General features: G+C 32.6%; 55 protein-coding genes, 2 tRNA genes and 1 pseudogene (1 of these 58 running past the window's edge). 23 read left to right on the forward strand and 35 right to left on the reverse strand.

Features of this window, described 5'->3' with window-relative positions; translation table 11 throughout:
* Nucleotides 1-406, forward strand: a pseudogene (locus tag EYY60_RS22225) (fibronectin type III domain-containing protein); the annotation flags it as partial.
* Between the two features lie 137 nt (nt 407-543).
* Nucleotides 544-1,563: a DUF481 domain-containing protein gene (locus tag EYY60_RS01520; protein WP_132987648.1), complete on the forward strand. Its 1,020-nt coding sequence runs from the start codon at nt 544-546 to the stop codon at nt 1,561-1,563.
* Between the two features lie 71 nt (nt 1,564-1,634).
* Here EYY60_RS01520 and EYY60_RS01525 read toward each other — a convergent pair whose 3' ends face one another.
* The 4 genes from EYY60_RS01525 to EYY60_RS01540 all read right to left on the reverse strand — a co-directional run bounded on the left by EYY60_RS01525 (nt 1,635) and on the right by EYY60_RS01540 (nt 6,587).
* A complete protein-coding gene (locus EYY60_RS01525; RefSeq protein WP_132987649.1) occupies nt 1,635-3,296 on the reverse strand; it encodes a hypothetical protein in 1,662 nt (553 codons plus the stop codon).
* A 5-nt stretch (nt 3,297-3,301) separates the two neighbouring features.
* Nucleotides 3,302-4,441 (reverse strand): hypothetical protein, encoded by a 1,140-nt coding sequence (locus EYY60_RS01530; protein WP_132987650.1) that lies wholly within the window; start codon nt 4,439-4,441, stop codon nt 3,302-3,304.
* Nucleotides 4,442-4,727: 286 nt separating this feature from the next.
* Nucleotides 4,728-5,585, reverse strand: a complete 858-nt coding sequence (locus EYY60_RS01535) for an MBL fold metallo-hydrolase (RefSeq protein WP_132987651.1) — start codon at nt 5,583-5,585, stop codon at nt 4,728-4,730.
* 81 nt (nt 5,586-5,666) lie between these two features.
* A complete protein-coding gene (locus tag EYY60_RS01540) occupies nt 5,667-6,587 on the reverse strand; it encodes a hypothetical protein (RefSeq protein ID WP_132987652.1) in 921 nt (306 codons plus the stop codon).
* Nucleotides 6,588-6,953: 366 nt separating this feature from the next.
* On the opposite strand from EYY60_RS01540, the gene EYY60_RS01545 reads away from it, so the two are divergent.
* The 8 genes from EYY60_RS01545 (at nt 6,954) to sufD (ending at nt 12,418) form a co-directional block, all read left to right on the forward strand.
* A complete protein-coding gene (locus EYY60_RS01545; protein WP_026727150.1) occupies nt 6,954-7,283 on the forward strand; it encodes a HesB/IscA family protein in 330 nt (109 codons plus the stop codon).
* Between the two features lie 91 nt (nt 7,284-7,374).
* Entirely contained in the window at nt 7,375-8,823 is a 1,449-nt protein-coding gene (gene sufB, locus EYY60_RS01550) for a Fe-S cluster assembly protein SufB (protein ID WP_132987653.1), read from the forward strand.
* Between the two features lie 18 nt (nt 8,824-8,841).
* Nucleotides 8,842-9,051 (forward strand): DUF2683 family protein, encoded by a 210-nt coding sequence (locus EYY60_RS01555; RefSeq protein ID WP_132987654.1) that lies wholly within the window; start codon nt 8,842-8,844, stop codon nt 9,049-9,051.
* Nucleotides 9,042-9,314: a Txe/YoeB family addiction module toxin gene (locus tag EYY60_RS01560; protein WP_132987655.1), complete on the forward strand. Its 273-nt coding sequence runs from the start codon at nt 9,042-9,044 to the stop codon at nt 9,312-9,314. Before EYY60_RS01555 ends, EYY60_RS01560 begins: the two co-directional genes overlap by 10 nt.
* A 6-nt stretch (nt 9,315-9,320) precedes the next feature.
* Nucleotides 9,321-9,809: a flavodoxin family protein gene (locus EYY60_RS01565; protein ID WP_132987656.1), complete on the forward strand. Its 489-nt coding sequence runs from the start codon at nt 9,321-9,323 to the stop codon at nt 9,807-9,809.
* Nucleotides 9,810-9,820: 11 nt separating this feature from the next.
* Nucleotides 9,821-10,567, forward strand: coding sequence for a Fe-S cluster assembly ATPase SufC (sufC, locus tag EYY60_RS01570; RefSeq protein WP_008466070.1), 747 nt, complete (start codon nt 9,821-9,823; stop codon nt 10,565-10,567).
* A gap of 47 nt (nt 10,568-10,614) precedes the next feature.
* Nucleotides 10,615-10,983, forward strand: a complete 369-nt coding sequence (locus tag EYY60_RS01575) for a four helix bundle protein (protein WP_132987657.1) — start codon at nt 10,615-10,617, stop codon at nt 10,981-10,983.
* A 118-nt stretch (nt 10,984-11,101) separates the two neighbouring features.
* Nucleotides 11,102-12,418, forward strand: a complete 1,317-nt coding sequence (gene sufD, locus EYY60_RS01580; protein WP_132987707.1) for a Fe-S cluster assembly protein SufD — start codon at nt 11,102-11,104, stop codon at nt 12,416-12,418.
* A gap of 107 nt (nt 12,419-12,525) precedes the next feature.
* Here sufD and EYY60_RS01585 read toward each other — a convergent pair whose 3' ends face one another.
* The gene (locus EYY60_RS01585) at nt 12,526-13,875 is read right to left on the reverse strand and encodes a serine hydrolase domain-containing protein (RefSeq protein ID WP_132987658.1); all 1,350 of its coding nucleotides are present in this window, start codon (nt 13,873-13,875) and stop codon (nt 12,526-12,528) included.
* Between the two features lie 220 nt (nt 13,876-14,095).
* Between EYY60_RS01585 and EYY60_RS01590 the strand changes: the two genes are divergently transcribed.
* From EYY60_RS01590 to EYY60_RS01615, 6 genes are all read left to right on the forward strand, one after another.
* Nucleotides 14,096-15,310: an aminotransferase class V-fold PLP-dependent enzyme gene (locus EYY60_RS01590; RefSeq protein WP_132987659.1), complete on the forward strand. Its 1,215-nt coding sequence runs from the start codon at nt 14,096-14,098 to the stop codon at nt 15,308-15,310.
* Nucleotides 15,311-15,320: 10 nt separating this feature from the next.
* Nucleotides 15,321-15,746: a hypothetical protein gene (locus EYY60_RS01595; protein ID WP_132987660.1), complete on the forward strand. Its 426-nt coding sequence runs from the start codon at nt 15,321-15,323 to the stop codon at nt 15,744-15,746.
* A 2-nt stretch (nt 15,747-15,748) separates the two neighbouring features.
* Entirely contained in the window at nt 15,749-16,174 is a 426-nt protein-coding gene (locus EYY60_RS01600; RefSeq protein WP_132987661.1) for a SufE family protein, read from the forward strand.
* Nucleotides 16,175-16,306: 132 nt separating this feature from the next.
* Nucleotides 16,307-16,630: an SUF system Fe-S cluster assembly protein gene (locus EYY60_RS01605; protein WP_017494560.1), complete on the forward strand. Its 324-nt coding sequence runs from the start codon at nt 16,307-16,309 to the stop codon at nt 16,628-16,630.
* 163 nt (nt 16,631-16,793) lie between these two features.
* Nucleotides 16,794-17,303: a DUF2480 family protein gene (locus EYY60_RS01610; RefSeq protein WP_132987662.1), complete on the forward strand. Its 510-nt coding sequence runs from the start codon at nt 16,794-16,796 to the stop codon at nt 17,301-17,303.
* Nucleotides 17,304-17,380: 77 nt separating this feature from the next.
* The gene (locus EYY60_RS01615; protein WP_132987663.1) at nt 17,381-18,331 is read left to right on the forward strand and encodes a DUF3078 domain-containing protein; all 951 of its coding nucleotides are present in this window, start codon (nt 17,381-17,383) and stop codon (nt 18,329-18,331) included.
* Between the two features lie 172 nt (nt 18,332-18,503).
* On the opposite strand, the gene EYY60_RS22230 is transcribed toward EYY60_RS01615, so the two are convergent.
* The 15 genes from EYY60_RS22230 to EYY60_RS01680 all read right to left on the reverse strand — a co-directional run bounded on the left by EYY60_RS22230 (nt 18,504) and on the right by EYY60_RS01680 (nt 36,021).
* Nucleotides 18,504-18,659 (reverse strand): hypothetical protein, encoded by a 156-nt coding sequence (locus EYY60_RS22230; protein ID WP_162847835.1) that lies wholly within the window; start codon nt 18,657-18,659, stop codon nt 18,504-18,506.
* Between the two features lie 24 nt (nt 18,660-18,683).
* Nucleotides 18,684-19,640 carry a KilA-N domain-containing protein gene (locus EYY60_RS01620; RefSeq protein ID WP_132987664.1) on the reverse strand — a complete coding sequence of 319 codons (957 nt, stop codon included), beginning with the start codon at nt 19,638-19,640 and terminating at the stop codon, nt 18,684-18,686.
* 196 nt (nt 19,641-19,836) lie between these two features.
* Complete coding sequence (gene hflX / locus EYY60_RS01625) at nt 19,837-21,066, reverse strand: GTPase HflX (RefSeq protein WP_132987665.1); 1,230 nt, start codon at nt 21,064-21,066, stop codon at nt 19,837-19,839.
* A 149-nt stretch (nt 21,067-21,215) separates the two neighbouring features.
* Nucleotides 21,216-22,082, reverse strand: coding sequence for a hypothetical protein (locus EYY60_RS01630; protein ID WP_132987666.1), 867 nt, complete (start codon nt 22,080-22,082; stop codon nt 21,216-21,218).
* Nucleotides 22,083-22,200: 118 nt separating this feature from the next.
* On the reverse strand, nt 22,201-23,541 hold the full coding sequence (locus EYY60_RS01635) for a DUF5689 domain-containing protein (protein ID WP_132987667.1): 1,341 nt from the start codon (nt 23,539-23,541) through the stop codon (nt 22,201-22,203).
* Between the two features lie 19 nt (nt 23,542-23,560).
* A complete protein-coding gene (locus EYY60_RS01640) occupies nt 23,561-26,377 on the reverse strand; it encodes a peptidase associated domain and porin domain-containing protein (RefSeq protein ID WP_132987668.1) in 2,817 nt (938 codons plus the stop codon).
* A 223-nt stretch (nt 26,378-26,600) separates the two neighbouring features.
* Nucleotides 26,601-27,821, reverse strand: coding sequence for an MFS transporter (locus EYY60_RS01645; protein WP_132987669.1), 1,221 nt, complete (start codon nt 27,819-27,821; stop codon nt 26,601-26,603).
* Between the two features lie 248 nt (nt 27,822-28,069).
* Nucleotides 28,070-29,110, reverse strand: coding sequence for a Gfo/Idh/MocA family oxidoreductase (locus EYY60_RS01650; RefSeq protein ID WP_132987670.1), 1,041 nt, complete (start codon nt 29,108-29,110; stop codon nt 28,070-28,072).
* A gap of 216 nt (nt 29,111-29,326) precedes the next feature.
* The gene (locus EYY60_RS01655) at nt 29,327-30,397 is read right to left on the reverse strand and encodes an NADH:flavin oxidoreductase/NADH oxidase (protein WP_132987671.1); all 1,071 of its coding nucleotides are present in this window, start codon (nt 30,395-30,397) and stop codon (nt 29,327-29,329) included.
* Between the two features lie 115 nt (nt 30,398-30,512).
* Complete coding sequence (locus tag EYY60_RS01660) at nt 30,513-32,663, reverse strand: peptidase domain-containing ABC transporter (protein WP_132987672.1); 2,151 nt, start codon at nt 32,661-32,663, stop codon at nt 30,513-30,515.
* Nucleotides 32,664-32,669: 6 nt separating this feature from the next.
* Nucleotides 32,670-33,806, reverse strand: a complete 1,137-nt coding sequence (locus EYY60_RS01665; protein WP_132987673.1) for an HlyD family secretion protein — start codon at nt 33,804-33,806, stop codon at nt 32,670-32,672.
* Between the two features lie 830 nt (nt 33,807-34,636).
* The gene (locus EYY60_RS01670; protein WP_132987674.1) at nt 34,637-35,302 is read right to left on the reverse strand and encodes a CPBP family glutamic-type intramembrane protease; all 666 of its coding nucleotides are present in this window, start codon (nt 35,300-35,302) and stop codon (nt 34,637-34,639) included.
* Between the two features lie 57 nt (nt 35,303-35,359).
* On the reverse strand, nt 35,360-35,485 hold the full coding sequence (locus EYY60_RS22490; RefSeq protein ID WP_262711189.1) for a hypothetical protein: 126 nt from the start codon (nt 35,483-35,485) through the stop codon (nt 35,360-35,362).
* 11 nt (nt 35,486-35,496) lie between these two features.
* The gene (locus tag EYY60_RS22415) at nt 35,497-35,634 is read right to left on the reverse strand and encodes a hypothetical protein (protein ID WP_235832267.1); all 138 of its coding nucleotides are present in this window, start codon (nt 35,632-35,634) and stop codon (nt 35,497-35,499) included.
* A 66-nt stretch (nt 35,635-35,700) separates the two neighbouring features.
* Entirely contained in the window at nt 35,701-36,021 is a 321-nt protein-coding gene (locus EYY60_RS01680) for a hypothetical protein (RefSeq protein ID WP_132987675.1), read from the reverse strand.
* Between the two features lie 344 nt (nt 36,022-36,365).
* Between EYY60_RS01680 and rseP the strand changes: the two genes are divergently transcribed.
* The 5 genes from rseP (at nt 36,366) to EYY60_RS01700 (ending at nt 38,818) form a co-directional block, all read left to right on the forward strand.
* Entirely contained in the window at nt 36,366-37,706 is a 1,341-nt protein-coding gene (gene rseP / locus EYY60_RS01685) for an RIP metalloprotease RseP (protein ID WP_132987676.1), read from the forward strand.
* An 85-nt stretch (nt 37,707-37,791) separates the two neighbouring features.
* Nucleotides 37,792-37,865: transfer RNA gene (locus tag EYY60_RS01690), tRNA-Asn, on the forward strand.
* A gap of 38 nt (nt 37,866-37,903) precedes the next feature.
* Nucleotides 37,904-37,977, forward strand: a tRNA-Asn gene (locus EYY60_RS01695).
* 93 nt (nt 37,978-38,070) lie between these two features.
* Entirely contained in the window at nt 38,071-38,235 is a 165-nt protein-coding gene (locus tag EYY60_RS22235; protein ID WP_162847836.1) for a hypothetical protein, read from the forward strand.
* The gene (locus tag EYY60_RS01700; RefSeq protein ID WP_132987677.1) at nt 38,228-38,818 is read left to right on the forward strand and encodes a zeta toxin family protein; all 591 of its coding nucleotides are present in this window, start codon (nt 38,228-38,230) and stop codon (nt 38,816-38,818) included. Before EYY60_RS22235 ends, EYY60_RS01700 begins: the two co-directional genes overlap by 8 nt.
* Nucleotides 38,819-38,961: 143 nt before the next feature.
* Here EYY60_RS01700 and EYY60_RS01705 read toward each other — a convergent pair whose 3' ends face one another.
* The 5 genes from EYY60_RS01705 to EYY60_RS01725 all read right to left on the reverse strand — a co-directional run bounded on the left by EYY60_RS01705 (nt 38,962) and on the right by EYY60_RS01725 (nt 44,065).
* Complete coding sequence (locus tag EYY60_RS01705) at nt 38,962-39,651, reverse strand: hypothetical protein (RefSeq protein ID WP_132987678.1); 690 nt, start codon at nt 39,649-39,651, stop codon at nt 38,962-38,964.
* A gap of 331 nt (nt 39,652-39,982) precedes the next feature.
* A complete protein-coding gene (locus EYY60_RS01710; RefSeq protein ID WP_132987679.1) occupies nt 39,983-40,366 on the reverse strand; it encodes a response regulator in 384 nt (127 codons plus the stop codon).
* On the reverse strand, nt 40,341-42,029 hold the full coding sequence (locus EYY60_RS01715) for a hypothetical protein (RefSeq protein WP_132987680.1): 1,689 nt from the start codon (nt 42,027-42,029) through the stop codon (nt 40,341-40,343). Before EYY60_RS01715 ends, EYY60_RS01710 begins: the two co-directional genes overlap by 26 nt.
* Nucleotides 42,030-42,758 (reverse strand): hypothetical protein, encoded by a 729-nt coding sequence (locus EYY60_RS01720; protein WP_132987681.1) that lies wholly within the window; start codon nt 42,756-42,758, stop codon nt 42,030-42,032. It abuts the gene before it with no gap.
* A gap of 110 nt (nt 42,759-42,868) precedes the next feature.
* Nucleotides 42,869-44,065 (reverse strand): C1 family peptidase, encoded by a 1,197-nt coding sequence (locus tag EYY60_RS01725; RefSeq protein ID WP_132987682.1) that lies wholly within the window; start codon nt 44,063-44,065, stop codon nt 42,869-42,871.
* Nucleotides 44,066-44,350: 285 nt separating this feature from the next.
* Between EYY60_RS01725 and EYY60_RS01730 the strand changes: the two genes are divergently transcribed.
* Together EYY60_RS01730 and EYY60_RS01735 are read left to right on the forward strand one after the other, a co-directional pair.
* Entirely contained in the window at nt 44,351-45,148 is a 798-nt protein-coding gene (locus EYY60_RS01730; RefSeq protein ID WP_132987683.1) for a helix-turn-helix domain-containing protein, read from the forward strand.
* Nucleotides 45,149-45,225: 77 nt separating this feature from the next.
* Entirely contained in the window at nt 45,226-46,086 is an 861-nt protein-coding gene (locus EYY60_RS01735) for a CPBP family intramembrane glutamic endopeptidase (RefSeq protein WP_132987684.1), read from the forward strand.
* A gap of 81 nt (nt 46,087-46,167) precedes the next feature.
* Here the strand turns inward: EYY60_RS01735 and EYY60_RS01740 are convergent, their stop codons facing one another.
* The 10 genes from EYY60_RS01740 to EYY60_RS01785 all read right to left on the reverse strand — a co-directional run.
* Complete coding sequence (locus EYY60_RS01740; protein WP_235832268.1) at nt 46,168-47,367, reverse strand: BamA/TamA family outer membrane protein; 1,200 nt, start codon at nt 47,365-47,367, stop codon at nt 46,168-46,170.
* A 35-nt stretch (nt 47,368-47,402) separates the two neighbouring features.
* Nucleotides 47,403-48,380: a SphA family protein gene (locus tag EYY60_RS01745; RefSeq protein WP_132987685.1), complete on the reverse strand. Its 978-nt coding sequence runs from the start codon at nt 48,378-48,380 to the stop codon at nt 47,403-47,405.
* 73 nt (nt 48,381-48,453) lie between these two features.
* Nucleotides 48,454-49,638, reverse strand: a complete 1,185-nt coding sequence (locus EYY60_RS01750; protein ID WP_132987686.1) for a helix-turn-helix domain-containing protein — start codon at nt 49,636-49,638, stop codon at nt 48,454-48,456.
* Nucleotides 49,639-49,784: 146 nt separating this feature from the next.
* Nucleotides 49,785-50,366 carry a DUF4136 domain-containing protein gene (locus EYY60_RS01755; RefSeq protein WP_132987687.1) on the reverse strand — a complete coding sequence of 194 codons (582 nt, stop codon included), beginning with the start codon at nt 50,364-50,366 and terminating at the stop codon, nt 49,785-49,787.
* A 271-nt stretch (nt 50,367-50,637) separates the two neighbouring features.
* Complete coding sequence (locus EYY60_RS01760; RefSeq protein ID WP_132987688.1) at nt 50,638-52,038, reverse strand: DUF2252 domain-containing protein; 1,401 nt, start codon at nt 52,036-52,038, stop codon at nt 50,638-50,640.
* Nucleotides 52,039-52,047: 9 nt separating this feature from the next.
* Entirely contained in the window at nt 52,048-53,520 is a 1,473-nt protein-coding gene (locus EYY60_RS01765) for a DUF1254 domain-containing protein (RefSeq protein ID WP_132987689.1), read from the reverse strand.
* A gap of 35 nt (nt 53,521-53,555) precedes the next feature.
* Nucleotides 53,556-55,004, reverse strand: a complete 1,449-nt coding sequence (locus tag EYY60_RS01770; protein ID WP_132987690.1) for a DUF1254 domain-containing protein — start codon at nt 55,002-55,004, stop codon at nt 53,556-53,558.
* Between the two features lie 55 nt (nt 55,005-55,059).
* Nucleotides 55,060-55,887, reverse strand: a complete 828-nt coding sequence (locus EYY60_RS01775) for a hypothetical protein (RefSeq protein WP_132987691.1) — start codon at nt 55,885-55,887, stop codon at nt 55,060-55,062.
* 39 nt (nt 55,888-55,926) lie between these two features.
* Nucleotides 55,927-56,943, reverse strand: a complete 1,017-nt coding sequence (locus EYY60_RS01780) for an HAD family hydrolase (protein WP_132987692.1) — start codon at nt 56,941-56,943, stop codon at nt 55,927-55,929.
* A 65-nt stretch (nt 56,944-57,008) separates the two neighbouring features.
* On the reverse strand, nt 57,009-57,671 hold the end of the coding sequence (locus tag EYY60_RS01785) for an arylsulfatase (protein WP_132987693.1). Its footprint extends 1,005 nt past the window's final position; the window shows 663 of its 1,668 coding nt (coding positions 1,006-1,668); its start codon lies off the right edge, out of view — the gene reads right to left on this strand; its stop codon occupies nt 57,009-57,011.

The following is a 57,671-nucleotide window of genomic DNA, read 5'->3' on the forward strand; positions in this document are numbered from 1 at the left end:
TTTGAGCAAAAACACTGCTTATTACTGGAGAATCAAGGCTACTGATGCTAAAGGATTGGCAAGTGCCTATTCGTCTACTTTTAAATTTTACACCGCAGGAGATGCAGTTGTAAATCATCTTCCGTTTGCACCAGAATTGGTTGCTCCAGTATTAAATACCGCCTTAAATTCTGGAACTGTATCTTTAAAATGGACAGCTTCTGATGTTGATACTGCAGATATTCTGACTTATGATGTTTATTTTGGAACCGCAAATCCTCCTACAGCTAAAGTAAGCGAGAATAAAGGAGCTAACACAATTGATGTTACCGTAGAACCAGCAAAACAATATTTCTGGAAAGTTGTCGTAAAAGACGGCAAAGGAGGAGAAACTGTTGGTCAGGTTTGGAAATTCAAAACCAATTAAAAATAAAATCAACTAAACCAAAAAATCCCATTTTCGACAAACTGAAAATGGGATTTTTTTTACACTTCTGGTTTTCATTAGATTATTATTTCTAACTTTAGTCTTACAAGCTGAAAACCAAAGAAATAAAAACCGATATGAAGAAAATCATTCTTTTATTTTTTCTTTTATTTTTCTTCAAAGCCATTGCGCAAACTTCTGATACATTAGTACTGAAAAACAATGACATCATTGTTGGCGAAATAAAAATAATGAACAAAGGTGTCGTTCAAATTGAAACCGATTACAGCAAAGATGATTTTAAATTGGAATGGAAACATGTAAAAAACATTGGTTCGGAAAGAATTCATATTATCAATTTGATCAATGGAGTTCTCTTAAATGGAAAAATTTCAAAAACAAAAGCGCCCAATAAATGCGAAATTACTAATGTCGAAACGCAAACAAAATCCATAATTGATCTTAGTGATATTGTATACATAAAACCTGTTGACGAAAGCTTTTGGGATCGACTTGATGCCAGTTTTGATGTTGGAATAAAGTTGACTAAAGCGCAAAATCTCCAGCAATTAACTGCAAATGTAAACTTAGGCTACACAGCCAAAAGATGGTACGGTACGGCAATGTACAAACACTTGCAATCTATTCAAGATGACAGCGACCCCATTCGAAGAATTGATTCAGAATTAAGTTATGTCCATTTGCTTCCAAAAGATTATTTCATTCCATTATCAGTAAGCACTTTATCAAATACCGAACAAGATATTGATTTGCGAGTCATTTCAAAAGCAGGTTATGGAAAATATCTAATGCATAGTAATAAAAGATATTGGGGAGTTGCCTCAGGATTATCCTTTAACCATGAAAAATTTAAAGATACAAGCGAACCCAATAAAAGTTTGGAGCTTTTTGTTGGAACCGATTTTAACCTGTACGATATTGGAGATTTCAGTATTCAGACAAAAGCAACTGTTTTTCCGAGTATTACAGAAAGCAAAAGGGTTCGTACCGATTTTTCTTTAGACACAAAATATGATCTTCCATTGGATTTTTTCATCAAACTCTCCTTTGTCTACAACTACGATAACAAGCCAAAACCTGGCGCATCAAAAGATGATTATGTTTTCCAGACCACTTTTGGATGGAAATTAGATTAAAAACTTAGAAACAAAAAAAGGGCTGTCAAAAACTGACAGCCCTTTCTTCAAATTGTAATTTAAAAAGTAAATTATGAGTTTCCGCATAATGCAGTATAGTCGTCAAACATTTTGATGTATATTTCTTTATTTTCAAAATCGTAAGCTCCTTTTTCAATTTTCTCGATCATTGCAGGACAATCAGAAAAATATTCTTTTAATGCTTTTCTTCTTCCAAATAAAACTGGCGGGCTAAAAAATTCTTCTTTAGTATGTTTTTTCAAAGAATAGTCATCTTGAGGAAAGAACTCGTGGTATAATGATATTTTACTTCCTTTTTTAACTTCTTCAAATAAAGAATATCTTTTTGAACTTGTCTCATTTTTGGTATCGTATGATGAAATCATAGGAACACCTCTACCTGCTTTACCTACAATATATAAATGGCCTTCGTTATCTTTAATGTTAACAACTTTTTTCAGATTTGTTTTTTCAGGCTTTTTCTGTCCTTCAATGTAGATTCTAACACTACTTTTTTCTGAACCAATACCGTCCATCATCGTTCTTAAACCAGAAGCTGTTTGTTCTGTTCTTAAATCTACCAGCTCAGGGAAATCACTAATAATTCTAACTTTTCCTTTATACACTTTAGAATCTGTATCTAAAACTTCACCATCAAATTCAGCATATCTAAATGCTGTAGCTGATTTTTTGTAAGTTGATAAGACTGGTTCTTGTTGTGTTGCTTCAATGGTAAGTGCTTTTTCTGTGATTTTTTTATAATTATCAATATCATCAATTAAATTTTTGATGTATGGATAATCTTCTCTCATTCCTAAAAAGCTTTTTTCATTTTCTTTAATTCCATCTAAATATTTAGAAGCTTCTGTAACATTTCCTAACAAAATATAAGTTGCTGCTAAGTTGTAGTAGGCACTAAATCTAATTTTTTTAGCTAAATCTTCGTCTTCTTTATCTTGAAAATTAATGTATTCTAACCAATATTTTTGTGCTTCACCAAATAAGTCTGCCCAGTTTTCTCTGTCAACATCTACCAAAGTTGGCAATACTTGAACTGATTGATTAAACTCATCTACATTGAATGTTGATTTTGATTTTTTCTTCTTTTCAAGATCAGAATATTTCAATTTAGTGATCTGAGGGCCATACAGGTAAAAACCTTCAAACTCTGCAATCATATCTTTGAAGTTTTTCTCTATAATGTAATTGGCTAATCTGTCGTAGGTTTCAGTTGGATTTGTTACATACATGCAAACCTTAGGAGTTGTATATCTTTTGTAAATAACTTTTCCTGTCTTGTCTGAAATTTCTAAATTAGATTCTAGACCAATATAATATGCAGGAGCATTTTGGTAATATTTTTCCAAATAATCTTCGTCATTTACTAACTCATATCGAGTTAAATTGTATTTTACTTTGAATTCTCCATCATCCGTTTTCTTTAAACCAGAAACTGCAAGAGTTTGTTTCATTTTTTCTGGAGAAAAAGGAACTTTTTTAATATTAAAACTACTCTCAAGACCTGATGAAAAATCTAATATTAATTGGTATGATTTGTAATTGCCGTATTGAGTATCAACTGGAGGAACCGGACCACGTAAGTTCAGTTTGTTTTTGTTCATTTCCTCCTCAGTTAAGTTTCTTCCAATAGCCATCTTTGTCATTTGGCCGCAAACATTCTGGCTAATACCAGCAAGTACTAGTAGTACAATAATTTTTGTAAAGTTTCTCATGTAATTTATTTTAGAACTGGGTTATGTCTCGTGTTTGTTTTTGCTCTTTTAAAACTAGCAATCAATTTATTGGCTCTCTCTATTATTAGCTTTCCGTCGGCTTTATCGTAATCATTGGCGATTAGCTTTTCCGATTCAACAATGGCTTTTTCTGGCTCATCCATCATTAAATAAATTGTAGCTAAATTATAATATGCAGAATATCTCATCTTGCGGGATGGTTTGCTATCGTCAGCATATTTTGTCTTTAGAGACTCTAAATATTCGATCAAAGGTTGCATGTTTGACTTCAGATCATCAATTGGTAAAGCCGGTTGTGTAGTAGCAAACAACGCTTTTACGGCCTGAATAGCCTCCATTTGAGTTTTACCTTCGTCATTTTTAGCATCCAAAATCCATAGAATTTCATCGCTGCTTGCATTAGTAAAACCGTAAGTACTTCCTAAATCGCTAATAACACGATTCGAAGCATTAACCGTAAACTCTCTAAGTTTGCGATCGCGAATAGCCGTTTTATTTACATAAAATTCCTTAAGTGGCTCAGACGGATCTTCATATTCTTTAGAAACATACTCTACTTCACCATCAAAATTTATGCGAAAACCATCAGTGACTGCTTTAGTCGTATCCTTTTTTACTATGGCATTTTTTAAAAATCTATTTGTGCTAACAGCGGCTTCTTTCGCTTTTGCTTCTTCAATTTCTTTTTCTGTAGGAGGAATTGGCGTTATAGGACCTTTTATTTTAGCAAAACCTCTTGTAGTATAAGTAGAAACCACATAGTAGTATTCTTTTCTAAAAGTCACCCTTCCGTCTTTATCTTTCTTCTCTTCAATTCTTGTTTTTTGGGTAGCGCCTTTTTCAACAAAGTCTTCCAGATTAATTAACACGTCAACTGTTGCATTTTCTTCAACCCTTTTCCATCCGTAGATATATAACTTGCTATTTATATCTGTCGGATTTACATACGTTTGGAATACTCCTCCTAATTTTACTTTTGAAGAAAAAGTACGCTGTTCAAAAGGAACAGGCTCTTGCGGAAGATTCTGGTATTTCACATTAAAATAAAAACGATCCAAATCTACTTTTTGTGCTTTTACGCCAAAAAAAGACATGAACAAAACGAAAAGTATTGCTTTTTTCATAGGTTAAGTATTAATAAATTTTGATGCACAAACCTATTTATAATATTTCTAAAAAGCAACTTTATATGACTATCAATTGAAGAATATTGTGTTAAATTTCACACATTCTAAAACTTTGGGACAATGCGAGTTGTAGGAATTTACTTCAACTAAAACATGTAGTGAAATTAACCAAAAATAACTTACCTTGTGGTTATATGGCTACGGATTTTTCTTAATTAAAAACAATAAAAAAACTCCTGCTTTTTGAAAAGAAAGAGCAGGAGTTTTTGCTTTTATAAAAAATCTAAAGAATATCTTCGCAGGTAAAAACCTCTTTCAAACGAACACCTTTTTCAGTATGTTCAACTGTTATAATTTGGTTATGCGCATCGTGTTCTAAAAACAAATAATAATTTTCATCAGCTGCTGCGTTCAGCAATTTTGCTTTTTCAGGCATTGTCAACAAGGGCCTTGTATCATATCCCATAACATACGGTAACGGAATATGTCCAGCTGTCGCCAATAAATCGGCACAAAACACAATCGTTTTATCTTGGTATTTTATATGCGGAATCATTTGTTTTTCGGTATGACCGTCAACGTAATAGATGTCGAAACCCAATTCTTTTGAAAAACCAAAACCGCTTTCTGGTTTTTCAACAAAATTCAATCGACCACTTTCCTGCATTGGCAAAATATTTTCTGCTAAAAAAGAAGCTTTTTCACGAGGATTTGGTTTTGTAGCCCATTCCCAATGATTTTCATTTGTCCAAAATTTAGCATTTTTGAAAGCAGGTTCATAACCCGTTTTGCCTGCATTCCATTGTACACTTCCGCCACAATGATCAAAATGAAGATGCGTCATAAAAACGTCTGTAATGTCATCTCGATGAAAACCATATTTTGCAAGTGATTTATCTATAGAATGCGAGCCCCAAAGCGAGTAATAGCCAAAAAATTTCTCCGATTGCTTATCGCCCATTCCGGTATCGATTAAAATAAGACGATTTCCGTCTTCAATCAACAAACAACGCGCCGCAATATCAATCAAATTATTAGCATCTGCAGGATTCGTTTTGTTCCAGATCGTTTTGGGAACAACACCAAACATAGCGCCTCCATCTAACTTAAAATTTCCAGATTCTATTGGATAAAGTTTCATAAAAAATAATTTCTAGTAAAGAAACAAAGCTAGGAAATCCTGCTCTTTAAACTAAAAATTCATTACAAAACTTTTTGACGCTTATTCCAAAGTGATCGAAGAACTTCCCATTATTTCTTGCTTGTCAAAAAAATTGACAAAATAAGTTCCCTTCTTGAATGTATTCAGATCATCATTTAAAACGCCATAAACATTAGCCGTTTTACCTTGGTAATCGCATGCAACCAAAAAGCTGTAAACCAACGCCTTGTCATTACCAAATTCGATCAATTTATTTTCACCCAAAACCGTATTTTTTTGATCTAAAACCTGAATGTAATAGACTTTTTTTCCGTTTTTTGACGCCGAATTTCCGTTTATTGAAAAGCTTATTTTCAGTTTTTTTGTGTTTTTCGCTTTAGTCGTTTCTTGTTCTTTGCCGGAACTTTTTTCATTGATGGCAGTCACTTTAAAATTGCTCAAAGAAAGTTTTGCGGCATCTTTTAAAGTCGATTCCAATTTTTTCTGTTTCGAAATCAGTGTGTCATTTTCTGCTTTTTGCTTGTACATGACAACATTTTGACTTTCGATTTCGGTAAGTAGGTTTTTATTCTGAGATTTCAGTTTTTTAACCTCTTTTATCTTCGCGTCCAATGATATTTTTAGATCCGAAAGTTGTTTGCGGTAAATTTTAATTTGTTCTGCAGACGGATTTTTTGATGCTTTGATGATTTCCATCAAATTCTCAATATTCTTTTTCTCAAGTTCCAATTCCTCAGAAAGTGCAGTCTTTTCATAAATGGCAACATCATAAGCCAACTTCAAATTATTTAAAGAGTCCAATATATTTTCCTGATCCATAGATTCTGAAACCGGTTCAATTATTTCTAGCCCGCCCCTTTTAGGCACATCTATAATCTCGTTTGTTTCGCTGCTAAAAATCAAATATGTGGCTCCAATGCCAAAAATAAAAATAATTGCAAAAAGGGCTTTGATCCAGCTATCTTTGTAATTTTTTTTCATGATTTATCATAATTTATTGCAAAAGTACCATAAATTTAAAATTATAAACAGGTAAAAATACGGTATTTTAACTCTTTTCAGCGACTCTTAATAATTAGCTAACAAACAAAAGCTTTTTTTTGTAAGTTTCTTTTTATTTCCCATATAATAACGGGACTTTCTGACAATTTTAAACATCAAAATAACTTCTATCTATTTTAACATTTGTTATAATAATGTGAACCGTTATGGAAAAAGGTTTTTAAGTCGTATCTTTGCAGACAATTTCACTTCAACATTGACAGACAGCACTTTAAAATGTAATAATTTAATTACTTTTTAATAAATATTAAAGGAATGTTGAAAAAGATAAATACCATAAAAACAATGATAAAAGTTTCTGATACAGCCAAAAAGAAAATCATCGACCTGATGACTGACGATGGTTTTGATGCCGCTCACGACTACGTACGTGTTGGAGTGAAAAGTGGCGGATGCTCTGGTTTGTCATACGATTTAAAATTTGACAAAACCAAAGGAGATGATGACAAAATTTTCGTAGATAACGACATCCAAATTGCAGTTGAAAAAAAATCATTTTTGTATTTAGCCGGAACAATTTTAGAATTTTCAGGCGGATTGAACGGAAAAGGTTTCGTTTTCAACAATCCAAACGCAAGCAGAACTTGCGGTTGCGGAGAATCATTTTCTCTTTAGTCAAAAGCCGAAAGTCATAAAGCCTTCAAAGACTCTAAATTGACTTTCAGACTTTATGACTTTAAATTTTTTAAGACAACATTAAAATATAATGAGCAAATACACCGAAGACGATTTAAAAATCGAACTGGAAACTAAAGAATACGAGTACGGATTTTATACCAATATAGAATCTGAAACTTTCCCTATTGGCTTAAACGAAGACATCGTGAGAGCTATTTCGCTTAAAAAAGAAGAACCTGAATGGATGACCGAATGGCGCATCGAGGCTTTCCGTGCATGGAAAGAAATGATCGAGCCAGAATGGGCAAATGTTCGTTACGAAAAACCAGACTTTCAGGCGATTTCATATTATTCAGCTCCAAAACAAGTAGATCCTAACAAAACTTTGGACGATGTTGATCCGGAATTATTAGAGATGTACAAAAAATTGGGGATTTCTGTTGATGAGCAAAAAATGATGAACAATGTCGCTATGGATATTGTTGTCGATTCTATTTCGGTAGCTACCACTTTCAAGAAAACTTTGGCCGAAAAAGGAATTATTTTCTGTCCAATTTCTGAAGCTATCAAAGAACATCCTGAATTAGTAAAAAAATATTTAGGAACTGTTGTACCTCAAAAAGACAACTTCTACGCAGCGTTAAACTCAGCGGTTTTCTCTGACGGAAGTTTCTGTTATATTCCAAAAGGCGTAAAATGTCCAATGGAACTGTCAACTTATTTCAGAATCAATCAAGCAGGAACTGGACAATTCGAAAGAACTTTAGTTATTGCTGATGAAGGAAGTTACGTTTCTTACCTTGAAGGATGTACTGCTCCAAGCCGTGACGAAAACCAATTACACGCTGCTGTAGTTGAGTTAATCGCTTTGGACGATGCAGAAATTAAATATTCTACCGTTCAAAACTGGTTCCCAGGAAACAAAGAAGGAAAAGGTGGAGTTTACAACTTCGTAACAAAAAGAGGTTTATGCGAAACAAACGCTAAAATTTCTTGGACACAAGTTGAAACGGGTTCTGCTGTAACTTGGAAATACCCATCTTGCGTACTTAAAGGAGATAATTCAGTAGGAGAATTTTATTCTATTGCTGTAACCAATAATTTCCAACAAGCTGATACTGGAACAAAAATGATCCATTTAGGAAAAAATACCAAATCGACTATTATTTCTAAAGGTATCTCGGCTGGAAAATCACAAAATAGCTACCGTGGTTTAGTGCAAATCTCACCAAGAGCAGAGAATGCCAGAAACTTTTCTCAATGTGACTCATTGTTAATGGGTAACAATTGTGGTGCGTATACTTTCCCATACATCGAAAGTAAAAATCCATCTGCAAAAATCGAGCACGAAGCAACTACAAGTAAAATTGGAGAAGACCAAGTTTTCTACTGCAACCAAAGAGGTATTCCGACCGAAAAAGCGATTGCCTTAATTGTAAACGGTTTCAGTAAAGATGTCTTGAACAAATTACCAATGGAATTTGCTGTTGAAGCGCAAAAATTACTAGAGATTTCTTTAGAAGGTTCTGTAGGATAATATTTAAACTCAATCGTTATGAATATTACTTTAAAAAATGTAAACAAAAAAGATTTTCCAATTTTTAAATCATTGGCAAAATCTCTTGGTTTTGAAATTATTGAAGAGAAGGAAGAAAGCCAATACAATCCTGAATTTGTAAAAGAGATTTTACAAGGACAAAAAGATATTAAAGAAGGTAGAGGCATCAAAATGACAATGGAGGAATTACGAGCTTTATGCAAATAATATTTACTCCAAAAGCAAAAAAAGATTTAGATTTTTGGGTCAAATCTGGAAACAAGAATATTTTAAAGAAAATCAATGCTTTAATTGAAGACATACAACTTCATCCATTTAATGGAATTGGAAAACCAGAACAATTAAAATATAATTTATCTGGAGTATGGTCAAGAAGAATTGATCAAGAGCATCGATTAGTTTATGAAATTATTGACGAAGACACAATTGAAATACTAAATCTTCTTTCATTAAAAGGACATTACGAATAAGTATTAATGGAAAATAAAACAGTCATCATTTTAGGTTCTTCCAGAAAAAATGGAAACACAACAAAAATTGTGGATGAAATTTCTAAGGAGCATCACATTGATGTAGTGAATTTAAGTGATTACAATATTTCGTATTATGATTACGAAAGCAAAAATATAGACGATGATTTTCTTCCTTTAATAAGAAGAATACTGGAAGAGTACGACACCTTAATTTTTGCAACGCCGGTTTATTGGTACAATATGAGCGGTATTATGAAGGTCTTTTTCGATAGGATTTCAGATTTAATCCGAATTGAAAAAGAAACCGGAAGAAAGCTAAGAGGAAAGAAAATTGGAGTGATTACAAATTCACACGATAATGAAATCGAAGATAGTTTTTACATTCCGTTTCAAAAATCAGCCGATTATTTAGGCATGAAATATTTAGGACACGCGCATTTTAATGCCAATATCCTAAACCAACAAACAAAAATAGAATTGACATTTATATAAAATAAAAAACAATGTTATCAATAAAAAACCTTCACGCCGCGATTGGTGATAAAGAAATCCTTAAGGGAATTAACATAGAAGTTAAAGCTGGAGAAGTTCACGCGATAATGGGACCAAACGGTTCTGGAAAAAGTACACTTTCTGCTGTTATTGCAGGAAACGAAAATTATGAAGTTACAGATGGAGAGGTAATTCTTGACGGAGAAGATCTTGCTGATTTAGCTCCTGAAGAAAGAGCACATAAAGGTGTTTTCCTTTCTTTTCAATATCCAGTAGAAATTCCTGGAGTTAGCGTTACTAACTTCATGAAAACTGCTATCAACGAAACTCGTAAAGCAAACGGTCAGGAAGAAATGCCAGCTAACGAAATGTTGAAAGTAATTCGTGAGAAATCTGAATTATTAGAAATCGACCGTAAATTTTTATCTCGTTCTTTAAATGAAGGTTTTTCTGGAGGAGAGAAAAAGAGAAACGAAATTTTCCAAATGGCAATGTTAGAGCCAAAATTAGCTATCCTTGACGAAACCGATTCTGGTCTTGATATCGATGCTTTAAGAATTGTTGCAAATGGTGTAAACAAATTAAAAAGCGACAAAAACGCTATTATCGTGATTACACACTACCAACGTTTATTAGATTATATCGTCCCTGATTTCGTTCACGTTCTTTACAACGGAAGAATCGTAAAATCTGGAGGAAAAGAATTAGCTTACGAATTAGAAGAAAAAGGATACGACTGGATCAAAGCAGAGAATTAGTCAGTCTGAAAGTCGAAAGTCAAAAGTCATAAAGTCGAAAATACAATATGAGTAAATTCAAATCTTTTGAGGAAATAAATTCTTGGCAAAAATCTCGAATCTTCAATAAGAAAATATATTTGATTACTGAAAATTCTACTTTCAAAAAAGACTTTGATTTTGTTAGACAAATAAGACGTGCATCACTTTCTATATCATCAAATATAGCAGAAGGTTTTGAGAGAAATACAGACAAAGAGTTTATTTACTTTTTATATGTAGCCAAAGCATCCGCAGGAGAAGTAAGATCTCAATTATATTTAGCATTTGATTTAGAATATATTTTAAAAGAAGAATTTGAAATGCTTTTAGAATCGATTACAGAAATATCGAAATTATTAAGCGGTTTCATTAAATATTTGAGCCCAAAGTCATAAAGTCGAAAGTCATAAAGTCTTAAACTTTATGCTTTAAATTTTTAACCTTTTGGCAAAAACAGTCGACAATCCAAAGTCTTTTGACTTTCGACTTTCGACTTTAAGACTAAAAAGAACAATGGATTTAAAAGAAAAATTAGTATCGTCTTTTATGGCTTTTGAAGAGCGTGTTGATGTACATTCAGATTTACATGACATACGCACAAATGCTTTAAAAAACTTCGAAAATAAAGGTTTCCCAACCAAAAAAGAAGAAGCTTGGAAATACACATCGCTAAACGCCATCTTAAAAAATGACTTTACGGTTTTTCCTAAGCAGGAAAATGCAATCGAATTCAATCAGGTAAAAAAATACTTTTTACACGAAATTGATACGTATAAATTAGTATTTGTTGATGGTGTTTTCAGTTCGCATTTGTCTTCTACAACGCACGACGGAATCGATGTTTGCTTGATGTCATCGGCATTGACCAAACCAAAATATAAAATGATTATTGATAAATACTTCAATCAAATTGCAAGTAAAGATGACAGCTTAACGTCATTAAATACTGCATTTGCAATGGAAGGTGCTTTTATCAATATTCCACAAAAGAAAGTAGCCGATAAGCCAATTGAAATCATGTATTTCTCAACAGGAAACGAATCGGCTTTAATGGTTCAGCCAAGAAATTTGGTTATTGTGGGTGAAAATTCACATGTTCAAATTATCGAACGTCACCAAAGTTTGAATGAAAATCCAGTTTTAACCAATTCCGTTACAGAGATTTTCGCTCAAAAACGTGCGATTGTTGATTATTACAAAATTCAAAACGATAATAGCGAAGCGAATTTAATCGACAACACTTATGTTTCTCAACAACAAGAAAGTCACGCTTATGTGCATACTTTCTCTTTTGGTGGAAATTTAACTCGTAACAACTTAAACTTTTACCATTTCGGAGAAAGATTAACAAGTACGTTAAACGGAATTTCTATCTTGAATGACAAACAACACGTTGACCATTATACTTTGGTAAACCACGCACAACCAAACTGCGAAAGTTTCCAAGATTATAAAGGAATTTTCTCTGATCGTTCGACAGGAGTTTTCAACGGAAAAGTTTTGGTTGAAAAAGAAGCTCAAAAAACAAATGCTTTCCAAAAAAGCAACAACATTTTGTTGAGCGACAAAGCTACTATCAACGCAAAACCACAATTAGAGATTTTTGCTGATGACGTAAAATGTTCTCACGGATGTACTGTTGGACAGCTTGATGAAACAGCAATGTTCTACATGCAATCTCGTGGTATTCCTCAAAAAGAAGCTAAAGCTTTATTGATGTACGCATTCTCAAACGCTGTTATCGAAAGCATCAAAATACCAGAATTAAAACAAAGAATTACTAAAATCATTGCCATGAAATTAGGCGTGAATTTAGGATTTGATTTGTAGTATTGTTTAACCGCAAGGTTCGCAAAGATTTACGCAAGGTTCGCAAAGGTTTATTACAAAACTTTGCGAACTTTGCGCTTTTTACTTGGCGTCTTTGCGGTTAAATTTTATTTTTTCAATGAAGAAATTATCCCCTTCAAAAACCCATTAAAATCAAATCCAGGTTCTTCTTCCTTCACTCCCATTCTCACAATTACCATATCCAAAGACGGAATAATCGCCACCATTTGCCCTTGATATCCACTGCAATAAAACATATCTCTAGGAACATCTGGGAATTTCCCTCCAGCGTTTAGCCAAAATTGCGCTCCATATTTTCCTTCAGAAGTATTTGTTGGAGTTGCTGTATACTTTACCCAGCTTTCATCAAGGATTTGTTCTCCATTCCAGTTTCCTTTATGAAGATATAATAATCCGAATTTTGACCAATCTCTTGGCGTGGCCCATCCGTAAGACGAACCAACAAAAGTTCCAGACATATCTTGTTCGACAATCATCGAGTTCATCCCGATTTTGTCGATTACGGCACTGTACCAAAAATCAAGATATTCTTGTTGGGTTTTAAATTGGCTTCTTAAAATTCTCGATAATAAATTTGTCGTTCCTGACGAATAATACCAATGTGTGTTTGGTTTATATTTCGCTGGTTTATCCATTTGTACTTTCCCCATATCTTCAGATTGGAAAAGCATTTGTGTCGCATCGCAAATCGTGCTATAATTTTCTTCCCATTCTAAACCAGAATTCATATGAAGCAAATCGTTAACCGTAATATTTTTACGTTCATCATTTTGCCATTCTTTAATTGGCGCTGGTTTATAAATATCAATTTTTCCTTGTTTAGCCAAAACTCCAAAAGCTGAACTTGTGATACTTTTTGTCATCGACCAACCTAAAATTTTGCTGTCTTTATTAAAACCTGTGTCGTATTTTTCACCAATTAATTTGTCTTTATATAAAACGACAACGGCGCGCGTACGTTTTGCTTTTCCCCCATCTTTATCGAAAGAATCATCAATTGCTTTTTTTAATTTTGTGTAATCCACATTCGCGAAAGCGGAATCTTTTGGCTCATTATTCCCGTAAGGAAAAGGAAGATTATTAACCAATTTTGTTCTTTTTGGAAGCAAATAGGGTTTCGAAATATCATAATCATCATTAATTAATAACGCACCTAAACCTTCTCTATAAATCGCTTTTCTTTCTTTTAAACCATAAACTGCCGATGTTGCAAATTTTCCAGCATCATCAATTTTGTTTGTGGCAAGATCTAGCAAATGAATATCATTATCTGTTTTCTGAATTAAATCCAATGAGCGATGATCCATAAAATGCCCCGACGCAACACTCTTGGCCGAAAAGCCAGAAATCAAATCAAGCTTCGGATAAGTCGTAAATCCGAAATACAAAAAAGCGAGAACAAGGGCAAGCGCCAGTACTTTGAGAAATTTTTTCATGATGTGTTAGCTATTTTTAATGCAATATAAATAATTTATGTTCACGATTTTAGAACTCAAATTATAAATCTGTTTCGGATAATGCAGAAAACCGAAACTATTTTTATGGAATCAGCATTTACAACATCTGACAATCGCATCATAAAAGGAAATTATAGAATTGCTGTATAAACAAATTTAGTTTTAGTACTTTTGTAAATAGATTTTTTCTAAATAAGACATGCTAGATATTCAAAAAATAAGAGCTGATTTCCCGATACTTTCTCAAACTGTAAACGGAAAGCCATTAGTATATTTCGACAACGGAGCTACTTCGCAAAAACCACAAGTTGTGATTGATGCTGAAGTAAAATATTATAACGAAATCAATGCCAACATTCACCGTGGCGTTCACACATTAAGCCAGTTAGCAACTGACGCTTATGAGATTTCACGCGGAAAAGTGAAAGATCACATCAACGCAAAATTTGCTCACGAAGTGCTTTTTACTTCAGGGACAACACACGGAATTAACTTAGTTGCAAACGGTTTTGCTTCGATTTTAAAACCTGGTGATGAAGTTGTTGTTTCTTCATTGGAACACCACAGCAACATTGTGCCTTGGCAGATGTTATGCGAAAAAACGGGTGCGATTTTAAAAGTCATTCCAATTGATGACAATGGAGAATTAATCATTACCGAATTTGACAAACTGCTTTCAGATAAAACGAAAATCGTTACTGTAAATCATATTTCAAATGCATTGGGCGTAATTAATCCGATCAAATATATTATTGATAAAGCACATGCTGTTGGAGCTGCAGTTTTAATTGATGGCGCGCAGGCCGTTCCGCATTTAAAACCAAATGTTCAGGAATTAGATTGCGATTTTTATGCTTTTTCGGGTCATAAAATGTGCGGTCCAACGGGAACTGGAATTTTGTACGGAAAAGAAGAATGGCTGAACAAACTTCCTCCTTACCAAGGCGGAGGTGAAATGATCAAAGAAGTTACTTTCGAAAAAACAACTTACGCAGATTTGCCTCATAAATTTGAAGCAGGAACTCCAAACATCGCTGGCGGAATTGTTTTAGGAACTGCAATTGATTATTTAAACGAGATTGGTTTTGATAAAATTCATGAATACGAAAATGAATTGTTAGAGCACGCAACAAAACGTCTTAACGAAATTGAAGGCATCCGAATTTATGGAAATACCAAAAATAAAGCTTCTGTAGTTTCGTTTAATATTGACGGAATTCACCCGTATGATGTTGGTTCTATTATAGATAAACTTGGAATTGCTGTTAGAACAGGACATCATTGCGCACAGCCAATCATGAATTTCTTCTGTATTCCGGGAACGATTCGTGCTTCTTTCTCATTTTATAATACAAAAGAAGAAATTGATGCAATGGTTGAAGCAGTGAAAAAAGCACAAACCATGTTAAGCTAAAAAATATTTTATGAGACTATTATCTTTTTTATTCTTCACAATCTTCATCGTAACAGGCTGTTCAAGCCAAAAATTAGCTGACATGACCACAACAAAAATGGAATATTCTGCTGTTTCGAGAGGTGTTTTTAAAAAGATAATTGTTGAGAATAAAACAGTTTCAGTGACCAATGGAAGAAATTCCGAAGCAGTAGAAAAGAAAATCAATGATGCAAAATGGAAACAAATTGTATCCGAGTTTTCAAAAATAAATTTAGAAAATATTCCAAACTTGAAAGCTCCAACAGAGAAACGTTTTTATGACGGTGCCGCAATTGGAAATTTAAAAATAACTCAAAATCAGAAAACCTACGAAACAAAAGGTTTTGACAACGGTTTTCCACCAAAGGAAATTGAAAAACTGGTAAATTTGCTGACTGATTTTGCTAAAGAATAATTATGACGATAAGAGAAATTCAAGACGAAATAATAGACGAGTTTTCAATGTTTGATGATTGGATGCAACGCTACGAATACATCATTGAACTAGGAAAAAGTCTTCCGTTAATTAAAGAAGAATACAAAGTAGACGAAAATTTAATCAAAGGTTGCCAATCAAAAGTTTGGTTGCAAGGCGAACAAAACGACGATAAAATTGTTTTCACAGCAGATAGCGATGCGATTTTGACCAAAGGAATTATAGCGATTTTAATTCGCGCTTTCTCCAACCAAAAAGCATCAGACATTATAAACGCAGATACTGATTTTATTGATGAAATCGGGTTAAAAGAACATTTATCAGCAACACGCGCCAACGGTTTGGTTTCGATGATTAAAAACATCAAAATGTACGCTTTGGCTTTTGACGCAAAAAACAAAAATTAGAAAATTTCAAACCATTAAGGCATTAAGATTCATAAAGTACTAAGCTTAATTTTCTTGGCAATTAGAAGAGAATTAAGTGTACTGCAAAACTTAATTCTCTTAATATCTTAATGGTAAAAACAAAAAATAAAAATGGAACAAGAAATAGACACAAACGAATTAGGAGAATCAATCGTAAAAGTTTTAAAAGGAATTTATGATCCTGAGATTCCAGTTGATATTTATGAGTTAGGATTAATTTACGACGTAATGGTAAACACAGATTACGAAGTAAAAATCTTGATGACACTTACATCTCCAAACTGCCCGGTAGCGGAAAGCTTACCAAGAGAAGTGGAAGAAAAAGTAAAAACGATCGAAAACATCAAAGATGTTGACGTAGAAATTACTTTCGATCCGCCTTGGAGCAAAGATTTAATGAGCGAAGAAGCAAAGTTAGAATTAGGAATGCTTTAATTTAGTCGTAAAGTCAAAAGTCGAAAGTCTAAAAGTCAAGGACTTTACAACTTTTGATATTTGACTTTAATACTTAAAAAACAATTAGTTATAAAGCCGGAAGTCATAAAGTCGAAAGTAAAAGACTTTATGACTTTCGACCTTCGACTTTAAGACTTAAAGAATGGAAGAAATCATCAATAAAGTTGCCAATAGTGCTTTAGAAGTTTTTGATCTTGAGGATTATTATCCAAAAGGAATCCGTACCCAAATTGACATTTCTCAATGGCTTTTGGAAGGGTTTTTATTGAAAGAAAAAGACTTTAGAGAACATCTTAAAAATCACGATTGGTCGCAATATCAAGATCAATACGTCGCTGTACATTGCAGTACAGATGCCATTATTCCGGCTTGGGCTTTAATTTTAGTAAGTGTTCATTTAGCGCCTTTTGCTAAGAAAGTAGTTAACGGAACTATTGAAGATCTTGACGCAAGTCTATACGAAGAAATCCTTAGCAAACTAGATTATTCTGTTTACAAAAGTAAACCCGTAATTGTAAAAGGCTGTTCTAGAAAACCAGTTCCAATGCGCGCTTATATTTTAGCTACAACTTATTTACAGCCATTTGCAAGAAGCATCATGTATGGAGAAGCATGCTCTGCAGTACCTCTATATAAAGAATCTAAGAAATAACCTTCAATAACAAGCAGTCACTCATTTACATCTCATTGGTTTTTAGTATATTTGGCTATGCACTTAAACTAAACACCATGAGAAAGATCCTATTATTACTCTTCGTTTTAGCAAATCTTACTTTCGTACAAGCACAAAATACCGAAAAAGAACTAGCGCAAAATACCGAAAAAGCCGTAAAAAAAATCAATGATACCATTGAAAAAGAAGGCTGGAAAGCAAAGGGAACTGTATCACTTTTATTAAATCAATCAAGCTTCAATAACTGGATTGCCGGCGGTGAAGACAGCTTCTCAGGAACACTCGGAATCAATTACGATTTCAACTACAAAAAAGACGATATAACCTGGGACAACAAAGTTCTTGCCTACTACGGTTTACTTCAAACAAAAAATGCCGATTTCGAAAAGAAAACCGATGACCGTTTCGAATTCAATTCAGTTGTCGGAAAAAGAGCATTTGGAGAGTGGTATTACTCTTATTTCTTGAACTTTAGAACCCAATTCACAACCGGATATATTTACGGACAGGACGCAAACGGAAAAGAAATCAGAACTGAAAATACTAAATTCATGTCTCCGGGTTATCTAACAACAGGTCCCGGTATTTATTGGTCAAAAGATGAAAATCTCAAAATAAACTTTGCGCCTCTAACTTCAAAATTCACATTTGTAGACGAAGCTTACACCACAGCTCTTGATCCTGCAACAGGATTACCTTATCCTGACGGATATTATTTTGGCGTCGACGCCGGCAAAAGCATGCGCTACGAGCTCGGTTTTTATGCTTCTGTATATTACAAATTAGCCATTATGACCAATGTAACCGCCGAAAACACATTAAATTTATATTCTAATTATTTAGAAGACCCACAAAACGTTGATATCAATTATTCCTTAAATATCGTCATGAAAGTAAATAAATTTCTTTCAGCAAATTTCTCATTCCAGACAATTTACGACGACAATGCATTCCAAGGATTTCAAACCAGAGAAGTTTTCGGTTTAGGAATTAATTTCGGATTCTAATAATCAGGAGCATCACAAAAGGCATTTTAACAAACATGGTTTCCCGCTCTCGGCTATATCTCGCTGTTGCCCTCTCGGGCCAGCAAGGATACCGCCTCCATCGGGGCTAGATTCAAACAATTGGCTTCTTTTGAACATTAAAAAACCCTCTAAATAAAGAGGGTTGATATTTTTATAATGACTTAGCTTTTATTTTTACTATTTTATCATCTTTCATAATAACTAATTCGCTATTTGATTTCTTTTTGAACTCAATTAATTTCTCATAAACAAGATCCATTGAATCTAAAATTTTAGTTTTAGTAGCTGATCTTTTATAAGTTTTCATTACAAATCCCTTTTAGTTTTTATACTAATTTGATTTCTTTAATTTCTTAAATTCAGCTAAATTCTTTCTATTAGCTTCTAAAATATCTTTTTTTGATTCAATCTCGATTTCATCAGGTGTTAAATTTTCAACATTTAAATATGTTGTTACATCGGATTTTTTAATTGATTTAATCATATCTACTTTATCAAATCTTTCTCTTTGTTCGTTTGCCATCCTTTGTAAAATTTTAAATCTCTTCTCTTGAGATGTATTCATTTTAATCATTTCAGAATTAAGAGATTCTAAATTTGACATAATCAACAAATCTGTAATACTTGAAAAATCACGCATGTTTTTACCATCTAATGCATGAGCAGGATTTGCTTCTTTCCATTCTTTTGCCGTGTATCCATACAAAGCTACATTTAATAAATCAGCTTCGTTAGCATATTCCATACCTTGTTTATCAGTAGGCATATTACTTCTAGGGATTATATGTTTCTGAACAGCATCAGTTTGAAGAACATAATTAACTTTTGCCATTAATCTTCGAACATTCCATTCAAGATTTAACGTATTAGATTCAATATCCTTTAACCTTTGATACTCTTTTATGATGTAAAGTTGAAAAATTGGACTAATCCACATTCCAAAGTGAAAGGCTAAATCTTTATGCGCATAAGTCCCTCCTCCTGAACCAGCTTTAGAAATTATTCCTTGTGCATTTGTTCCTTCAATCCATTTTTTTGGCGTCATGTTGAAACTGTTTAAACCAGCTTCTTTTCTAAAGGTGTCGAATTCGACACCTTTAAAATTTTCGTTATATAAACTTTCCCACGCTCCTAAATATTCAATTGTATTTCTATTACGCATCCAGTTTCGAATATTGTCGTTTCCCTCTTCATTCTTAACCATTTCTGTTAATGAAATATAATCCTCATCTCCAACTTTTATAACGGAAATACTATTTCCATCAACATTTATTGTTCGTTTTATCATTTTACTAAAAAGCATTAACTTGTTAAAAAGCTATATTTTTATAAATAAAATCTTACTTATTAAAACAAAGATATAAAAATATAATACCTGATTAAATTGAATTTAAAAAAATTCTAATACGTTTTAAGCTCAAAAAGCATTTAATATTTATTCTTAAAAAAAACGGCTTTTGAATTTATCAAAAGCCGTTTCTATTTTATTCCTCTTCTTTTTCAATTGCATCTTTATAATCAGGATACAAGAACTTATTATAAGGAAATCTAGTAATGTGAATCTGGCGAACCGCTTCATAAACCATTTCTCTAAATTCCTCAAAATTTTGCTTTTTTGTCGCCGAAATAAACAATGTTTTATCATGACCAACATTACTCATCCAGGTTTGTTTCCATTCGTCGAGCGTCCAGTGCTTTCTGGTTTTCTCTGTAATCAAATCATCTTCTTCTATAGTCAAATGTTTGTAGGCATCAATTTTATTAAAAACCATAATAACCGGTTTTTCATGCGCTTTAATATCCTGCAAAATCTGATTTACAGATTCAATATGATCTTCAAAATCCGGATGCGAAATATCTACAACATGCAAAAGCAAATCGGCTTCGCGAACCTCATCCAATGTACTTTTAAAAGAATCTACTAATTGCGTTGGCAATTTTCTAATAAATCCAACGGTATCAGAAAGTAGAAATGGCAAGTTCTTAATAACCACTTTTCTAACCGTAGTATCTAAAGTTGCAAACAATTTATTCTCAACAAAAACTTCACTTTTACCAACTGCATTCATCAAAGTCGATTTTCCAACATTGGTATATCCAACCAATGCCACACGAACCATCGCGCCTCGATTGCTTCGCTGAATACTCATTTGCTTATCAATCGTTTTGATTTTATCTTTCAATAATGAAATTCGGTCACGAACGATACGTCTATCTGTTTCAATCTCTGTTTCACCAGGTCCACGCATACCAATACCCCCTTTTTGACGCTCAAGGTGTGTCCATAAACCAGAAAGTCTTGGTAATAAATAGATACATTGAGCAAGTTCAACCTGAGTTCTTGCGTATGATGTTTCGGCTCTTTGAGCGAAAATATCCAAAATCAAGTTTGTCCTGTCTAAGATTTTTGCATCAATAATTCTTGAAATGTTTTTTTGCTGTGAAGGTGTTAACTCGTCATCAAAAATTACTGTCGATATTCCGTTTTCTTTTACAAAAAGATTGATTTCGTCAATTTTTCCCGTACCCACAAAAGTCTTCGGATTCGGGCGTTCCATTTTTTGCGAAAAGCGTTTAATAACTTCACCGCCAGCAGTAAAAGTCAAAAACTCTAATTCGTCTAAATATTCGTTAAGTTTTTCCTCACTTTGGTTTTGAGTCACGATACCAACAATGGCCGTTTTCTCAAAATTTATAACTTCTTTCTCTAACATATCTTAAAATAAGCTACAAATTTAATCATTTGTACACTACTTACAATTATAGAATTTCAATTTTAAATTCAATTAAAAAAATAAACCATTTATAAATCAGGCAATAAAACCTAATTTATAAATGGTGTCAAAATTTTATCTAAAACTGTTTATTCGTATATAAACGTTTTTTCTGTTTTTACAATTCCGTTTTCTTCAATCTGAGAACATGAAATTGGGAAATTCAGTTTGTTGTATTTGTACTTTCTGCTTACCGCAACTAATACCGCAGAAGACGGACTGAAATTCATTTCGTTATTATAAGAGATCGATTCAAAAGCAAATTCCTCTTCATGATACGAAATCATAGGAACAATTACTTTATAATTATCACCAAAAAGACTCTGAACAATTAATTGATCGACAGATTTTTTATCATCATAAGTAAACGATTTAGAGATTTTATCTCCAACCAAACCTTTATGTTTTGACACGTTATCATTTACGTACACATATTCGATTTTACCAATAATTTGTTTATTTCTATCGCGTGACGTACGTCTTACAATAATTCCGTTTTCTACAATATATTCAATATCATCTACTAAATTCTGGTGATTTGTGCTCTTTTTTGTTGTCACTTTAATTCGTGCACCTTCATAAACAAAAGTCACAACTTTAGTAATGTAATCTGGACCTTCTTGGTATTTCTTTACAAATTTGATAATGTTGTTGTCCGCGTCATAAGTATAATTTACAATCTCTTTCCAGTCGCTACCAACTTTGTCTTTAACCGTCATATCCAGCAAGCCATTTTTGTTGTAAGAGAAATGCTGTACAACATCTGAAGTTGTTACCGTTTGAAGTTTTCCGTCTTTAAAAACCATTGTTTTGTTTACAATTTCACCATCCTTTGAGTTTTGGTAATTTGTCTTTACAATGTTGATTTGCTTTAATTTAACCGCATCGGTTTGATCCTGACTGTGCATCAGGCATGGAAATACCATCATCAAGATGGCGATAAAGTAGGTTTTCATGTGGTATTTGTATTAATTTGGGATGACCAAAATACAAAATTCTGACAAATTCTAATAGCTTAAATCTCAAAAACAAATTTCTATTAGTTTTTCTTCGTCAAAATCAAAGAAACACAACCTACTTTTCGCCAAAAATCTTAACATCATCAACCATAAAAGCGCCATTCAATGTTTTATCTTTTCCAGATCCGATGTATTTGAAAGCTATATTAATATTCCCTGAATAAGCAGACAAATCAATACCTCCTGAGCTGATAAACTGCCGCGCTGGTGTTGAGAGTGAAGGAACTTTTGCTTCCAGTTTTGTCCATTTTGCCTTAGCAATATTAGAACCATCAAAATTTATTGAAATGTAAACTTCCAAAGTATTTAAAGGAGAATCTATCTTTAAATCATGTTGTGCGCTTCTAAAAGAAAGAACTGCATTTTTATACCCAGATAAATTAATTTTTGGAGAAACCAGCCAAGCAATATTTTCGGCGGCGGTTGTGCTTGTGGTATTGAATTCGGCATATCCATTTCCTGAATACACCATACTTTTCCAGAGTTTTGTGGCTTTTTCAACGATATTACTCCAACCCGGGAGGACAAAATTGACATTATTTTTAACGGACTGAAAATCTTCTGCAAAAAACGGAGTATTCCTTTTTCCATTCATTTCAATATCACTTTCAAATCGAACCATAAATTGATAATCTGAGCCAAATTTGGTCAAAATTCCACGGACTTTTCCGCTTCCTTCCGGCACAAAATGATCGGCAAATTTGGCATAACTGCTGGTTCTAAAAATAATCTGATTTCCAGTATTATCTCTCAAATTCCAATTTGTTGAACCACCAACATTATTAGTTTCTTCAAAATAATGACGACCCATTGCTTCTTCAGTAAATTCAACATTATTGAGCTCAATTAAAGTATTTAATTTTGAGTCATTTAATGCTTTTTCGATAGAAAGCGATTCGACCAATTGATTTTCATCGATAGTTGTGCAAGACGAATTCAAAACACTTTTAATTTCATTTTGCGAAATTCTTCCAACTGTAGGATCACCTGCATTGCTTACATATAAATCTCCAATTCTTAATCCGCCGTAATACAAATCTGTAAATTGGTTTTTAAGCTTTATGTAAACCTTGTTTCCTAGCCTATAATCTATGTAAGTATTTGAAGCATCAATTGGAACACTAAATCCTATAGCTGGACTTTTTTCAGACGCTTTTGTTTGAAATGAAATAGTTTTAAAAAAATTTCCGCCTTCGTCACTCGAGACAACGTAAGCTTCAATAATGTCATCATAAATATATTGTTTAGCGGTTGCACTTGAAAGTTCATATACTTTTTCGACAGTTTTATTTACTGTAAAATCAGGCTGTGTGCATTCTAATTTTGGAGTTTCAATTTCAGTGCTACAGCCAAAGAAAAACAATGACATAATAAAATAGGGAAGCATTTTTTTCATGAGAAATAAATTTTTCAGATTATAAACCTAGAGTAAGATTTAGAAAATAAGTTCGGCCGAAACCGTAATAATATTTTGGTCCAAAAGATGGCGTTCCGCTCGAAATATCTTGATTTAATGCTCTAAAATTAGCATTCCGAGCTTGTTCAAAACCGCCTGTTTTATATACTAAATTCAATGCATTATTAACGCTCGCAAAAAGTCCGATATATTTTTTGTGAACACGCCATGATTTTCCTCCGCTAAGATTAAGCAAGGTTGCAGGATTAAACTTTTCCTGTTTCAGTAATTCATTTCCACGCTCTGAAGTCGCTTCGGGAAACGGAAACCCATTTACTGGATTAATATAAAATTGTGATGTTCTTGAAATTGGAGAAACATCAATATAATTATCTGTTAAATAATTTACATTAACGGCAAGCCACCAAAATTTAGGATCACGGTATTCTAAACCCAAAGAACAAGCATTTTGTGGCGTTCCAGCCTGTTTGTAATTTTTAAGATAGGCACGTCCAAAATCAAAAGTTGTTTGAGCGCCATCTTTTGCTACATTTGCATCATTTACAATCGAAACATTAGGATTGCTACTGTAAATGAAATTTCCGTAAGCGACAGAAAAAGTTGTTTTTAAAGTTGATGAAATCTGGTATTCAAAACTCAGCTCCGTTCCAGTATTTTTCTTGTCTAATTTCGTTAAAGTCTGACTCACAAAAGCGTCTGTTGGATCATAACCCGCTCCATTATCAAAAATTCCTTCGGCATAAAAAAAAGAAGTTTTAGAAGTGTTTTTTATCAATGTATAATAAGCCGTAAAACGTAGTTTGAGTTTCGGCGAGCGATAGACATAATTCGCTTCGGCATTACTAACATTTTCACTTTCGATTCCATTTACTACAGTATTATTTAAACGAGAATTTGAAAATGTATTTCTCAAAGAAGGCGCTCTGGTAAGATGTTCGGCATTAATGAAAAACCATTGTCTGCCTGAAATTTTATAAGTGAATCCGCCTTTAAAACCGAAATTCTCAAAAGTTACTTTATCGCTTTTTCCTAAAGAATTATTGACATAAATTCCGTTTTGATATAATCCCTCCCGCTGATAATTAGAAATTGAATACGATTGGCCTAAATAGAATTCGGTTTTATTATAAGAGAGTTTAAATTGCGTAAATGCATCAATTGTGTTGGCCAAAAAATTATAATTGTAACCATAAATATCTCCTTTTTTTACCTGTCGGTCTGGGTGAAGCAAATCAGATTGTGCCAAATTTCCTTTGTAAAACGGATCAATATCAACAAAATATTCTCCTCCAAGAAGATCCAATAAATACTGAAAATTATGCGATTTCAAATTCCGATATACAAATCCTGCATCAAAAGAAATATTTGAATTTATCTGGGAATTTAAGGTTGAATTTAGCGCAAAAGTTTTATCGTCAGTTCTGTCTTCATAAAGAACATAATGACTTTGCGCAGGTTCATAGCCATTTGGACTTGGTTTCTGATTTGCCAAATACATGGCGTTCCAATCAATTTGGGAATTTTCTAGAAATGCAGTTTTGCTTTTTTCGGCATTTTCATAATCTGGCGTAAAATCTCCTGAAAATTCGCCATGATCTTTGGCATAAAACGAACTAAAATAACTTGGCATTTTTCGGTAATAAACAGGATCTGGACTGTTGGCATTTTGATAATCGATATTGCTGTTTCCAACTTTTCCAAATTGATACATAATCCCTGAATTCAGATTGGTCTTTTCATCGATCTTAAAATAATGATTCAGCATCAACAGCGGTTCCTCGATATTTTTTATTCTTGCATTTCGTTTTTCGCCATTTTGAAATCCCCAATACGAGTTGTATTTTACACCCATTAAATTGGTTGTTTCATTTGTATTTGGCGAATTTTTTCCTCGAGAATTCGGTGTATAAAATCCTGTAAAATTGAGTGAATGTTTGTTATTTAATTTTTTCTCAACACTGATAAAAAAAGAATCTGCACTAAAATTTGTTCCGTCAAAATAGCTTTCTTCAGCCCATCTTTTTCCTGCCGAAACTACATAAGCCCATCCAGAAATGTCCATTCCTGAAGCGTAAGTTCCTATGGCACGCCAAGAATATGTAGTATTGCTTCCTGAAAAAGTGAGCTGTGTTCCTTTTCGATACAAAGAAGCTCGAGTCGCAATTTGCTGTGTTCCCAAAATACCTCCAAAATTATAATTTGAAACAGCTGCTCCTACTGAAAATTCCTGATTACGGAGAACATTATTCAGTCCGCCCCAATTATTCCACTGAGGTCGTCCATCATAGATTTTATTCATCGTCATGCCGTTAAGCATCATGGTTCCGTTTTCACTGTCTAAACCGCGGACTTTGAATCGGGCTTGACCCCAATTAAAAGCTGAAGCTTGCATAAAAGCATCTTTCGAAGACTGCAAAAGTCCTGAAGTCATTTCAGATGATCCGCTATCATCCGACAAATCGGTTTCTAACAAGGATATTAAGGCCGCGGGGGTTTCATCAGAATACAAATCTTCCAATTGTAGTGTTCCGAGATATACAATTTGCCCAAATTTGGAGTGAATTTTCAAAAGCAAATCTTTGCATCCTTGATTACGGATTAAAAGCAGCTGTTCTCCTTCGATAGGTGAATGCAGTTCAAATTGGCCAGTTTTTGAAGTAAGTTTTGTTATGGAACTATTTTGAATAGAAACCACAACATTCTGAATAGGGTTCTGAGTTTTAGCATCAATAACAATTCCTCTAAAAACTGTTTCTTGAGCAAAAGCAAAACTAAAAAAACATAGAAGTAAAAAAACAAAGTATTTTTTTATCATTAAAATTCCAATTTATTCTTGAAAATGGTTTTTGGATATTCATCCTATTCAAAAGATAAAATTGGTTTTTGGAAAAAGTAAATTGATTTAACTTCTTAAATCATGAAATTCAAATGTAAATAAAACATTTAAAAATATAAATATTTTCTTACTAATGTTTTGATTGAAATTTAAAATTATTTAAGTAGATTTGCCTATTTTTTGTTTTTTCGGCTTCTAAATTTTAAGCCGAAGTTCTAATTTTAGAAACCATAAAAGCGATCAGAACACCAAAGATGCCGATAAAAGCAAAAGAGAATTGAAGTCCAAAATTCTCAGCAATATGACCAATAACAGGTGGCCCCATTAAAAATCCTAAGAAACTTACGCTCGACACAATCGTTAAAGCTTCGCCTGGCGGAACTGTTGGGTTTTTTCCTGCCAAACTGTAAACAGTTGGAACAATTGTGGCAACTCCTAAACCAACTGCCATAAAAGCAATTGTACACGGAAATAAATAAGGAAGAAAAACAGCCGTAAAGAGTCCGGCAGAAATCATAACACCGCTAATCTGCATCACGCGTTCACGACCAAATTTATTGATAAGGCCGTCGCCTAGGAATCTTCCGCTGGCCATCATTATCATAAATGAAGTATATCCTAAAACGACCAATGGTCCAGGCGCTTTCACAATATCTTTAAAATAAACACCACTCCAGTCAAACATCACGCCTTCACTAGCCATACTGCAAAATCCGATTACGCCAAGCCAAATCAATGCGCTGTCTGGTTTTGTAAATAATTTTTTCTTTTCTCCTTTATTCTTGATTTTCTTTTCTTTGGCTTTGACCAAAAATTTAAAATTAAAGGCAATCATCAACAAAACAATTCCTGCTACAATTAAAAAGTGATGCAACGGAGAAAGATTCAAAGCCAACATTCCGAGACCTACTAGAGCGCCTGTAAAACCGGCAAAACTCCACATTCCGTGAAACGAAGACATGATGGTTTTTCTAAAAAGCACTTCGGTATAAACGCCTTGTGTATTTACAGCAATATTGGCCAAGTTTCCGAACAAGCCAAACAAAAACAAGCCCAGTGATAATTGAAGCGCTGTTGTTGCCAGACCTAAATTGACTAGACACAAAACGTACATTATTAATGAGAAAACCAAAATGCGATGGCTACCAAACTTAGTAACCATTTTTCCAGAAAACGGCATAATGATCAATTGTCCCATTGGCAAAGCAAAAAGTATGGAACCCAGATCGCCTTCGGATAAATGCAAAGCGGTTTTGATGTCTGGAATTCGGCTTGCCCAAGTCGCGAAACTCAATCCCATTCCGAAATAAAACATTCCGACAGCAAAACGAATTCGGTTCAAATAAGAGGCTTTTGCTTCTCTGAAAACTTTCTTGATTTTACCTTTTGTCTGGAAGAGTTCTAATGGGTTGAAATTTATCAAAATCGATGCGTTTTTGGGATTATATCATAAAAGTACAAAAAAGCTGTGTATTTCTTTTATAATGAAAAATGTTCCTTTATTTACAACGTTATTGTTTATAAATTGCTGTCATTTAGCCACCGATTACACTGATTAAACGGATTCTTTTTTTAATTTTTCGCATAAAAAAAAGACGCACTGCTGTGCGTCTCTACAATTATTCTTTGATTTTTTGCCAAGCATTAAAAAGAAAAACCAAGCCAATTTCGCTACAAACTAATTACAGTTCGTTGTGCATTGCTTGCTATTGCAGCTTCAATAATTTGCATCACTTTTACACCATCTTGACCCGTAACTGGTTCCGTGATATTATTTGTAATCGAATTATATACGCCATCAAAAAAAGAGAAATAATTTCCTTGTAATGTTGGCACTTTTTCACGAATTATTTTTCCGTCAATTTCGGTGTGAAGAAGACCTTGCAAATCTTCAGGTTCTGTTCCCCACAATTCTAGATTTGGCTTTTTTCCTAGTTTCAATTCATCTTCTTGAACATCGCCTCTTGGTTTTAAAAAAGAACCTTTTTTGCCATGAATCGTATAGGCAGGATTAGCTTCTCTTACAAAAAAACCAGCTTTCAATCGCACTCTGAAATTTTCGTAAATCAACAACAGATCAAACCAATCATCGACCAACGAATTTTGTCTTGTAAAACGAATATCTCCAAAAACCGATTTCGGCGAACCAAACAAACAAATCGCTTGATCAATTATATGCGGACCTAAATCTTTTAAAACTCCGGCTCCATCATTGACAGTTTCTTTATGCGCTTTCGGACTCAACACCGGATTGTAGCGATCAAAATGAAATTCGGCTTCTACTAATTCTCCTAAAACTCCTTCGTTAATTATTTTTTGAATGGTTTTAAAATCACTGTCCCATCTTCTGTTTTGAAAAACGGCTAATTTTAATCCTTTATCTTTTGCAATTTTTGTCAGCTCTTCTGCTTCTGCCACTGTTGTTGTGAATGCTTTTTCGACAACAGCATGTTTTCCTGCCAAAAGTACTTTTTTAGCATATTCGTAATGCGTGCCAACTGGCGTGTTTACGATTACCAAATCAACATCTTCTGCTAATAAATCATCAATTGATGGATAACTTTTTACGTACGGGTAATCTTCCTGAATTAATTTTTTAGATCTTTCCCAAGATCCTAATAATTCAAAACCCGGATGAATATCTAGAAACGGAGCATGAAAAACTTTCCCCGACATTCCGTATGATAATAGTGCTGTTTTTATTTTTTGCATTTTGTTATTTTTTTTTTCCGCCACAGATTACACTGATTAATAGGATTTCTTTTTTCTGCTTTTTTGCCACGACCCGAGCGATAGCGAACAGGCGAAGCAATTTCAATAATTTACACAAATCGTTGTGCTCAAAAATTTAAATAAATTCGTGAAAATTTGTGCAATTCGTGGCGAACAAAAAATCCGTGTAATCCGTGTAATCTGTGGCTAATAAATTTATAGTTTAGCTCTTTCGTATTGTTTTGGCCAATGAATATCGTCGTTTAGTTCTTTGGCAAAATCCAAAGGTAAATTCGGATTTCTTAATGATTCTCTGGCAAACAAAATTAAATCGGCTTGTCCTTTATTCAAAATTTCTTCGGCTTGTTTAGCTCCAGTAATCAAACCTACTGCGCCTGTCAAAATATTGGCTTCTTTTTTTACTTTTTCTGCAAAAGGAACCTGATAACCTTGTCCAATATTTATGTTTTGATACGAAACCAATCCTCCAGAAGAAACATCGATTAAATCTACTCCTTTTTCTTTTAATATTTTTGAAAGTTGCACAGATTCTTCAGGATTCCATCCGTTTTCTGCCCAATCTGTTGCCGAAATTCGAACAAATAACGGACGATTTTTTGGCCATTCTGATTGAACTGCATCAACGATTTCTAATGTTAATCGAGTTCGATTTTCAAAACTTCCTCCATATTCATCGGTTCTGATGTTTGTCAAAGGTGATAAAAACTGATGCAATAAATAACCGTGTGCTCCGTGAATTTCTAGAACTTGATATCCAGCTTCAACAACTCTTTTGGTAGCCGATTTAAAATCAGAAATCACTTTTTTGATTCCGTTTTTATCTAAAGCTTCGGGAAGAAACGGCTCATTCTCATGATATGCGATTGCACTTGGTGCAACGGTTTGCCATCCGCCTTGAGCGAAATCCAATTTTTTATTGCCGAGCCAAGGAGCCGAAACACTTGCTTTTCGTCCCGCATGCGCCAATTGAATTCCGGGAATCGAATTTTGAGAAATAATAAAAGTATTGATCTGTTTCAGTTTTTCGATATGTTCGTCTTTCCAAATTCCAAGATCAGCAGGCGAAATTCTGGCTTCGGGCGAAACTGCAGTAGCTTCTTGAATAATCAATGCGGCGCCTCCGCTTGCACGGCTTCCTAAATGAACCAAATGCCAGTCGTTTGCAAATCCGTCTTCAGCCGAATATTGACACATCGGCGAAATGACAATTCTATTTTTTAATGTGATGTTTTTTAATGTTAATGGAGAAAATAATTGTGAAGCCATAATTGTAACTTTTAATGGATTTAGGCTACCAATTAAAGACAGCAGCCGTTTAAAAAGTAAAGTTACGGCATCCTTATAAAAGAGAAAATCTAAATGTTTATTAATTAACAAACATTTAAAGCAAATTCTGTTTGTTCCAAAGATTATAATATTCTGATTTTTGTTCTAAAAGATCAAAATGGTTTCCTGATTCTACAATAGCTCCTTCTTTCATTACAAGAATTGTGTCAGCATTAGCAATTGTGCTTAAACGATGTGCAATAACAATTATAGTTTTTCCTTGTGATTTAAATTTATCGATTACTTCTTTCACAATTTGTTCAGAGTTTGTATCTAATGATGCTGTAGCTTCATCCATTAGTAAGATTTCCGGATCTTTATACAATGCCCTTGCTATTGCAATTCTTTGTTTCTGTCCTCCTGAAAGCATTGCTCCATTTTCGCCAATTTGTGTTTCAAAATGATTAGGCAATTTTTCTACAAATTCAGTAATTCCTAATTGTTTTGACAAATCCAAAATTCGTTGAATATTAGGAAACGAATCTCCTAAAGCAATATTTTCAATAATATTTCCAGAAAATAGATTAAGTTGCTGTGGAATAACTCCAATTATTTTTCTTAAACTTTGATAATGCATAAATTGTGTATCGTAATCTCCAATATAAATTTTTCCTTCTTTTATTGGATACAAATTTTGAAGCAACGAAATTAAAGTTGTTTTTCCGCTTCCGCTTTCGCCAATTATAGCGGTCATTTTATTTCTTTTGAATACTGCATTAAAGTTTTTAAAAACTTCTAATCTAGATCCGTAACGAAAAGAAACATTTTCGAATTTTATATCACCTATATTTTCTTTTTGCAGCTTTACTTTGTTTTCTGTTTGCTCCCTTTCTAAATCCATAATTTCAAAAAGTCGGTCTGCAGCAATCAAAGCGTTTTGGGCTGTTTTATTCATATTAATTAATGAAGCGACCGGAGAAGTAAAATATCCGATTAAGGCATAAAAAGAGAATAATTCTCCAGGAGTAATAGCTCTATCGATTACATAACCCGAACCAATCCACATTAAAATAATGGTAAAAACAGAAGCTAGAAACTGCGTTGAAGTTGTGGCAAAAATGCCATTTAAACCTGACTTATATGTAGTAAATAAAAGTTTTACAAATTTGTTTTCTGTCTTTATATTTGAGAATTCTTCAATACCAAATTCCTTTACAGTCCTTACATGTGTAATGCTTTCAACTAATTGTGTTTGCAGTTCTGCCGCATTTTCCATAATGTTTCTTTCAACCTTTTTATTGAATTTATTTAACAGAAAATAAATCAAAACATAGAAAGGAATAACCAAAACGATAACCAAAGCTAGTTTCCAGTAGTAGGTAAACATCAATGCAAATGAAAAAACCACTATAAAGACATTCACAATCATTTCAATTGCAGTTTCATTTATAAAGGAGCGAATTTTTACGGCATCATTTATTCGGGATGTAATTTCTCCTATCTGCATGGTGTCAAAAAATCGTTGCGGAAGATGCAAAAGATGCTTATAATAGCCTAAAATTAATTTAGCATCTATTAATTGTCCTGTTTTCATGACAAAAATGCTTTTTTTAGAACCAATATAAGCCTGAAGCAAAATAATTGCAACCATTGATACACTTAATAAATTCAGCAGATTTCTATTACCATCTACCAAAACATAATCTGTAATTTTTTGGATATAAATTGACATAGCCAATCCTAAAACCGTAAATAATATTGCTCCTACCAAAGCCTGAATTAAAATAGTTTTATGAGGCTGAATTAAATTCCAAAACCTTTTTATAGGAGAAGTTTTTTCGTTTAGCGTTTTAAAATCATCATTTGGCGCAAAAAGTATTAAAACACTTGACCACACCTTTTGAAATTCTTCGAAAGTATAGGTCTCCATTTTGCCAAAACCTGGATCCATGACCGTAATTTTAGATTTTTCAACCTTATAAATTACAACATAATGATGCAGTTGTTCTTTTGTAACGATATGTGCAATGGCTGGAAGTGGAATTTTTTCTAAAGAATCTAAACCTCCTTTAACGCCTTTTGCACTAAAACCCATTTTTTCAGCAGCTTCAATTATTCCAAGTACATTGGTACCGCGCTTATCTGTATTAGCATATTGGCGAATTCTTGCTATAGGAAGATTAACTTTAAAATGATTTCCGATAGAAGCCAGACAAGCAGCGCCACAATCTTTAATATCATGTTGTTTTATTTTTATTGAAGCCATTTCTCTTTATTTGCTATTTTGTTTTGGGTTTAACCAATCATCGATTTTATCAAATAACAAATCGAATAAACTCCTACGGGTAATTATATATCTTGTTGTTAAAGTCATGCCTTTTGAAACACTAGTTTGATATCCTGATTTTAATCTCAAAGTTTGAGAATCCAGAGCGCACCGAACTTTAAAAAAAGCTTGATCTCCCTGCATCGTAATATTTTGGTCTATATCAATAACTTTCCCTTCTAATAAACCCCATTGATTATAATTGAACGCATCTAACTGAAATTTTACTTTTTGATTTTTCTTTATCAAACCAATATCATTTGGAGAAACATTACTTTCAACAATAAGTTGATCAGCTGAAGAAATATTTGCTACTAATTGTGAAGCATTTACAAAAGAGCCTTTTTGAATTCCTGAGTAATTTTCTATTGTACCGGAAATAGGGGCCAAAACAACATAATTATTAGATTCAACCTTTATTTTGGCAACTGTTCCGTTAAGGTTTTTCAAGCGGTCTGCTAAATCTCTTTTCTGATTTTCCCAAGTTACTTTTTGCTGGCTTATAAAACTCTGTAGTGCTTGTTTAGTTAATCGTAATTCATATTCAAGTTTTTCAAAATCTGCTTTTGCAATAATATCTTTATCATAAAGAATTTTATTGCGGTCATAATTTATTTGTGCCTGCGAAATTTTACTTTGCAGTTCATTTTTCCCAGATTGAAATTTGAAAAAATCTTCGCGTGCTGTGGATGTCTGCAATAGCGAAGTTTTGTTTTGTAAAAGATTCGAAATATCGTTTAAAAGCAAAGAAACAGAACTTGATAATGTATCTTGGGTTCTTTTGTCACTCTCCAAATTTTCCATAGAGATTCTTAAAAGTGTGTCGCCCTTTTTCACAAAAGCATTATTTTTTAAACCTACCCAATTTACTCTACCACTTACAATTGTTGCAACCGGAACATTTTCTGTTTTGCTACGAATTAACCCACGACTTTGGCTACTGATGTCTATTTTGATAATAGGTAATAATCCCAAAAAAATCAGAATACCAGTAATTATAATCAAATAGATTGAAAAACTTTTGGTCTTATTTTTGGCAATAAGATTTTCCAGAGTATTTATTGGATCTGAACTGAAATTCATAAATAATTTTGGCATTAAAAAAATTCTCTTTCCACAAAAACAGAAAGAGAATTCCTTAAAAAAATAAAGTATTTTAATAGTATATGTATTGAATCATTTGCTATTATAGATGTCTGTGAAAATACAGTAATAAGTGACATTCTATATTTTGAAGTTAATCATTGGTAAAAGATCTTTTCAAATTCATTATTCAACCTCATATCTACTTCTTTTTTAAATATGTCATTTTGTTAATCATATAAACAAAAAAGACTGCTGCTAAAGCACAGGAAATACCAAATAAAAATGAGGAAATATGATTCTCAGGATATTTTCTCAAAACTATTATAAAAGCAAAATATACTACTGCTGAAAGAAAGACGAAATTTTTTTTCATAAATTTATTTTTTTTGATATTAAAAAAGATTTTTTTATCGCGTTATAACAAACTTATCGTAGTTCCGTCTAATAAAATTGGACAGAAGTTTGAGCCTCCAAAAATTTCTTTAGATTGATCATCTTTAATTGTTTTAAGTGAAAAGCTTAATACTACTTTAAAAAATATTCTTTAAATACTATATCATAAAGAATGTGATAATTTTTATTTTAAAGTCGCCAATAAAAAAGGAATGATTAAAAAACTCCTCAATAGCATTCCGCTTTGAAAAAATAAATAAGAGAAAAAAGAAAAGAATAATTTTTAAAACTATATTTTCTTTTTTCTTTGTTTTCGTCTTTTCCTCGGCGTCTTTCATTTTTGTTTCTTTAAATTTTAAGATATATTTTTTTAAAAGTCATTATAACTCTCATTTCCATTTAATCGAAAAATGTTGCCTGTATTTTATTTCAAATTATATAATAATTGCAATAAAATTAAATAGTGAATGTAAAGACAGACCCCAAAAAAAACCATATTTTAATCTTAAATTAGTAATAAAATACCCCATAATCATTTGAGGTATTACATAAAAAGGATAAAATAAAGCTAATTCCCAATGCAGAATTTTAATATTAGTAATATGAATTAATCCAAAAAATATTATTGAAATCCAAACCAACCATTTTTGTTTCTTTTGAATAGAATTAATAATCGTTGGAGTCAAAAATTTCCATGTAAGTAAAAAAGTAAAAACACCAATTAAAATTATATAGAGATACAATTCATCATGAAAATTTAATTTTATAAAACGTCTTCGTAATATTTCATGCAAAAAAAAACCTGCAAAAATTGAAATATTTTTTCTGTTAACTATTAAGCATAGCCGAAACAATAATTCTTCAATAATTGGCCCTATAAAGACAGTTATGTAAAAAGGATACTTAACATATTTGTTTTGTGTTTGATGTATTAATTCTTTAACAGATTCAAAATGAAGGTATTTAGTAATAATAAAATCAAGAGGCAAGATTATCAACAATACAGTAATAATAATCAAACCTAAACCTATTAAATATGAAGTTAATACCTGTAAAACTTTCTGCTTTAAATTGCAATTTATTATACCATCATATTCCATGTTCTAATTCTTATTATTTGAACAAAAAGAGGTTGTCAAGACAACCTCTAAATTTATTTAAATGGCCATTAAAACATCCCATGCAATACCTATCAACCTTCTTAATGCAACGCCATTATCATAACAATCCTGACAACCTCCATTAATCTCCACTAATTCTGTACTTTTTAATTCTTCTAACATAATTTTAATATTTATAAGTCTAACAATCCTCTTAAGAAATCTCTTACGTGTGATTCACATTCTAAATACAAGCAAACTGGACAACCTCCTTCAATATCTTGTACTTCCTGAGCATTTAGCTCTACTAAATTCAATTCTTCTAAATTCATAACTTTAAAATTTTAAATGGTTAATTAATAAATTTCAACAAAATCATTTTCTCGAGAACGTTTTCGTTATAGCAAACTTATTTTAGTTCCGTCTAATAAAATTGGACAGAAGTTTGAGCCTCCAAAAATTTCTTTTGATTCATCATCTTTAATTGTTTTAAGCGAATAATTTAATATTAACTCAAAAGAGGTTTCATAATAAAAGCTTTCGCGTTTTTTACAATATCGTACTGGTGCATCGAGCTCTTTTATTACCTCTAGTTCGTTATAAAGCTGGCTTCTGCTCAAGCTTAATTTTTTTGCAAAAACACTTGGAGTACCCGTTTTTTCAGTTGCAATTAACCTATGAATCTTTTTGATCCTTTCAATTTGTTTAATAAAATTCATAGCCTTCAGTGTTAAAATCAATAAATGGAGAAACAATCAAATAATTCAACAAAAATTAAGTTAACTCTTTGCGAATTTGATCATTCATAGTGAATACTGAAATTATAATGGATGAATTTAAAAAACCACCTTAATAAGTTTTTTAAATATCAGAATAGGGCATTTGTAACATTCTAATCAAATGAATTACTAATTAAAGAGACGAGAGATTTACACAATTTTTGTTTTAATTAAAACCAAGACAATTATTAACAAACATTTAAAACCTTAAGTATTATATTGCGGGCTTAAATTAAATTTTAAAACGTTACTTTTGTGCGTTAAATACGAACTAAAATTATAAAATGGATATAGTTATCAAACTCTCTCAATTTCTATTGAGTTTATCTTTACTTATTATTCTTCACGAATTAGGGCATTTTATCCCTGCTAAATTATTCAAAACCAGAGTCGAAAAATTTTACTTATTTTTTGATGTTAAATATTCTCTATTAAAAAAGAAAATCGGCGAAACAGAATACGGAATCGGATGGTTGCCGCTTGGTGGTTATGTAAAAATCTCCGGTATGATCGATGAAAGTATGGACAAAGAACAAATGGCTTTGCCACCTCAGCCGTGGGAATTTCGTTCTAAACCGGCTTGGCAGCGTTTGATTATTATGCTTGGCGGTGTTACTGTGAATTTTATCCTTGCTTTTATTATATATATAGGAATGGCGTTTGTTTATGGTGATACTTATATTGCAAACTCTGACTTGAAAGATGGTATATGGGTAACTAATCCGGCTATTGAAAAAATTGGAATAAAGACAGGAGATAAAATTATTTCTATTGATGGACAAAAAATTGAAAATTTTGACAGCGATATCAATCCGAAGGTTCTCGTGGCCAAAGAAATTTTAATTGAAAGAAACGGACAGCAGAAAATCATCAAAATGCCGGCTGATTTTGTGGATCAAATATCAAAACACGAAAAAGGTCTTCTAATTGACACCCGTATGCCTTTTGTTATTGGAAGCATTCAAGATGATTCACAAAATACTTCACTTAAACCAAAAGATTTGCTTGTTACATTAAATGGACAAGAAGCTAAATATTATGATCAGGTTAAAGCAATTTTAAGCGCAAATAAAGGAAAAACAATTCCTGCGGTTGTTTTGCGTGATTTAAAACAAACTCCAATTACGGTTAAAGTTTCTGCAAAAGGAACTTTAGGTGTCGTTGCTGGTGGTTTAGACATCAAATCATTAGAAAAATTAGGATACTACAAAATAAGTACAAAAGAATATAGTTTTGTAGAATCTATTCCTGTTGGACTTGCGAAAGGTAAAGATCGTTTAATAGGTTACGGAAAACAATTAAAAATGATTTTTAATCCTGAAACTAAAGCCTACAAACAAGTAGGTGGTTTTGCTGCGATTTATAACATTTTTCCAAGTTCTTGGAGCTGGGAAGCTTTCTGGAATATTACCGCTATTTTATCAATTATGCTTGGAGTAATGAATTTATTGCCAATTCCGGCTCTTGATGGAGGTCATGTGATGTTTTTATTATATGAAATTGTTAGTGGCAAAAAACCAAGCGACAAATTCCTTGAAAACGCCCAAATGGTTGGGTTTGTACTACTTATAGCACTGCTTTTGTTCGCAAACGGAAACGATATTTATAAGGCAATTGTGAAGTAGAAAAAAAATCAAAAAAAAGAGTGAAAATATTTTTGAGAAACTAAAAAATCGATTATATTTGCACTCGCTAAAAAGAGCAACACTTTCCTCCTTAGCTCAGTTGGTTAGAGCATCTGACTGTTAATCAGAGGGTCCTTGGTTCGAGCCCAAGAGGGGGAGCAACTTTTTTTAGCAAACATATTTACCTTTAAGGTGATTCCTCCTTAGCTCAGTTGGTTAGAGCATCTGACTGTTAATCAGAGGGTCCTTGGTTCGAGCCCAAGAGGGGGAGCTTATTAAATACCACTTACAAATTGTAAGTGGTATTTTTTTGTTTATTTAGTTTTTATCTTCTTATCTATATTTTTTGTAATTTTGTTTCATTATGATAGATATTTCAAACACAACCGAAAGAGTACAATTTGCTTTAAAGCAAATGGAAAAAGCTATGCCTGTTGTAAAAAAACAAGTAGCTGTCTATGAAAAAAATATTGCTTCAGGTAAAAACAATAAAAAACCAGCAATAGCTCCGCAATTCAAGAATGTCTAAACCTGTTCTACTTGTTATTGCAGGATGCAACGGAGCTGGAAAATCAACTTTTTCTAAACCTCTTTCTCCTGAAAATTTTATCCCTTTTGATTATGATCTTGAATTTTTAAAGAATTACAATTCTTTATTTGATTCTGAGATGAGAGAAACTATGTCTCATCAAATGGCTTTTAAAGAATTGGAAAATCAGATTAAAAATGCAATTGAAAACAAATCCAGTTTCTGTTATGAAACTAATTTTAACTCAACTCCTCTCTATTGGCCAGAATTATTTAAAAAAAATGGCTACGATTTACATTTAATTTTCTTATGCCTTGATTCAATTGAAGAAGCAATAAAGAGAGTTGCTATTCGTGTAGAAAATGGAGGCCATTTCGTTCCAAATAATGAAATACACAAACGCTACCATGATGGATATAGCAATTTAAATTCTTTCTATTACTATTTTGATTATGTCGATTTATATGATTCCTCTAAATATCTAGGGGCGCCATCTCATATTTTATCAATTGAATCGGGAAACGTTATTTCTATAACTGACATTCCTGCCTATCTAAACGTATTGATTCCAAATATAATTTAGAAAAATAGATTAAACTATATACTAGCAATCTTTATTTTAAAAGATTTTGCAATACCTCTATTACTAGAACTAAAAAAAGACGATCAATTCGATCGTCTTTTTTTAGTTCTATAAATGTAAAGTTATTTCTTCATGCTTGTTTCCTATTGCTTAGCTACTTTATTTGCTAAATTTTTACTTTCGAACAAAACCATCATCTCATTTGCTTTTTCTGGCTGATTGATTGCTTTTAATGATTCGGCGTAACGGTAATAGTAGATTGGGTCTAGATTTTTGGTTACTTCGATCAATTCAGCATAATATTTCGCCGCCGATTCCATGTCGTCTTCAAAATAGGATTTATCGGCTACTTTTTTGATCATATCAGCATTTTTATAGCCTTTATCGACCACTTTAGCGTATGTTTTTGAAATATCTATATCTATATATTTTGGAGCTTCAGAAGGGCGTGCTACAGCCACTTTCACTGGCTCTACCTTTTCGTCAGGAATATCAATGACTACTTTTGACATTAGAGGCACTTCAGTTTGTTTCAATTTGGGTTTTCTGTAAATTGGAGTTACAGTTCTAGTGTTATTTGGACCAAGATCATAAGTATTAACCATATCTAGTTTTGAAACTTCGTATTTTGTAACTCTTCTTCCAAAAGTCATATTTATTGTTTCTTCAACATAGTAAGCTTCTATAACAAGATCATCTGCTTTCTTGTCTTTTTGTACTTGTGCTTTTCCAGCCGCCACAACAACAGGAGCTTTTGAGACTGCAAGCTGCGCGAAACAGCTAAAAGGAACAACACAAATAATCGTCACAAAAATTTTTGCATAATTTTTCATGATAACTGGATTAAGTTGTTTATTTCAAAAAACTATAACAAAGTTATTGATTTTGTTGTAGTTAGATACTTTTTTACCATGAAATGCTTGGAAAGACGATGAAGTGTTTAATTTCCTTTTTAGTTTTAAGAATGTTATTTCAACAAGACCGATTATGTTTGGAGCTTTACGAATATTTGAATCAACTTTAAAAATATAATAGAATTTTGTGAATTATAGACAAAAAATAGCTTTCAACTTTATCACAATAAAAAAGAGGTTCTTTAAATGAACCTCTTTTTAAATCTATATTTAAATATTGCAAAAATAAATCCTCTAAAATATTATTTCTTTAATTTAACACCTTGTTAATATTCTTTGAAACCTCTTCATAATCAGTAGGTTTTATTATCACCTTTAAATTATTAATATATAGTCCTCTCGAATTTAAGGATTCAACAATTTTATTATTCCCCGTCAAAACAATTATTCTTTTTCCAATATCCTGATTAATACTAGTAATTTTTTCAATCAATGAATACCCATCTAGTTCACTTTTTGATGATAAATCAATATCTATAAAAATAACATCATAATCATTGATTTTTGTTAAATCAGCAGATTGCGAAGAAGGATAAACTGAAAAATCTATTTTATTATCAAAATAGATTAAATTTGCCGTCTCAAAAGAAACTCGAACAGACTCATATTCATTTTCGAATATCGCTACTTTCATCTTTATTTATCTTTAATTCTATTTTAAACTCGATTATTCCATTCTGATGGGATATACTATATTTTATATCCATATCATCCAAGGTCGATTTGATTATAAACAATCCATATGTTGTCCTCTTAATAATTTCATTTCTATCATCTGATTTTAAATCTTGTAATAGATTAGCAATTTGCTCTTTAGTTTGATTATGATCATTAAAAAAAGAAATACATAGATTATTATTCTCTTCTATAAATATACATCTTATAATTTTATTTTTATATTTTTTAATATTATTTAACCAATCTGTAATAAATATTTCAAACCCTTCCTCATTTAATTTAACAGTTCTTTTTTGGCTACTTAATTTTACTCCTACTTCAATTTCTTCATCAGGGAAATAACTCAAAAAATTTCTTCTCAATATTGTAAAAGTCTTTTCGATTGACACATCGCTTAAAGTTTTATAGAAAAAAGGATTTTTGCTTTTTTCTAACATGTCATCTGCTCTTTTAGTTATATTTCTTAATTCAATTTTACTTCTTTCATTCTGCTCAATTAATAATTTTTGAAAAGCTTCAATTTTTTCAGCTGGTATTTTAGATTGATTATCAAGCATCATTGAGAGATTTGAGAATGGACTTAATCTATTTCTTATATAATGCATCATGTTATTTGCCCTATTTACATATTGCGTTTTCTGTGACAACTTTTCAATCTCCTCATCTTTAATTTCTTGCAATTTCTTTTCGCTCAATAATATTTTTGACATTTTTGATAGCGAAGGCTCAATTGTTCTGAAAAATCCAATTAAACTATAGTAAAATGGAATTTTTTTATTTAAAGAAAAAAGATAAAAATATTCATTATTGTCTACTATAGTATAAATTATCAAATTCTTATTGATATTATTTTCATCTATAATAACAGTCTCATCCGTCAATGTTCTATATTTCCTCAATCTATTTATGAAATCATCCTCTTTAAATTTATAATTCCACACAAATGATGTTCCATTTACTATAATTATTTTTTCAGCGCTAGCTTTATTTATACAGAAGCAGTACATTTCTTTAATAAGAACATGATTTATATTGGAATGTATAACATCAATAAATTTTTTATAAATTTTATGAGGCTTTTTAATATGTTCCTTATTTAAATAAAACGTATCAACAACTTCTATAAGTTCTTCTCTAAATACCTTTATTTTCATTCTAAGATGAGTATACCAATTTATTATACCTAAGAAAAACACTGGAAATAAAACCTTTATAGCTTTTAAATTTTTAATTTCTGAATCTGAAGTTGAAAATGAATGCAGGAGAAAGAACTCAAACACAGTTAAAAAATAAAGCAATAAGGATTTCTTCTTTCCAGAAAAATTTATTGCATTAATTATTGGTAAGAATAAAAATGTATAATTATAAATATCATATGGCGACTTACCCCATAAAACAATCAAAATAAAAGCAAAATCATTTAACAACCTTACGAAACTAAGTCTAATAAATTTAATATAAACTAATATGTACAGCGGCAGAACAACGTAGTAAACCCACTTTTCAAATATATTCTTGTTTGTAAGAATTATAATAAGAGCATAGCATAACAAACTTAATCTAAAAAGTATTGAATTTACCCTACGCTGTAATAAATCTAAAAATTCAAATCTTTTCATTTATGATGTTAGTTTATCTGTTAGTTTAACATACAGAAAATTTACTATAATAGTTATAAACGTAATTTTTGCCATAACCATTAGTATTGTTGCAAACCAACTCAATGGTTTTATCTTAAAATCATTATCAAAATCAGCAAATAAGGTTAAAATATTCAAAAAATGATTTCCATAAAAATTTGAAGAATAATTATCATACTTTATTTCAAACAGCTGACAACATTCAATTTTGGTAGGGAGTAAAATAAGAAAAACTAAAATAAAAACTAAAGATAAGGTAAATAATAAAGTAGCAAAATTAAGTCCCGAAAACAATGCAATTATTTTAAAAAAATTTTTAATCTCTAAATTACAAACCAGATCTCTAAGTTGGATTTTATTTTTTTGACAAACAAACCAATCTTTATCATATTCAGGCAATTCCTTTGTCATGTTTGAAATTACAAATTGCAAAATCGAGATTTGCAATTTCAAATCCATCTGATTCAATACATTTTCAATTTTAGTAAAGTTAAAAGTATCATAGCCATAATTTGAGCTCTTTATTACTTCGATATAGTACTTGAAGAATTTTTTTGATAATGGATATAAATCACTTTTATCTTGTAAAGTTCCTTTCAAAAGAATTAGATTATAAACCATATTCACACCTTCAGCAGGAGATTTTATATAAAAAATAGACTTTTCAAGTTCAATAATTTTTAAAGCTACAATTTCTTCTTTAGTCATATTAAAAAGATCTTTTTCAATAATAATTAATATAACATAAACTTCCAAAAAAAAGCGCCACAATCCAAAAGATTACGGCGCTTTTCTATTTCTATAAAACTCGAAGATAATTAAACCCCTAATTTCTTAGCAATTTCAGCAGGAATTCCGCCTTTATTTACTAACAATGCTGTAGTTTTATATTTCACGAAATTTTTAGTTACAAACAAGAAACCTTTGTAGTCGTTTGTTTCTCCCCAAGAATTTTTTACGATATAGTATTCTTTTCCAGTTTGGTCTTTTGCAATACCAATAATATGCATTCCGTGGTCGTCTGTTGTAGTGTAATTATCAAACGCTGCTTGACGCATTTCTGGAGTAATTTCTGGTTCTGCTTTTGGTCCGTTGAACATGTCTGCTTTTTCTTCAGCGGTCATGTCGTCGAATTTTTTCGTTGGAACATAAGCTACACCATTTTTCCAGCTAAAGCTTTTTTCGCTAACATCTGTTGCCCAAGCTACTGTGTATCCTTTTTTCAAAGCATTGTCAATAACATCTGTCATATCATTCAATTTTACATTGTAAACTTGATCTAATGACCAGTTGTCTGGCACCATCATAGTTGTTTTTTGGTAATATGGTGTATTAGTAAAAGATGACATTTCTACATAATCATCTGGATTAATTCCCACAACTTCTTTAGCAAAAGATTGCGGCGTATAGTTTTTTCCTTTATAGTTGAAGTTTTCTGGCACTTTTCCTAAATACGAATCAATAACAGCCGCGTATGCTTTTTGCCAGTTTGGCGTCAATTCACCATTTGGATTTTTAACTACTGCTGAAAGCACTCCTTCAATAAGAGCGGCCATTTCAGCAAATTTATTTTTGTCTGTTCCGTAGTTTAATCCTGTGTAAACTTCTCTTGGAACAGTTCCGTATTTTTTATACATGTTAATTACATCGTGCAATGCACCTCCATCGCCAAGCGTAATTGCACCATGCATGCGGACATAATTGATTCCTTTTTCAACATACACATTTCGTGCAGAGTAAATTTGAGATAACTCCACTGGTTGTTTTCCTAAACGAATCATTTCTGACTCTAAAAATGAGTTTGTTGAATAGCTCCAACAAGTTCCTGAAGATCCCTGAGCTTTTACAGATGTTGTCCCTAAGTTAACCACTTCAGTGAATTTAAAGTTCTCTTTACTTTTATCACTTGCATTCAACTTTAATGAGTTTACTAAAATGTCTTGCGCAAAACAGCCGCCTACCCCAATCAAAAATGCAGAAGCAGCAAAAACTGATTTCATTGTATTTTTATACATAATCAAAAGATTTAAATAAGTTGACTTATCAGTCGTCTAATTTTATTTTTGTTACAAAACAATTAAATATCAGTTAAAAAAACTATAGTTTTTCCGTTAATTTTTATACAATATTTTTATTATACATCAAAACCTTACAAATAATGCAATCCGATTTTTTTAATTAGATCATTTGGCAATTAGATAATTAGATCATTTTCTTTAAAATCTTAATTTTAGAAAACTCGTTATTATTTGCAAATAAGTAGTATTTTGGTTTGTGTTTTGACACACAAAAAACAGCATATGTACGAACTGGAAAAAGAAACTTATTTAGGCAATACAAAAAACATCTTCAATACCAATGAAGGAATTGCAGTTGTTGAGACTGAGTATCAAAATAAGGTTTACGAAGGCTGGCATTCGCACAACAATGCGCATATTACACTTTTCCTGAAAGGCGGTACAACAGAAAAAAGAAAAAATTCCAGCGAAACAGTTGGTCCCGGTTCTTTATTATTTTATCACAGCGACGAACTGCATTTAAATCAAAATACCCTTTTTCCTTCTCGAAATATCAATATTGAAATTGAAGAAAATCTCTTAACAGAACTTCAGCTGAACGAAGCAGCAATCGAAAAAGCCGTTCAAAACAGCTCGCTAGCTAAATTCTTGATTCTGAAAATCTTTAAAGAAACACAATCTGCAGATGTTTTTACTAATGATAATGTCAAAATGTTATTCTCTCAATTATCGGATACCAATGCACATTTGGAACGATTTGAAAAGAGTCCGTTTTGGGTAAAAAGTCTCAATGAATTACTGAACGATTGTTGGAATGAAAATCCGAATTTAAAGGATCTTGCTCAGGTTTTAAATCTTAACCCGATTACCATTTCAAAACATTTTCCGAAATACTTTGGTTGCACTTTGGGAGAATACATGCGCCGAATCAAAATTAACCGTTCGCTTTCGCTGATACAATCTCATGAAATCAATTTGACTGAAATAGCTTTAGAATGCGGATTTACAGATCAAAGCCATTTTATCAGAACTTTTAAAAACCAAACTGGGTTTTTGCCTAAACAATTTCAAAAATTATAAGAAGGCAAATTTCATTCTATTTTTTGTTTTTGATTCGGGATACTTTTGTCTCATCATAAATCATAAAAACAAACCAAATGGAAACGCTTACTTTAAAACAAAAAACATTTAATTCTCCTATAACCAAAATTATTCTGGCCCTGCTTACTTTCATGGCAGTTGTCATTATTGGTCAACAAATTGCGGTAAAATTGCTGGATTTAACGCCTCTAGAAAAAGATTACAGAAATCTTTTAAAAGGCCTTTTTGTTTCCTCAGCATGCATTTTCAGTTATATTCTTTTCTTCAAAAAGTATGACAAAAGAACAGTTGTTGAGTTATCTTCAAAAGGGATTGTAAAAAATTTTATTGGTGGTTTTCTAATTGGATTTATTTTACAATCCTTAACTATTTTAGTGATTTACCTTAACGGAAATTACATCGTTTTGAATGTCAATCCGATCTCATTTATCCTGATTCCGTTTACTTTAATGTTTACAATTGCCATTATTGAAGAAATATTAGTACGCGGTATTATATTACGAATTATAGAAGAAAAATTAGGAAGTTACATCGCTCTTACAATTTCTTCAATTTTGTTTGGAGTTTTTCATTTAGCTAATCCTAATGGCACTTTGATTTCTTCAATATGTATAACCACTGCAGGTTTTTTAATGGGGACAGCTTTTATTTACAGCCGTAATTTATGGTTTCCAATTGCTTTGCATTTTGCTTGGAATTTTACGCAATCAGGAATATTTGGAGCAATAACATCTGGAAACGAAAAAACCAAAAGTCTTTTTGAAGCCAAAATACAAGGCCCAGAATTTATTACCGGCGGTGAATTTGGCCCTGAAGGGTCGATTCAAGCAATTCTCTTCTGTTTGACTGGTACAATAATTCTACTTATTTTATGCCATAAAGAAAATAAAATCATTAAGCCTTATTTTAAAAAATAAAAACCTTTTTACCATTTAATAATATAAAAAACTCCCAACAATTTTGTCGGGAGTTTCTTTTTGATCTTTTTATTGAAAATTTTACCTCATCCAATTGCTTCCAAAAACAATATAATATGCCCAATCTTCATTCCCTTTTGCAACATCAATCCCCATTCGAAGTTTAAATTTTCGGGCAATTAAATATCTAAAACCTGTTCCGTAACTATAAACGACAGGTTTCGCAAAAGCTTGATCCCAATCATCAAAAGCACTCGCAAGACCTCCAAATCCCATTAAGCTCCATCTTCGGTATAAATCCCAGCGAAATTCGAGTTCGTTTACAATACTGGTTTTGCCTTGATAACGAGCAGTAGGAATTCCTCTTAAATTAATTCCGGGTCTTAAATAAAAAGGCGGACTCCCAAACGCCTGCTCCCCTTCAATCCTGAGCCCACCTATTAATTTGTCTGTTATTGGATAATAACCTATTGCAGATAAATTGACACGCCATGCATCATAATCACTGCCTATTGAATTATCCGACCAAAAGAAATCCGTCTGAATTCGTATTCCTTTATCTGGTGTAAATATATTGTCGCGTCCGTCAAATTGAAGCGCTCCTCCTAACTGACTTACAGTACTTTTAATATCGCCAGGCTTAACAAACGGAGGCGGAAGATTAAAATCAGGTAAATTTATCTTAGAATTTAAAAACAAATATTGTGGTCCGGCGCTCCATTTTGCATTTTTAAATTGTTTCAGCCATTGCGTATAAAAAACCGTAGATCTAAAATTCAATTTAAATTCCTGATCATTTCCTGTAGGAAGATTATTTGCATAAAAAGAAAGGTTTACATTGCCATATGCAGCACCTACGCGATATAATATTTTAGGTTTTATCAAGGTTGCCGAACGAAATCCTCCGGCCATCCAGCTATTATTTGCGGTGTACATTCCGAATCCTCCCGTTATATCAGGATTTATAAAACGTTTTTTGCCGTCTTCATCGATTACTGGCGCGTGTTTTTTAAGAAAAATAGGCGCTAATGCCCCTCCAAATCCTCCTAAAGCCGGCTCAGATATAATAGCAGGAACTACCAGAAAACCATTTGCATAAATTAAAAAATTACTTAAATCGATAGCTCCGTCTAGAGAATCTTTAAAGCGCATATTTTTAGGTGTCGATGCTGTTGCTGTTGTTGTCTGCGAAAACATTCCGGAATAGGACAAGAGAAACACAGCGATAATTAATCTCATTTTCCAAATACGTATTCGATCAAAAAGAGCCTTTTTTTTCATTGCAAAATATGTTTTACCTGTAAATAGAAAATTGATTATTTCGGTTGTTCTTTTTGAAAACTGAATACATGTGCGAGTGTTACAAAAAAGGTATTACCCTGAAATCTGTTAACAGCTCCAATCTCTGAAACCCATCGCAGTCCCGCCGTTGTTTTGCACCCAATATGAAAATAATTTACCTCAGCTCCCAAAGCTCCAACTCTGTCTTTGTGTGGTTCCAGAAGCAGTGTCCCTGCTGGTATTTCATCATTTGATACTTTATACTGCAGATAATAGATTAATCCTGCATTCAAAATTCCAGTTGGGGCAGTTTTCTCAGCATTCATTGTATAAAAAGTTTTGCCCAAACCTCCTTCGATGCTTAAAATATCACCTGTTTTTATGTCGGTATCTTTCTTTCTGCCATTAATTTCATAAGCAGCCAAAATCGAGAAATGAGTTGTTTTTTTGTCATTAAAAAACAAAGTCGTTCCTCCTGAAAATTCGTTCATGAACATTCCTAATCCGCTATTGTCACTTCCTCCAAATTCATATTTTCCAGTAGGAAGATACAATTGATAACTGAAAACAAAATCGGCTCTTTTATGATGCCAACCTAATTGAATAGGCTGTACAAGCATATCTGTAAAAGCAAAAGAACTTTTTGAATCTACATAACTTCCCTGAATCGCGTTTGATGCAAAAGCAACCAAAACAGTTGCACCATAATTTGCGCCAAGAATTTTAAAATCAGTCACATAATTTGCACCAACACCCGTTAAAAACATATTAATATCCGGATTTGCAATAGATTTGTCTCCATCAGCGTTCCGTAAAGAACCTGCTGAATAAAAATATCCTGGTACATATACGGTGAGCATATTTTCTGGCGCCTGCGTTCCAGATTGCAGTCCAGAAGATCCAAGAATGTGTCCGCCTTTAAGCTGTGCATTTCCTGAAGAACACATCATTAAGATTAAAAAAACAATAACAGATTTCTTAATTTGTCTATACTGATTTAATTTCGTTTTCATTGTTTTAATATTTTAAATTAATGAGTCTTGACAATTATGTCTATAAACTAATTCCATCAGCTTGAATGATGCTTCAGACAATTTGTATGCGTTTTTCTGGATTCATTCTGATAACTTTAAAATATTCTGAAGGTGATTTTCCAGTATGCTTGATAAAAGCTCTAAAACAAGTTGTTCTCGATTTAAAGCCAGATCCCCAAGCCATTCCTTCAAGAGAAAGATCTTTCCATTCTGGATCGTTAATTTTTTCTTTGAAATATTCGATTCTTTTCAAGTTTACATAGTCTTGAAAATGGAGCCCAAACTCAGAATTAATTAAATTCGAAAGATGATGCACCGATATTCCTGTTTCGTCAGCAATATCTCTAATTACCAAATCTTTTTTAAGGAAAAGTTCTTTTGATGCAAAAATTTCTTCCAATTGTTGCAAGTATTGTTGTTTTTTTTCGATCGTCAAATCTTTTACGATCGGCAACACATTTTTTGCTTCATTTTCTTGTATCAGCAATAGTTTATCTTCAATAATTTCAAAATTATTGTTAATCTCATTTGTGCCTGAATCATAAAATATATTAGGATTAAAATAAAGCCAACCCACTGTGAAAATCAGCACAAATGAAATCAAGACATAACACGACAAATCAACAGTATAAACACTGCTTACTAAAAAATAATGAACAAAAAGCGCTGAAAACATAAACAATACCATCAAATTATAAACTCGGATCCAGTTTAAAATTTTTATTCTGTTGATATGGTTTTTTTTGAATTTCTCTAAATCATAATTTAAAACCATCATTGTTTGGCTAAATGCATAAATGAGCCAAATTGACAAACTCAACATTGAAAATGGGCTTTTGATTTTGTCCGAAATGTTTTGTGCCAAAGGAAAATGAGCAAAGTTCCCAATCCAAACGCAAAATGTCAATCCAAAATAAACAAGGAAAGGCACGAAATGAAGCCAATCGTATTTTTGAAAAATGTGCTCTGTAAACAATAAATTACGGATATATAAAAAAGCACAAGGCGCCACCAAAAACATGAAAGATTTCGTGATCATAAAGAAATCAGGAAAAAAATTAAGCACATTTGCCGACAAATAAAAATTATATATACTGACAACAGCAAGGCTAAACAAAAACAGTCCTAAAAAGAAACTCTTTGAATAGTTTTTTTTAGAAAACAACACCATGAATGATGTTGCAAAGCCAACCATTGTAGCCATAAAAAAGAAAAGAGAGAGTACTATATCCAGCATATATTATTTGTTTAAAAATTAATAATTGCCCTTTCTCTTAAAAATAAATTTTAAAAGAAAGTAATGTACCATAACAAATAAAAGCTATACTTATCTGCTTATTTCCAGATAAGTATTTCGGCTTTTAAAAGAAATTAAATTATATGTTATTTTTTAGCTAGACCTGGGGGAAAGCCTTCTAATATTTTTTTAATTGAAGTTGCAATAAATTCTTCTGGATTATCTGGTTTGCTATCAATTTGAGCATTACCTATTCCTTGCCAAAGCAATTTTTGTGTTTTTGTAGAAACAATATCTATTACAAGAGAGCCATCAACATAATCATAAGAATTAAATGTTGTAGTACCACCACCCATCATAGCACCACCGCCCCAATATCCGTATGGACGATACATTCCTCCATAGCCATAAAAATTAGTATCGGCAGTAACTTGAGTTTTGTTTTTTAATATAGATACAGCATTTACTTTTAAATCGGGATTATCAGAAGATTCGACAAATCCTTTGGCAGTCATTTCAGCACGAATGGCTTTTGCAACACGATCCACATTTAATTGATTTACTTGACCTTCTTGAGCTTTCAAATCATATACAGCAAAAGTTTTGTATTGACTGAAATTAGCTGAGTGATCATAATCGGTGGTGACTTTTACAGTAGGCGAACAGCTGTAAAATAGTCCTAATAAAACTAACGGAATTAGGCGAAGATTTGTTCTTTTAATATTCATTGTTGTGGTATTTAAATTAATAATTAAATTAGTTTAACTCGAATGTATTAAAATCAAAAAAAATCTTTGGGGCATTAAAACAATGTAAAACAAATGTTAACTTAATACAAACAACTATTAAACAACACTTTAACACAACCTAAAGGTAAATTATTTTCTTTAATTAACATAGTTTATTGCAAAAAATCTTACTTATAATGTTTGAGATTGATCTCAGAAGCTTTGAAGCTTTAAATTTCTTTTTATTTATTTCGACAACTTCATTGTGCTATTAGACTTCTGCCGAAATTGGCAAACGTCCTTCTTTTACAGCATCGACCATTTTATTGTAATCCAATTCATTTTGATGTGCATATAGCAATGAAAATTTAGAAATGGCATTGGCAAATTCATTATTGTTTCCAATATATCCTGACAAAAGCGACGGATCACCAGATCTTGCATGTGCTCTTGCAAGAGCCCATCCGCAGGCTTTTGCATAATCTGCCATATTTTCGGATTTCATTATTTCTATAACTGGCTTTATCTTGGCATCACGAAGTTGACGGATATAAAAATATTTGCCTTTATCATCATTTGTCCAACCTAAAAACATATCTGGAGCAGACTGCATCAGCTTTTGTCCCATTACAATTCGTTCGCCTTGATGTGGATATTTAGCCTTGATTTTTACATTTGATTCTAACACACTTTTTCTAGCTTCTTTAAACTGTAAAAAAATAGGCTCTCCCGTTGCCGACATTAATAAACTGATACCGCAAAGTGTTCCCACACTTCCCACGCCTACAACTTTTATGGCAAAATCATGCATTGTATATCGGCTCAATAATACCTGTTTGTCTTCTGGCAACGATTCGACATATCTTTTGTGAACCTGTTTGGCTTCTCGCATTGTATAACTAACTTCATCTCCAGATGGATGATAAATCAATGGCGGATCATCTTTTATTCTGGCGCGAGTTCCGTCTAAATACGTCATTTTTGCAAATTCTTTTTCATGAGCAATAGATTCGGCTGCTTTTTTTATTCGTTTTTGCTGAAATTCTTTTAATTCTTCATCTTTTCCAAGATCAATTAATTCTGCCAGATCAATATCAGCATACCAGATTTGAAGTGCCGATAATTTGCTGTAATCCAGCATATGTCTTTTATAACTATCTGCAACATGCCAAGCAAATGCTTTGCAATCTTTAGTAGAAAATTTTCGCCATTTTCCTGCTATTGCAAAACTTACTGCGAGTCTTTTTACATCCCATTCCCATGGGCCCGGAAATGTTTCATCAAAATCATTAATATCAAAAACCAGCTTGCGTTCAGGAGTTGCAAAACCTCCAAAATTCATTAAATGGCAATCACCACAAAGCTGCAAGTTTATTCCAGAATTTGGCGTATTTGCTAAGTCAGCGGCCATAATTGCTGCAGCTCCTCTAAAAAAAGCAAAAGGCGATTCAATCATTCTTCGATAGCGAATAGGCAACAAATCTTCAATTCTTCCGATACTTGTCTTTATCAAAATATCGACAGGATCTTCACGATCTTCAGGTGGTGTCCAATCCTGATGTGAAGAACGCGACACAATTTTCCTGATCGCTGCTCCATTGTCGTAGCGCTCTGCTTTTGATGCTATCGGATCAAATAAATTTTCTGCGTTATCTGTTGCTTTTTCAGTCATTCGAATTGTTTATTTCACTTCTTTTATATCATCCATTTTCCAGCTTTTATCAAAGTAAGCTGTTGTTGGACCATAAAAACGCATATAAGTAAACCAGTGTTTTCCTGGTAAAGTTTGCACCCAATTTTTCTCTTTTCCTGCTGGAGCTTTCGGCCCGAAATACAAATCAACTGAACCATCCGAATTCTTTATCAAATCTTTTCGAGAAGATAAATCGGCATTTTGCTGCGGATTATCAATCAAACAACGTGTTGCTGAATCATAAACAGTAATTGACCAGAAATTAACTGCTGGCGGATTTGCCGGAACATTTAAAGTATAATTTTTAGCTCCGTCTAGCCAATTTCCTTCACTATCATAATATGATCCCAAGTAAGCTTGTCCAAGGTTTGGTGTTTTCGTAATCATTGCCTTAGAGTATCCCGTTGCTTCATAGAAATAAGATGCACGCTCAAAAAATTCGTCATAATTTGCCTCACGCTGTGATGGATTTTTAATAATCATAACATAATCCCATTTTTTATCTGGCCAATGTTTTACATCTGCAAAACGTTTACTAAATGAATTCGCCATTGCCATTTGCTGTCCTTTTGCGGCAGCAGCAATTAGAGTTTGTTTCTGATGTTCATCTGGTGCAAAAGGTTTTCCTTTTTCTATACCTAAATTCTTAAGCCAAGCCATAAAAAATCGATCCCGATCTTCAACAGGTTCAACTTGTAAAATAGCATGAAGACGCTCCCAATATGCAATTCCTGTTGGTTGATTTCCCAACCATTTTTTTCCTGCAGGCGGACTGACTATTTTAGTTTGCGTTGGATTAGCTCGTTGTGAATATGGGTAAATCTTTACCTTTTTTACAATATCTTCTGTCGATTTTGGATCTGGATCTAATGAACGAATTCCAAAAAACATATTCATTGTATTACATGGAACGATAAAATATCCCACTGGTTTTAAATCTTTCATTGTTGGCGGCACTAATAAATATTTCCCACCTTTGCCTTTGTCTGGTCCCATTTCGCCAATCACTGCCTGCTCACGTTGCCAAAAATCTCCGAGCCCTCCGGCAGTATGTCCGGCAGGCATTTCTAGAACCGTTGGTCCATTTTTTGCCAAATCGATAAAAGACATTATATAAGGTGTTGTGGCATTAGCAGTAAGAATTCCTAAACGATCATTGTATGTATTATAAAAAACAAGATCATTGCTAGATGCTTTAAATTGATTATAATGTACATTTTGCCATTCAGCGAACGTTACAATTGGCAATGCCCATAAATAACATTGTGTTGCTTGCTGAAAATCCATTTCGTCAAAAAGTGCCGGAATCGATTCCTTAGATGGCAATTCCCCATCCATTTTTATACCAGAACCGGATTTTACCACTCTTTCTGAATCTGGATTTACAGTCGTTGATTCTTTACATCCAAAATTTAATAGTAAAGAAATTAAGGTGATAAATATTGGGCACTTACTTTTCATATTAAATCAATTATTTATAGTTTAAAATCTGATTATTATTTCACTTCCGTAACATCACCCATTTTCCAAGTTTTTTCAAAAAATCCTTTTTCAGGTCCATAGAAACGAGCCAGCAATTCGAATTTTCCTTTCGGGTCTGTTGGAACCCAGTTCGATTCTTTTCCTGCTGGAGCTTTGGCACCAAAATAAATATCGACAGAACCATCGCTATTTTTCTGAATTCCCGGAGTTGTCGAAGCTCGGCTAAAATATTTCATGCCTTTAATTAAAGCATGCGTTTCACGATCGTAAGCTGTTATAGACCAATATAATTTTACAGGAACATTTGCAGGAAGATGCAATTGATATAATTTTGATCCATCAAATTCCTGACCTTTATCATCCTTAATTGTCATTAAATAAAATTGTCCTGTTCCCAAATGTTTTGCGCTGAAATAAGCCATTGAATAGCTTATTGCTCTTTCGCTAACTGGATAAATATTAGGAGCTGTATAATTAGAAGTGATAGCCTTTACAACATCTTGAGAAGCTGGCAAAGCCCAATTAGTACCATCATAAAAAGGTGGTTTAAAAATAGCTTCATAACCTTTATCAAGATAAGCATGTGCATCTTTAATTGCTGCTTCTAAAATTTCTTTCTTGCGGGCGTCAGCCTCAAAAGGTTTTCCTTTTTCGATTCCTATTGATTTTAGAAAATCAACCATAACTAAATCACGTGTTAACCAAGGTTCTCTTTGTACAAACTGATTTAGAATTTCAAAAAAATGAAAATTGTACGGGATTGTATTGCTGAAATCGACTTCAAGCAAATCAGTGAATTTTGTAGCTGGCGGATTTGATGCCTGAGAATAAGGATAAATTTTGATTTTCTTTCCGTAATCAATGGCTCGCTTAAGATCATTCGGGCTTCCGTCTGTAAGATTGGATCGAAGAATTGCAAAGCCAGTATAAGTTGATGAAGGCATCGGAATATATCCCGCTGGTACTTTATCTTTATAATCTGGTGGCAAAATCAAATATTTCCCTCCTTTTCCTTTGTCTACTCCTGCCGGACCAATATCTTCTATTGCAGTCTGCCAGCCGTCATCTAAACTTCCTGTTAATGAAGAACTTCCTTCAGCAGGCGGAATTTCTAATACAACTGGCCCTTTTCTGGTATCGTATAATGGATTGATGTAAACCACATCTGGATTTGGAGTCAAAGTCTGATTTTTTGAATTTATTAATCCAGACCAATAAATAATTTCATTAAAATTACCTTTTGCATTAGCTAAACTTTCATTTAATAATTCAAAATTAACCGCAGGAATTCCCCAAATGGTGGCTTCAATTGCGCGGTTGTATATGATTTGTTCTTCAATATTTGCAGGTTTGAAATCACTGGAAACAGCTCCTTCTGACGTTGTTTCTGTTTTTTCTGTCGAAGTTTTATTGCAAGAAATGAATAGTGCAATAAGGAAAAGTGAAATTATTTTAGTCTTCATTTTATTGTTGTTTTGAAAAAATTAAAGTGATGATTTCTAAAAACTCTTAAGCAACTTATTGCGGAAATATAAACGCTACCACCGCTCTTAATCCCCAATCTGGTTTTATAGATTGATGACCAACTATTGGAATTAAAGGCATTACGGCAAATTGCATGGTTTGACCTCCCAATTTTGTAATCGCACCAACATTTGGACTAAGAGTAATAAGAGTTGTATTTCCTTGCCAGTTTTGCGTAATTTCTGAAGTAACACCTAAGCTTGCACCACTTTTATAACTGTGTGTCAAGAAGATTTGCGTGTAAAACTGATTGAAATCGGCTCTATCAGCATTTCCTGCAACAGACCAAATTTGATTGGCTAAGAAACCGATAGAAAGTCCTTTTCCTTGATGCATGACCAAAACGCTTGGCCCAATTCCGAATTTTTCTGTTCCTAATAATTTTTCTGTAGCGGTTGGTACTAAAAAAGCAGGACCAATTCCATAAATTAGCTTTTTGCTTTTAGGAGCAAAAAATGCGGTAACTGTTGCGTCGCTTAAACCAAACTCATGTGTGTTTTGCCCCGTAACATCTTGTTGATCCACAACAGGAAGAATATAACGAGTTATTAAATTTAAATTCTCGCTCAATTTAAAAGGAACAACTGGTTGTATATTGATTTGATATTTTATTCCATTATAAGGTCCAATACCGTAAGTGATATTGTTTTGCAACGGAACACTAATTAAGCTCGCCACCGGATTTGCCATTTTATCGGCGAGTTCTTGTGCACTTGCTCCAGCTTTTGGTTCGGCTTCCTGTGCAAAAGATCCCATCGATATTGCAAAAAAGAGAACACTAAAAAATAACTTATGGCTTATAAAATACTTATTTTGTTTCATGACTATTTATTTAAAAGTTTTATCTCTTTCAAAATCAGATTACTTATCTGCAAAAACCTTTTTCCAATCGTCTTTGATGCTTACAACATGGTACTTATATTTAGCTGCCGTATTTAAAGACAAATTATCTTTTTCCTGATAATTGTATTCTCTAATCGAATCGTTATGGTTTAAGATTAATTGGAAAGAAGGATATTTATTTCCTGAAGAATATCTCAACATGGCAAGGTCTCCCGCGCCGCCTTCGTTTCCGCAGGCAAAAACTGGTCGTTGGCCAATATGCAATTGTATGCCAACAGGTTTTCCTTCTTTATCATTAAAATGATCTAAAGCCGGTTCTCTGACAACTGCATTTTTAGCATCATCAAATTTATATTTGAAAGAAGTTCCAACAACTTGATCTTTCGGAATTCCGTAAAAATCCTGAGATATCGCTCGTACCAATTCAATCGTTCCACCGGTAACAATGAAAGTTTTGAATCCGTTTGCACGCAAATAATTTAAAAGCTCTAATTGTGGTTGGTATCTGATTTGTTTTAGCGGAACATTTTTACCAGGATATTGAGCGCCAGAGAAAAACTCTTTTGTCGATGCTTCAAACTCATCTTCGGTCATGCCAGTATGCGTTGCGGCAACTAATTCTATAAGCGCTTTATCTCCACCTTTTTCAAAGAAGGTTTTATCTTTTTCGATTACGGCTTTAAAAGGTTGTTTTTGTGCTAAAGCAGGATTGGCTTCGACCATTTTTTTGACTCTATAAAAAGCAAAAAGTTCTTGAACGTATGGTTTTTCAGCCCAAAGCGTTCCATCATTATCAAAGGTTGCTATTCTGTTTTCTACCGGAATAAAATCTGGGCTTCCTTCTTTTGTTACTTTTTCAACGTAAGCAATAATATCTTTTTTTAAGGCTCCGTCATTCCAACTTGGTAATGGATCACCACTCGTAGCAACGACTGCTGTGCTGTCTTTTGGATTTACAGCCGTCTTCTCTTCTGATTTTTTGCAGGAAACAAATAAAAAAAGAAGCATCGAAATTAGTACTATTTTTTTTTGCATAACATATACTATTAAGTGAAAAGAAACAGGACGTAAAAAGTCCTGTTTCTTTTAATTATTATACTTTATTTTTTCTTTTTTGAAGCCTCTTCCGTTTCTTCTTTTAATTTAGGCATTACATTTTTTTCTATGTATTGTTTTGCCTTAATATCTTTCATAGCTTCTTCCATAATAGTATATGCAGAGAAACTTGGTGGAATTGATCTAGGAGGATATTCTTTAAATGTTTCTGCAAAAACCACAACATCTTGTATTGCACCATACATCATCTGTACGTGATTCAACTGCCATTCCCAAAATGAATTAGAAGTTATGTCAGCTCTTTCAAAAGGATCTTGATACAAATTGAATATTTTTTGTAAGCGCAGTTTTGTGAATGGTTCTGCCCAAACTCCCATTGTACCTTCAAGACGTTGTTCTGCAAAAACATATTTATAATCTCCTTCTCTTAAACCAACTAATAAACCATCATCATCTGTGTAGAAGAATTTATCTCTGGCACTTTTTGATGTTTTCCCTTCTAAAAATTTGCTTTGATCAAAACCGTCAAGATGCACTTTATATGATTTTCCGTTTGCTGTATAACCTTTTAAAAGTTTATTTACTAAATCTGGCTCACCTGCAATTGAAGCCAAAGTTGGCATCCAGTCATTATGGCTCATTAATTCAGTAGTTACAGTTCCTGCTTTGATATGTCCTGGCCAACGAACGATACATGGTACGCGGAA

The sequence above is a fragment of the Flavobacterium zhairuonense genome (assembly GCF_004352915.1).
Taxonomy (GTDB): Bacteria; Bacteroidota; Bacteroidia; order Flavobacteriales; family Flavobacteriaceae; genus Flavobacterium; species Flavobacterium zhairuonense.

What these genes read in the sequence shown, in the direction of transcription:
- EYY60_RS01520 (WP_132987648.1), top strand. Translation starts at nt 544, where the DNA reads ATGAAGAAAATCATTCTTTTATTTTTTCTTTTATTTTTCTTCAAAGCC.
- EYY60_RS01525 (WP_132987649.1), bottom strand. Translation starts at nt 3,296, where the DNA reads ATGAGAAACTTTACAAAAATTATTGTACTACTAGTACTTGCTGGTATT.
- EYY60_RS01530 (WP_132987650.1), bottom strand. Translation starts at nt 4,441, where the DNA reads ATGAAAAAAGCAATACTTTTCGTTTTGTTCATGTCTTTTTTTGGCGTA.
- EYY60_RS01535 (WP_132987651.1), bottom strand. Translation starts at nt 5,585, where the DNA reads ATGAAACTTTATCCAATAGAATCTGGAAATTTTAAGTTAGATGGAGGC.
- EYY60_RS01540 (WP_132987652.1), bottom strand. Translation starts at nt 6,587, where the DNA reads ATGAAAAAAAATTACAAAGATAGCTGGATCAAAGCCCTTTTTGCAATT.
- EYY60_RS01545 (WP_026727150.1), top strand. Translation starts at nt 6,954, where the DNA reads ATGATAAAAGTTTCTGATACAGCCAAAAAGAAAATCATCGACCTGATG.
- sufB (WP_132987653.1), top strand. Translation starts at nt 7,375, where the DNA reads ATGAGCAAATACACCGAAGACGATTTAAAAATCGAACTGGAAACTAAA.
- EYY60_RS01555 (WP_132987654.1), top strand. Translation starts at nt 8,842, where the DNA reads ATGAATATTACTTTAAAAAATGTAAACAAAAAAGATTTTCCAATTTTT.
- EYY60_RS01560 (WP_132987655.1), top strand. Translation starts at nt 9,042, where the DNA reads ATGCAAATAATATTTACTCCAAAAGCAAAAAAAGATTTAGATTTTTGG.
- EYY60_RS01565 (WP_132987656.1), top strand. Translation starts at nt 9,321, where the DNA reads ATGGAAAATAAAACAGTCATCATTTTAGGTTCTTCCAGAAAAAATGGA.
- sufC (WP_008466070.1), top strand. Translation starts at nt 9,821, where the DNA reads ATGTTATCAATAAAAAACCTTCACGCCGCGATTGGTGATAAAGAAATC.
- EYY60_RS01575 (WP_132987657.1), top strand. Translation starts at nt 10,615, where the DNA reads ATGAGTAAATTCAAATCTTTTGAGGAAATAAATTCTTGGCAAAAATCT.
- sufD (WP_132987707.1), top strand. Translation starts at nt 11,102, where the DNA reads ATGGATTTAAAAGAAAAATTAGTATCGTCTTTTATGGCTTTTGAAGAG.
- EYY60_RS01585 (WP_132987658.1), bottom strand. Translation starts at nt 13,875, where the DNA reads ATGAAAAAATTTCTCAAAGTACTGGCGCTTGCCCTTGTTCTCGCTTTT.
- EYY60_RS01590 (WP_132987659.1), top strand. Translation starts at nt 14,096, where the DNA reads ATGCTAGATATTCAAAAAATAAGAGCTGATTTCCCGATACTTTCTCAA.
- EYY60_RS01595 (WP_132987660.1), top strand. Translation starts at nt 15,321, where the DNA reads ATGAGACTATTATCTTTTTTATTCTTCACAATCTTCATCGTAACAGGC.
- EYY60_RS01600 (WP_132987661.1), top strand. Translation starts at nt 15,749, where the DNA reads ATGACGATAAGAGAAATTCAAGACGAAATAATAGACGAGTTTTCAATG.
- EYY60_RS01605 (WP_017494560.1), top strand. Translation starts at nt 16,307, where the DNA reads ATGGAACAAGAAATAGACACAAACGAATTAGGAGAATCAATCGTAAAA.
- EYY60_RS01610 (WP_132987662.1), top strand. Translation starts at nt 16,794, where the DNA reads ATGGAAGAAATCATCAATAAAGTTGCCAATAGTGCTTTAGAAGTTTTT.
- EYY60_RS01615 (WP_132987663.1), top strand. Translation starts at nt 17,381, where the DNA reads ATGAGAAAGATCCTATTATTACTCTTCGTTTTAGCAAATCTTACTTTC.
- EYY60_RS22230 (WP_162847835.1), bottom strand. Translation starts at nt 18,659, where the DNA reads ATGAAAACTTATAAAAGATCAGCTACTAAAACTAAAATTTTAGATTCA.
- EYY60_RS01620 (WP_132987664.1), bottom strand. Translation starts at nt 19,640, where the DNA reads ATGATAAAACGAACAATAAATGTTGATGGAAATAGTATTTCCGTTATA.
- hflX (WP_132987665.1), bottom strand. Translation starts at nt 21,066, where the DNA reads ATGTTAGAGAAAGAAGTTATAAATTTTGAGAAAACGGCCATTGTTGGT.
- EYY60_RS01630 (WP_132987666.1), bottom strand. Translation starts at nt 22,082, where the DNA reads ATGAAAACCTACTTTATCGCCATCTTGATGATGGTATTTCCATGCCTG.
- EYY60_RS01635 (WP_132987667.1), bottom strand. Translation starts at nt 23,541, where the DNA reads ATGAAAAAAATGCTTCCCTATTTTATTATGTCATTGTTTTTCTTTGGC.
- EYY60_RS01640 (WP_132987668.1), bottom strand. Translation starts at nt 26,377, where the DNA reads ATGATAAAAAAATACTTTGTTTTTTTACTTCTATGTTTTTTTAGTTTT.
- EYY60_RS01650 (WP_132987670.1), bottom strand. Translation starts at nt 29,110, where the DNA reads ATGCAAAAAATAAAAACAGCACTATTATCATACGGAATGTCGGGGAAA.
- EYY60_RS01655 (WP_132987671.1), bottom strand. Translation starts at nt 30,397, where the DNA reads ATGGCTTCACAATTATTTTCTCCATTAACATTAAAAAACATCACATTA.
- EYY60_RS01660 (WP_132987672.1), bottom strand. Translation starts at nt 32,663, where the DNA reads ATGGCTTCAATAAAAATAAAACAACATGATATTAAAGATTGTGGCGCT.
- EYY60_RS01665 (WP_132987673.1), bottom strand. Translation starts at nt 33,806, where the DNA reads ATGAATTTCAGTTCAGATCCAATAAATACTCTGGAAAATCTTATTGCC.
- EYY60_RS01670 (WP_132987674.1), bottom strand. Translation starts at nt 35,302, where the DNA reads ATGGAATATGATGGTATAATAAATTGCAATTTAAAGCAGAAAGTTTTA.
- EYY60_RS22490 (WP_262711189.1), bottom strand. Translation starts at nt 35,485, where the DNA reads ATGTTAGAAGAATTAAAAAGTACAGAATTAGTGGAGATTAATGGAGGT.
- EYY60_RS22415 (WP_235832267.1), bottom strand. Translation starts at nt 35,634, where the DNA reads ATGAATTTAGAAGAATTGAATTTAGTAGAGCTAAATGCTCAGGAAGTA.
- EYY60_RS01680 (WP_132987675.1), bottom strand. Translation starts at nt 36,021, where the DNA reads ATGAATTTTATTAAACAAATTGAAAGGATCAAAAAGATTCATAGGTTA.
- rseP (WP_132987676.1), top strand. Translation starts at nt 36,366, where the DNA reads ATGGATATAGTTATCAAACTCTCTCAATTTCTATTGAGTTTATCTTTA.
- EYY60_RS22235 (WP_162847836.1), top strand. Translation starts at nt 38,071, where the DNA reads ATGATAGATATTTCAAACACAACCGAAAGAGTACAATTTGCTTTAAAG.
- EYY60_RS01700 (WP_132987677.1), top strand. Translation starts at nt 38,228, where the DNA reads ATGTCTAAACCTGTTCTACTTGTTATTGCAGGATGCAACGGAGCTGGA.
- EYY60_RS01705 (WP_132987678.1), bottom strand. Translation starts at nt 39,651, where the DNA reads ATGAAAAATTATGCAAAAATTTTTGTGACGATTATTTGTGTTGTTCCT.
- EYY60_RS01710 (WP_132987679.1), bottom strand. Translation starts at nt 40,366, where the DNA reads ATGAAAGTAGCGATATTCGAAAATGAATATGAGTCTGTTCGAGTTTCT.
- EYY60_RS01715 (WP_132987680.1), bottom strand. Translation starts at nt 42,029, where the DNA reads ATGAAAAGATTTGAATTTTTAGATTTATTACAGCGTAGGGTAAATTCA.
- EYY60_RS01720 (WP_132987681.1), bottom strand. Translation starts at nt 42,758, where the DNA reads ATGACTAAAGAAGAAATTGTAGCTTTAAAAATTATTGAACTTGAAAAG.
- EYY60_RS01725 (WP_132987682.1), bottom strand. Translation starts at nt 44,065, where the DNA reads ATGTATAAAAATACAATGAAATCAGTTTTTGCTGCTTCTGCATTTTTG.
- EYY60_RS01730 (WP_132987683.1), top strand. Translation starts at nt 44,351, where the DNA reads ATGTACGAACTGGAAAAAGAAACTTATTTAGGCAATACAAAAAACATC.
- EYY60_RS01735 (WP_132987684.1), top strand. Translation starts at nt 45,226, where the DNA reads ATGGAAACGCTTACTTTAAAACAAAAAACATTTAATTCTCCTATAACC.
- EYY60_RS01740 (WP_235832268.1), bottom strand. Translation starts at nt 47,367, where the DNA reads ATGAAAAAAAAGGCTCTTTTTGATCGAATACGTATTTGGAAAATGAGA.
- EYY60_RS01745 (WP_132987685.1), bottom strand. Translation starts at nt 48,380, where the DNA reads ATGAAAACGAAATTAAATCAGTATAGACAAATTAAGAAATCTGTTATT.
- EYY60_RS01750 (WP_132987686.1), bottom strand. Translation starts at nt 49,638, where the DNA reads ATGCTGGATATAGTACTCTCTCTTTTCTTTTTTATGGCTACAATGGTT.
- EYY60_RS01755 (WP_132987687.1), bottom strand. Translation starts at nt 50,366, where the DNA reads ATGAATATTAAAAGAACAAATCTTCGCCTAATTCCGTTAGTTTTATTA.
- EYY60_RS01760 (WP_132987688.1), bottom strand. Translation starts at nt 52,038, where the DNA reads ATGACTGAAAAAGCAACAGATAACGCAGAAAATTTATTTGATCCGATA.
- EYY60_RS01765 (WP_132987689.1), bottom strand. Translation starts at nt 53,520, where the DNA reads ATGAAAAGTAAGTGCCCAATATTTATCACCTTAATTTCTTTACTATTA.
- EYY60_RS01770 (WP_132987690.1), bottom strand. Translation starts at nt 55,004, where the DNA reads ATGAAGACTAAAATAATTTCACTTTTCCTTATTGCACTATTCATTTCT.
- EYY60_RS01775 (WP_132987691.1), bottom strand. Translation starts at nt 55,887, where the DNA reads ATGAAACAAAATAAGTATTTTATAAGCCATAAGTTATTTTTTAGTGTT.
- EYY60_RS01780 (WP_132987692.1), bottom strand. Translation starts at nt 56,943, where the DNA reads ATGCAAAAAAAAATAGTACTAATTTCGATGCTTCTTTTTTTATTTGTT.